This is a genomic window from Micromonospora sp. NBC_00821 (assembly GCF_036347035.1).
Taxonomy (GTDB): domain Bacteria; phylum Actinomycetota; class Actinomycetes; order Mycobacteriales; family Micromonosporaceae; genus Micromonospora; species Micromonospora hortensis.
The window spans coordinates 3878759-3936429 of record NZ_CP108880.1 but is presented as its reverse complement, the minus strand read 5'-3'; the positions used below and the strand labels follow the sequence as shown (position 1 = coordinate 3936429).

Here is a 57671-nt window from a genome sequence, read left to right as displayed (position 1 = left end):
CGCGGTGCTCGGCATGGCCGACATGCGGCTGGCGTTGCTGCTCAACGCGGTCTCCCCGGCGATCGGCGGGGTGCTGGTCCGTGGTGAGAAGGGCACCGCCAAGTCCACAGCCGTGCGGGCGCTCGCCGCGCTGCTGCCGCCCGTGCGGCGGGTGGCCGGCTGCCGTTTCGGTTGTGACCCGGCCGAGCCCGACCCGGCCTGCCCGGACGGCCCTCACCCCGCCGACGCCGCCGCCGAGACCCGTCCGGCCCGCCTCGTGGAGCTGCCGGTGGGCGCCGCCGAGGACCGGGTGGTTGGCGCGCTGGACCTGGAGAAGGCGATCGGCGAGGGGGTACGCGCCTTCGAGCCGGGCCTGCTCGCCGCCGCGCACCGGGGCGTGCTCTACGTCGACGAGGTCAACCTGCTGCACGACCACCTCGTCGACCTGCTGCTCGACGCGGCGGCGATGGGCCGCAGCCACGTCGAGCGGGAGGGCGTCTCGGTCAGCCACGCGGCCCGGTTCCTGCTGGTCGGCACGATGAACCCGGAGGAGGGGGAGCTGCGCCCGCAGCTGCTCGACCGGTTCGGGCTCACAGTGGAGGTGGGCGCCAGCCGGGACCCGGAGATCCGGGTCGAGGTGGTCCGCCGCCGGCTGGCCGCCGACGCGGACCCGGTTGGCTTCGCCGCCCGCTGGGCCGACGCCGACGCGGAGATCGCCGGCCAGGTGGCCGCCGCCCGCCGCCGACTTCCCGGGGTACGACTGCCGGACGCCGCGTTGCGGCAGATCGCCGAGGTGTGTGCGGCGTTCGACGTGGACGGGATGCGGGCCGACATCGTCACCGCCCGGACCGCCCTCGCCCACGCCGCCTGGCACGGCCGGGACCGGGTCACCATCGACGACGTCCGGGTGGCCGCCCGGCTGGCGCTGCCGCACCGCCGCCGCCGCGACCCGTTCGACACCCCGGGGCTGGACGAGAAGCGCCTCGACGAGGCGTTGCAGCGCGCCCAGGACGCCCACCCCGACGACCCGGACGACGCCGGCCCCGACGACAGTGGCCCGGACGGCGGCGGCCCGCAGGGCGGCGGCCCGGCGGGTGACGGAGGCCCAAACGGGGGCGGCCCAAACGGGGGCGGCCCGAGTGGCGGCGGACCGCAGGGCGGCAACGGCGTCGACGAGGGTGAAGCCGGGTCGACGGAGCACTCGACGGCGCGGAACGGCGCCGGCCCCGAGGGGCGCACCGACGGCTCGGACGACACCGGCGGCTGGCCGCAGCACCAGCAGGGCGACGGCGGCCAGAACTCGCGTCCGCGCGGTGGCCGGCAATCGGCGACCGGTGCCGACGACCCGACCGGCGGCGGGGAGTCCCAGCCGGTGGCCGTACCCCGGGGTGGCTTGAAGGCGCGGGTGCTCACCGCGCCCGGCGTGGGTGACGGGGTGCCGGGCCGACGGTCGCGGGCCCGCACCGGGCGGGGCCGCACCACCGGCGCCCGGGTGCCGGCGGGCCGGGTGGGCGCGCTGCACCTGCCGGCCACGATCCGCGCCGCCGCGCCCCACCAGGCGGCCCGGGGCCGGGTCGCCGGCCCGCTGCGACTGCGCCGGGACGACCTGCGCGAGGCGGTTCGTGAGGGGCGCGAGGGCAACCTGGTGCTGTTCGTGGTGGACGCGAGCGGCTCGATGGGCGCCCGACAGCGGATGACCACAGTGAAGGACGCGGTGCTCGCCCTACTCACCGACGCGTACCAGCGGCGGGACAAGGTTGCGGTGATCGCGTTCCGCGGTGGCGGCGCCCGGACCCTGCTGCCGGCGACCTCGTCGGTGCTGGCCGCCTCGACCCGGCTGGCCGAGCTGCCCACCGGCGGGCGTACGCCGCTGGCCGAGGGGCTGCTCGCCGCCGCGGACCTGTTGCGGGTGGAGCGCCTGCGCGACCCGAAGCGCCGCCCACTGGTCCTCATCGTCACCGACGGGAGAGCCACGGCAGGCACCCGCCCGCTGGACCGGGCGGCGGCGGCGGCCGGCGTCCTGGCCGCCACGGGGGCTCCGTGCGTGGTCGTCGACTGCGAATCCGGCCCGGTCCGACTGCACCTGGCCGCCCGCCTGGCCACCCAGCTGAACGCCCCAAGAACCCCCCTGGAAGCCCTCACCCACCCCCACTCCCGCGATCTTGCACTTCCTGTCGCGGCATAACGGACCAAGAGCGCATATGACCAACAGAAACCGCAAGATCGCGGGAGTGTCCGCGGGACGGGGAGGCCGCTGATGCCGCAGGGACAACCGAGTTCGGTGCCCGCTGACGGGTTGACGACCCGGCAGCGGCGGCACCGGCCACTGCTGATCGTCCACACGGGACAGATGAAGGGGAAGTCGACGGCGGCCTTCGGGCTGGCGTTGCGGGCCTGGACCGCCGGGCTGCCGGTCGGGGTGTTCCAGTTCGTCAAGAGCGCCAAGTGGCGGGTGGGGGAGGAGAACGCCTTCCGGGCGCTCGGCGAGGTGCACGAGCGCACCGGCCAGGGCGCGCCGGTGGCCTGGCACAAGATGGGCGAGGGCTGGTCCTGGATCCAGCGCGGCGGCGACGCCGACCACGCCGCCGACGCCCTGGAGGGTTGGCGGCAGATCCAGCGTGACCTGGCCGCCGAGCGCTACGGGCTGTACGTGCTGGACGAGTTCACCTACCCGATGAAGTGGGGCTGGGTGGACGTCGACGAGGTGGTCGCCACCCTGGCCGACCGCCCCGGCTTCCAACACGTCGTGATCACCGGCCGGGACGCCGACCCGCGCCTGGTCGCCGCCGCCGACCTGGTCGCCGAGCTGACCAAGGTCAAGCATCCGATGGACGCCGGCCAGAAGGGCCAGAAGGGCATCGAGTGGTGAGCGCGCACTGGGCGCTGCCGCGGGTGGTGGTCGCCGCCCCGGCCAGCGGCCACGGCAAGACGACTGTGGCCACCGGGCTGCTCGCCGCGCTGCGTCGACGGGGCCTGACGGTCAGCCCGCACAAGGTCGGCCCCGACTACATCGACCCGGGCTACCACGCCCTCGCCGCCGGCCGACCCGGGCGCAACCTCGACCCGTTCCTGGTCGGGGCCGACCGGATCGCCCCCCTGCTGCGACACGGCGCGAGCGTCCCCACGCCCGCCGACATCGCCGTGGTCGAGGGCGTCATGGGCCTGCACGACGGTGCGGTGGGCCGCCGCGACTACGCCTCCACCGCGCACGTCGCCCGGCTGATCGAGGCACCCGTCCTGCTGGTGTTGGACACCACCGCGCAGGGCCGGTCGGCCGCCGCGCTCACCCTCGGCATGGCCGCGTTCGATCCGGCGGTACGGATCGGCGGGGTGATCCTCAACCGGGTCGGCTCACCCCGGCACGAGACGCTGCTGCGCGACGCCCTCGCCGAGGTGGACGTGCCAGTGCTCGGCGCTGTCACCCGCGCCGCCGAGGTGGCCGCGCCGGCCCGGCACCTCGGATTGGTGCCGGTCGCCGAGCGGGCACCCGAATCCGTCGCGATCGTCACCGCGCTCGCCGAACTCGTCGAGGCCACTGTGGACCTCGACGCCGTGCTCGACCTGGCCCGGACCGCCCCGCCGCTGACCACCCCGGCCTGGGACCCGGTCGCCGCAGTCGGCGGGCCGGCCGGCGTCGAGCGACCACGCGTCGCCCTCGCCGGTGGTCCGGCCTTCACCTTCTCGTACGCGGAGACCGCCGAACTGCTCGCCGCGGCCGGCGCGGACGTCGTCACCGTCGACCCGCTGCGTGACGCGGCGCTGCCCGCCGGCACCCGGGCGGTGGTGATCGGCGGCGGCTTCCCCGAGGCGTACGCCCAGACGCTGGCCGACAACACCGCGCTCCGCGCCGAACTGGCCGACTTCGACGGGCCGATCGTGGCCGAGTGCGCCGGACTGCTCTACCTCGGGCGGTCCCTCGACGGCGTACCGATGTGCGGCCGGCTGGACCTGACCGCCCGGATGACCGACCGGCTCACCCTCGGCTACCGGGAGGCCCTCGCCGTCACCGACTCCCCGGTGGCGCGCGCCGGCGAGCCGGTACGCGGCCACGAGTTCCACCGCACCACCACCGACCCGGGGCACGGTGACGCGCCGGCGTGGCGCTGGAACGACACCGAGCACGGCTTCGTCACCGGTCGGGTGCACGCGTCCTACCTGCACACCCACTGGGCCGGCCACCCGGACGCCGCCCGTCGACTGGTCGAGGCGTGCCGATGAGCGCCGACGCCACGCTCACCGGGGTCGGCGTCGGCCCGGGCGACCCGGAACTGCTCACCGTCAAGGCGGTGCGGCTGCTGCGCGAGGCCGACGTGGTCTTCGTACCCGTGATGGCGGACCGGGTCGCGCCCACCGTGACCGCCGGCCCGACGCCGCTGGGCGCGGACGTCGGGCGGGCCGAGGCGACAGTGCGCTCCCACGTCACGCCGGAGCGGCTGCGCCGGCTGCCGTTCGCGCTGGACGACCGGGGTGGGGTCACCGTGCGTCGGGCGGCCGCCTGGGACGACGCCGCCCGGGTGGTGGTCGAGGCGATCGACGCGGGCGCGCGGTCCGTCGCGTTCGCCACCATCGGCGACCCGAACATCTACTCCACCTTCGGTTACCTGGCCCAGAGCGTCCGCGCGCTGCGCCCGACGGTGCGGGTGGCGACGGTGCCCGGCGTCACCGCCATGCAGGAGCTGGCGGCCCGCAGCGGCATCCCGCTCTGCGAGGGACGCGAACCGCTCACCCTGCTGCCGGCCACCGCCGGCCTGGCGCTCTTCGCCGACGCCCTCGCCGGGCCGGGCACCGTCGTCGCCTACAAGGGCTGGCGTCGGCACCCGGAACTGCTCGCCGAGCTGCGCCGGCAGGGTCGCCTCGCCGACGCCGTGCTCGGACGCAGCCTGGGGCTGCCCGGTGAACGCGTCGGGCCGGTCGGCGACACCGAGCACGACCTGCCCTACCTGTCGACGCTGCTGGTTCCGGCCCGCCGCGAGCACCGAGGAGGAAAGCTGTGACCAGCGACGGCAAGGTGTGGTTCGTCGGAGCCGGCCCGGGGGCCGCGGACCTGCTGACACTGCGGGCCGCGCGGGTCATCGCCGAGGCGGACATCGTGATCTGGGCGGCGAGCCTGGTGCACGCCGACGTGCTCGACCACGCCCGCCCCGGCGCGGAGATCGTCGACTCGTCGCAGTTGCCCATCGAGGGCGTGCTGCCGCTCTACCGGCGCGCCGCCGAGCAGGGGCTGACCGTGGCCCGGATCCACTCCGGAGACCCGGCCCTGTGGGGCGCGGTGCAGGAACAACTGGACGTGTGCCGGGCGCTCGACCTGGCCGTCGAGATTGTGCCCGGGGTGTCCTCGTTCACCGCCGTCGCGGCGATCGTCGGGCGCGAGCTGACAGTGCCCGAGGTGGCCCAGTCGGTGATCCTCACCCGCCTCGAAGGTGGCAAGACCCCGATGCCGCCCGGCGAGCGGGTCCGTGACTTCGCCCGGCACGGCACCACAATGGCGCTGTTCCTGTCCGCCGCCCGATCCGGGCAGGTGCAGGCCGAGCTGCTGGCCGGCGGCTACCCGGAGGACACCCCTGCCGTGGTGGCGTACCAGGCGACCTGGCCCGACGAACTGGTGGTGCGATGCACGGTCGGCACGCTGGAGGCGACGGTGAAGCAGCACAAGCTGTGGAAGCACACCCTCTTCCTGGTCGGCCCGGCCCTCGCCGCCGAGGGCACTCGCTCGCACCTCTACCACCCCGGGCACTTCCACACCTTCCGCCGGGCCGAGCCGGCCGCCCGCGCCGAACTGCGTCGCCAGGCCGGCGCCCGTACCGGGGGGACAGCCACACCGGGGCACACACCATGACGTACGCCGAGCCGCCGCTGCGCGAGCCGGACCTGCCGCGTACCGCGAAGGTCCGGCCCACCGCGCTGCGCACCGGCTGGACCACCGGTGCGTGCGCCACGGCGGCGGCCAAGGCCGCTGTCACCGCGCTGGTCACCGGCACCCCCCAGCAGGAGGTGGAGATCGGCCTGCCCGCCGGACGTCGGGTGCGCTTCCCGGTGGAACGCTGCGAGGTGACCGGCACCCCACCGGTCCGGGCCGAAGCGGTGGTGGTCAAGGACGCCGGGGACGACCCGGACGTCACCCACGGCGCCGAGCTGACCGCCACGGTGAACTGGACCGACGTCCCCGGCCTGCGGCTGGCCGGCGGTGCCGGCGTCGGCACCGTCACCAAGCCCGGCCTCGGGCTCGCGGTCGGCGGCCCGGCGATCAACGACACCCCCCGCCGGATGATCGGCGAGGCGGTGGCCGAGGTGGTCGACCTCAGCGAGGTCGGAGTCCGGGTGGTGATCAGTGTGCCCCGCGGTGAGATCATGGCCCGCAAGACCACCAACCGTCGGCTCGGCATCCTCGGCGGCATCTCGATCCTCGGCACCACCGGCATCGTCCGTCCCTTCTCCACCGCGTCGTGGCGGGCCAGCGTCGTGCAGGCCGTGCACGTGATGGCCGCCCAGGGCGAGCCGACAGTGGTGCTCTGCACCGGCGGGCGTACCGAGCGGGCCGCCCGCGCGCTCCTGCCCGACCTGCCCGAGGTCTGTTTCGTCGAGGTCGGCGACTTCACCGGGGCCGCGGTGACCGCCGCCGTGGGCGACGGCATGACCGGTGTGGTCTTCGTCGGCATGGCCGGCAAGCTCGCCAAACTGGCGGCCGGCATCCTGATGACCCACTACACCCGCTCCACAGTGGACCTCTCCCTACTCGGCGCGGTGACCGCGGAGGCCGGCGGTGACCCGTCGCTGGTCGCCGCCGTGACCGAGGCGAACACCGGGCGGCACGCGTACGAGCTGTGGGAGGCCGCCGGGTTGCTCGCCCCGGCCGGCGACCTGCTCTGCCAGCGGGTCCGCCAGGTGCTGCGGCGCTTCGCCGGGCCCACGGTCACCGTCGACGTGGCGATGGTCGACTTCGCCGGAGCCCACGTCGTCGCCTCGTCCGGCCGGTGGCCCCGGTGAGCGGCGTGACGGTGGTCGGCCTGGACGCCGCGGGCGCACCGCCGCACCCCGCGCTCGCCCCGGTGCTGGCCGCCGCCGGGCTGGTGGTCGGGGCCGCCCGGCACCTGGCCGCGGTGCCCGTACCGGCCGACGCCGACACCGTCGCCCTCGGGCCGCTCGCTCCCGCGCTGCGCCGCCTCGCCGAGGCCGTCGACGCCGGGGTGCCGGCCGTGGTGCTGGCCAGCGGCGATCCCGGCCTGTTCGGCATCGTCCGGCGGCTGCGCGCGGCCGGACTGCCGCTGCGGGTGGTGCCGGCGGTGTCCAGTGTGGCCACAGCGTTCGCCCGCGCCGGGCTGCCCTGGGACGGCGCCGCGGTGGTCAGCGCGCACGGGCGCGACCCCCGAGCCGCAGTGAACGCCTGTCGGGCGCTGCCACTGGTCGCGGTGCTCACCGCGCCCGGCGCCGGCGCGGCCGAACTGGGCGCCGGCCTGGTCGGCTGGTCCCGCCGTCTGCTGGTCGCCGAGCACCTGGGCACCGCCGCCGAACGGATCCGCGCGGTCACCCCCGAGCAGGCCGCCGCCGAGACCTGGGCCGACCCGCACGTCCTGCTCAGCCTCGCCGCCCCCGACGCCACCGAACCCGCCCCCGACGCAGCGGACCCCGCACCCGACGCCGCTCCTCTGGTCGCGCCCGGTGGCATGCGGTCGGACAACCAGCCCGCCGCCGCGCCAGCCGGAGGCTGGGCGCTGCCGGAGGCCCGGTACGCCCACCGCGACTCCATGATCACGAAGTCGGAGGTGCGCGCCCTCGTCGTCGCCCGCCTGCGCCCCCGCCTGGGTCGGCTGATCTGGGACATCGGGGCGGGCAGCGGGTCGGTCGGCATCGAGTGCGCGCTGCTCGGCGCGGCAGTGCTCGCCGTAGAACAGGACCCCGAGGCCGGCGCGACCGTCCAGACCAACGCCGCCGCTCACGGCGTACACGTCCGGCTCGTTACCGGACGTGCACCGGCGGCGCTGGCCGGCCTCCCCGAGCCCGACGCGGTCTTCGTCGGCGGTGGCGGTGTCGACGTCCTCACCGCAGTGGTGTCCCGCCAACCCGAGCGGGTGGTGCTCACCCTGGCCGCACTGGACCGGGTCGCACCGGCAGTGGGCCTGCTGCGCGCCGCCGGCTACACGGTCGAGGGCAGCCAGCTCTCCGCCGCCCGCCTCGCCGACCTGCCCGGCGGGTCGATCCGCCTCGCGGCCACCAACCCGGTGGTCGTCCTCACCGGGGAGCGCCAGTGACCGACCAGAACCCGCCCGCCCGGATCGGCCTGGTGGCGGCCACCGCCGCCGGCCGCCGGCACGCCGACATCCTGACCGCCGCCTGGCCGCACGCCCGGCTGGTCGAGGGACAGACCGTCGCCGACGCGCTGCGGACCGCCTGGGCCGGGTGTGACGCGGTCATCGCGTTCCTGGCCACCGGGGCTGTGGTGCGGATCGTCGCGCCGCTGCTCGACGACAAGCGCACCGATCCGGCGGTGGTGGTCGTCGACGAGGCGGCCCGGCACGCCGTGGCGCTGCTCGGTGGGCATGCCGGCGGGGGCAACGCGCTCGCCGAGCAGGTCGCCGCCCTGCTGGGCGCCCGACCGGTGATCACCACCGCCACCGACGCTGTCGACCTGCCGGGGCTGGACACCCTCGGCTGGCCCGTGCAGGGCGCTGTCGCCGCGGTGTCCCGGGCCATCCTGGACGGCGAGCCGGTCCGGCTGATCGCCGACGCCGACTGGCCGCTGCCCGCCCTGCCCCCGAACGTGCGCGCCGCTGACGAGGACTCGACGGACACCGGGTACCGGCTGCTGGTCACCGACCGGGTCGTGTCACCCGACGAGCGGACCGCCGTGCTGCGGCCGCCGTCGCTGGTCGCCGGCGTGGGGGCGAGTCGGGGCGTACCCGCCGCCGAGGTGGCGGAGCTGCTGCACCGGGTGCTGGCCGAGGCCGGCCTCGACCCGGCGAGCCTGCGCTGCCTGGCCACCGCCGACATCAAGGCCGACGAGGCGGGCATCCGCAGCACCGCCGACGCGCTCGGCGTACCCCTGGTGACCTGGCCGGCGGCGCGGCTGGCGGCGGTCGACGTGCCGCACCCCAGCGAGGTGGTCCGGGCCGCGGTCGGCACGCCGAGCGTGGCGGAGGCCGCGGCCCTGCTCGGCCCGGACGGCCGGGCCGACGACGCGACGCTGCTGGTGGGCAAGACCGCGACGGCGATGGCCACCGTCGCGGTGGCCCGGCACGCGCCACGCGGCCGGCTCGCCGTCGTCGGCCTCGGGCCGGGCGCCGCCGACCTGCGTACCCCCCGCGCGGTGGCCGAGCTACGTCGCGCCGCCGTGGTGGTCGGCCTCGACCAGTACCTGGAGCAGGTCCGCGACGTGCTCCGCCCCGGCACCCGGGTGCTCTCCAGCGGGCTGGGCGCGGAGGAGGCGCGGGCGCGCGCCGCCGTTGCCGAGGCCGCCGCCGGCCGGGCGGTAGCGCTGATCGGCTCCGGCGACGCCGGGGTGTACGCGATGGCCAGCCCCGCCCTGGAGTACGCCGACGAGCGCATCGACGTGGTGGGCGTGCCCGGCGTCACCGCCGCCCTCGCCGCCGGGGCGCTGCTCGGCGCGCCGCTCGGCCACGACCACGCCTATGTGAGCCTGTCCGACCTGCACACCCCGTGGGACGTCATCGAGCGGCGGGTGACCGCCGCCGCCGAGGGTGACTTCGTGACGCTCTTCTACAACCCGCGCAGCCGGGCCCGCGACTGGCAGCTCGGCAAGGCGCTCGGCATCCTCGCCGCGCACCGGTCACCGGACACCCCGGTGGGCGTGGTGCGCAATGCCAGCCGCCCCGGCGAACAGGTGCACCTCGCCACCGTGGCGACGCTCGACCCGGCCATCGTCGACATGTACAGCGTCGTGGTCGTGGGCAGCAGCGACACCCGGTTGGTCGCCGGCCGGATGGTCACACCCCGGGGGTACCGATGGCGCTCGTGACGATCGACGCCTGCCAGGGCTGCGGCGCCTGCCTGCTCACCTGCCCCACGCACGCGATCCGCCCGGTCGCCGGCGGCCTCACGGTCCGCGCCGACCTGTGCACCGGCTGCCTGGAGTGCCTGGAGATCTGCCCGGTCGACGCGATCCGCGTCGTCGAGCCCGACCGTTGTGAAGGAGCCCGATGAGCCGGGTGGTGCACCCCATCGAGGCCGAGTCGTACCGCATCCTGCGCGAGCGCGTCGACCTGTCGCACCTGCCGCCGCTGAGCCGCGCGGTGACCGAGCGGGTGGTGCACGCCAGCGCCGACCTCGCGTACGTCGACGAGCTGGTCTGCGACGAGGCCGCCCTGGAAGCGGGGCTGGCGGCGCTGCGCGCCGGGTCGCCAGTGGTCACCGACGTGGCGATGGTCGCCGCCGGAATCACCCGCGCCGGCCTGGAACTGGTCTGCCCGGTCGCCGAGCCGGCCGCCGCCGCGCTGGGCCGCTCGGCCGGCATCACCCGCTCGGCGGCGGCCGTCCGGATCGCAGTGGAGCGGGTCGGAACCGGAGCGGTCTGGGTGGTCGGCTGCGCGCCCACGGCGCTCGTCGAACTGCTCACAGTGGACGCCGCGCCGGCGCTCGTCGTCGGCCTGCCGGTCGGCTTCGTGGGCGCCGCCGAGTCGAAGGCGGCGCTGCGGGCCAGCGGCCTGCCCGCCGTTTCCAACGTGGGGGAGAAGGGTGGCTCGGCGGTCGCCGCCGCCGCCCTCAACGCCCTGCTCTACGTCGAGGAGAAGTCATGACCGGATTGGTCATCGTCGGGCACGGCACGCGCAGCGCGGCCGGGGTCGAGCAGTTCGCCGCTCTCGTCGAGCGGGTCCGCGGTCGCGGCGACATCGGCGACGTCGAGGGCGGCTTCATCGAGCTGTCCCGCCCACCGCTGACCGACGCGGTCGGCGCGCTCGTCGCCCGGGGGCACCGGGCGCTGGTGGCGCTGCCGCTGGTGCTCACCGGCGCCGGTCACGGCAAGGGCGACATCCCCGCCGCGATGGCCCGGGAGCAGCAGCGCCACACCGGGCTGAGTTACCGCTACGGCCGCCCGCTCGGCCCCCACCCGCTGCTGCACGAAGCCCTCGAACAGCGCATCGACGCCGCACTGTCCGGCGCCGGCCGGGCCGACACGGAGCTGTCCGGCGCCGGCCGGGCCGACATGGAGCTGTCCGGCGCCGGCCGGGCCGACACGTGGGTGGCGTTGATCGGTCGGGGGTCCACCGACCCGGACGCCAACGCCGAGGTCGCCAAGGTCGCCCGCCTGCTCTGGGAGGGACGCGGCTACGCGGGCGTGGAGCCGGGGTTCATCTCCCTGGCGCAGCCGTCGGTGCCGGCCGTGCTGGAGCGTCTGCGCCGTCTCGGCGCGCGGCGGATCGTGGTGGCTCCCTACTTCCTGTTCGCCGGGGTGCTGCCGGACCGGATCGTCGCCCAGTCGGCGGAGTTCGCCGCCGCCCACCCCGACCTGGACGTCCGCGTCGCCGAGGTGATCGGCGACTGTGACGCCCTCGCCGACCTCGTCGGGGAGCGGTACGCCGAGGCGTTGGGCGGGGACATCCGGATGAACTGCGACACCTGCGCCTACCGGGTGTTGATGCCCGGCTTCGCGGACAAGGTGGGTCGCCCGCAACGCCCGCACGACCACCCCGACGACCCGGTCGGCCACCATCACGATCACGGGCACGACCACCACGACCACGGGCACGCACACCACGGGCACGACCACGGCTCGGTCGCCGTGGTCGGCGGCGGGCCGGGGCCCGACGACCTGATCACGGTACGCGGAAAGGCGCTGCTCGACGCGGCGGACGTCGTGGTGGTCGACCGCCTCGCCCCGCAGGGGCTGCTCGCGGGGCTGCGCCCCGACGTGCTGGTGGTCGACGCGGCGAAGGTGCCCCGTGGTCCGTCGATGGCCCAGGAGGCGATCAACGAGGCCCTGGTGTCGCACGCCCGCGCCGGTCGCCGGGTGGTCCGGCTCAAGGGTGGTGACCCGTACGTCTTCGGGCGCGGCCACGAGGAGGTGCAGGCCTGCGCGGCGGCCGGGGTGCCGGTGACTGTGGTGCCCGGGGTGAGCAGTGCGCTCGCCGCTCCGGCTCTCGCGGGCGTGCCGGTGACGCATCGGGGCGTGGCGCACGACGTCACTGTCGTGTCGGGGCACCTGCCGCCCGGGCACCCCGACTCGCTCGTCGACTGGGCGGCGCTGGCCCGAGCCCGGGGCACCGTCGTGCTGCTGATGGCGGTCGACACCATCGCCAAGATCGCGAACGTGCTGATCGAGCACGGTCGCGCCCCGGAGAGCCCCGTGCTGGCCGTGCAGGACGCCGGGCTGCCCGACCAACGATCGGTGCGCGCCCGGCTGGACGAGATCGGCGCGGTCGCCGCCCGGGAGGGCGTCGGCCCGCCTGCCGTCTTCGTCCTCGGCCCGGTGGTAGCCCTCACCACCACCGGGCCGACGGCCTGACGATCACTCGCTGCGGGCGGTCTCCGGCCCGGTGATGCGTTCCAGCAGCGGCAGGGTGGAGGCGATGACGCCGAGGCAGGCTGCCAACCCGACCACGACGATCACGTAGAAGCCCGGCTGCGGCGCGACGAGGGTGTAGCCCATCTGTGCCCGGAGGAACAGGTGGGCGGCGAGGAGGCCCATGCCGATGGCGACGGCGGCGACGGCGAGCATCGGCACGGCGCTCTCCAACGCCACCACCCGGCGCAGGACGCGCACCGGAGCGCCGCTGAGGCGCAGCAGGCTGAACGGGCGTCGGCGTTCGGTGAGACCGCCGATGACGCTGACCGCGAGGCTGCACCCGCCGAGCGCGAGGCTGGCGATGATGATGACGTTTGCCAGTTGTTCCCAGCCGCGCAGCGTGTTGGCGAACTCCGACTCGAAGTCACCGGGCACGTTCGGCGCCACCCGGAAGGCCGGCAGGGCGGTCTCGAGCACGGTCCGCGAGCGCTCGATGGTGGCGGCGGAACCGTCCGTGTCGACGACGATCGACATCACCGGCAGCTGTTGGAGTTCGCCGAGTGGAACCGATGCGGCGGGCCAGACCCTGGTGGACGACGCCGACTCCCGGAAGGGGATGAGACCCGTCGCTACCTCGGCGACGGTGGCGCCCTCGGCGCACCGGCCGTACGCGCTCGGGATCTCGGCGCACGCGATCAGGCCGGGCTCGCTGGCGCTCATCCAGTCCGGGTTCTCGCGCACCGCGAAGGCCGACCGCACGCCGGTCATCGAGCGTAGGTCGGTGAAGAGCGAGTCAGGCGTCGCCGGTGCATCCTCAGGAAGGTAGATCGACACCTGTCCCGCCTCGGTCGAGCCGACCGGTGCCGGGCCGCGGTTGGCGACGATCGTGGTGATCACGCCGACGGACACGCTCGTGACGAAGAGCGCGAGCATGATGCCGCTGATCGCCCGGAAGCCGGCCTTCGGGTTGTCAGCGAGGCGACGCGCGGCGATGAGCGTGGCCGGGCGGTTGGCGTACCGGGCCATCACCCGGGCGCCGACCATCGTCAACCACGGGCCGGCGAAGACCAGGCCGGCCATGATGAGCAGCAGCCCGGGCAGGAACACCGCGGCCTGGCCGTCGGACGTCTCGGGCCGGAAGCCGATGGCGAAGAGCAGCACGGCGACGCCGAGCACCATCGGGATCAGCCGGTACGCCCGCGGGGCGCGGGGAGTGACCCGGCGGGTCACGCCCAGCGGCGAGATCCGTACCCGGCGCAACGAGACCTGGGCCGCCACGGCCGCGCCGGCCGGGACGCCGAGCGCCACGAGCAGGACGTCCAGCAGGCCCAGCGACATGTCGCTGGGGAAGAACGGCATGCCCGTGAACGGGATGCCAGCCATCGGGCCGCGGAAGGCGTAGAACAGGCCGAAGCCGACGGCGGTGCCGACGACGGCAGCGGTAGTCGCCTCCACCGCCGCGACCACCGAGGTCTGCCTCGGGGTGGCGCCGACCAGGCGCATCGCGGCGAAGCGCTGCTCCCGGCGGGCCGCGCTGAGCCGGGTGGCGGTGCCGACGAAGATCAGCAACGGGAACAGCAGCCCGCCGGCGATCACGCCCAGGATGAGGTTCATCGTTGTCTCGGGGAGCGCGGGGGTGTCGCCGACGCGGGTGAGCTTCGTGGCGGCGGGCAGCGCGGCCACTTCGTCGGGGGTGCGACCCATGATGACGAGCAGGGTGTCCGGTGAGGTAAGTGCGGCCGGGCCGACGGTGCCGACGGCGCGCCCCGGATAGCGCTCGCCGAGTTCGTCGGCCGGGTGAGCGGCCAGCAGGTCGCGCAGGGCGGGGGAGGCGTAGTACTCCCCGGGGCCGGGCGTGCTCGGGATGCCGGTCGGAGTGGGGGCGCTCGGCCCGGTGGCCGCGACGTCGATCCGAATGATCTGCTTGCCGTGGAAGTAGTCCTCGCGCGTCGACCACCACAGGGGATCGGCGTCGCCGCCCGGCGAGGCGTTGGGATAGACCGACGCGTACCGGGTGAGCTGGGAGTTGACAGCGTTGACCCCGGCGAGAGTGGTCAGCAGCAGACCGCTGCCGACCGCGACGGCGGCGGCGATGACGATCAGGCGGGTGAGCGCCTCACGGCCGCCGGCCACGGCGAGGCGGAGCCCGAAGCGGATCACGAGGCGATCCGGTCCGGCGCGTTCACGCGCCCGTCGCGGACCATGACCTCGCGGTCGGCGTACGCCGCGATCCTCGGCTCGTGGGTGACCAGGATGACGGTGGTGCCCTGCTCGCGGGCGGCCCCGACCAGCAGGTCCATCACCTGCTCGCCGGTGAGCGAGTCGAGCGCGCCGGTCGGCTCGTCGGCGAAGAGCACCTGCGGCTCGGCGACCAGGCCGCGAGCCAGGGCGACCCGTTGCGCCTGCCCGCCGGAGAGCTCACCCGAGCGCCGCTGCTCCAGGCCGTCCAGCCCGAGGCGCGCGAACCAGGCTCGCGCCCTGGGCAGCGCCTGCTTGCGGTGTACGCCGCTGAGCAGCAGCGGCAGCGCGACGTTCTCCACAGCGGTCAGCTCGGGGACGAGCTGACCGAACTGGAACACGAAGCCGAACCGGTCCCGGCGCAGGCTGCTGCGCTCGGTCTCGGCCATGGCGTGCACCCGGGCCCCGTCGAAGAGGATCTCGCCGGAGTCGGGCACCAGGATGCCGGCCAGGCAGTGCAGCAGGGTGGACTTGCCCGAACCGCTGGGGCCCATGACGGCGAGGATCTCGCCCGCCTCCACGGCGACGCTGGCGCCGCGCAGGGCGGGCGTCTGACCGAAGGAGAACTCGACGTCGCGCGCTTCGATCACGACGCTCACGGCCGTACCTCTTTCCGCAGGGCGTCCAGGCGGGCGCCGGTCATCTCGATCCATCGGAGGTCGGCCTCCAGGTGGTAGAGGCCGTGGTCGGCGAGCAGCGCGTCGACCAGGCTGCCGGCGCGCTTGATCTCGGTCAGCTCCCGCATCCGGTGCAGGTGCGCGCTGCGCTGGGTGTCGAGGTATTCGGCGGCCGGGCGGTCCAGCATCAGCGCGAGCACGACCTTGGCGAAGAGCACCGTCTGCAAATGCGGTTCCGGGTCGACCGGTTGGGTCAGCCACTGCTCGACCTCGGTCGCGCCGACGTCGGTGATGATGTAGCGCTTGCGGTCGGGGCCGGAGCCCGGGGCGACGTCGCTGATCACCACCTTGCCGTCGCGGGCCAGTCGGCTCAGGGTGGAGTAGACCTGGCCGAACGGCAGTGGCTTGCCCCGGCCGAAGAAGGCGTCGTAGTCGCGCTTCAGGTCGTAACCGTGGCTGGGCTCGCGTTCGAGGAGTCCGAGGAGGGTCAGTGGCACGCTCATGCCAGCAGACTACACCGAGGGTATACCTCGCGTATATACCCTCGGTGTGTGGTGGATCGTCGCTGGTCAGGCGTTCGCTGGGGATGGAGACGGGCGCGCTGCGGCTGGTGTGCGGTCAGCCGATCAGGGCACGGGCCACCGCGTAGCCGACGGTAGCCGCGGCGAGCCCGGCGGCCACGCTGCCGAGCACGTTGGCCAGCGCGAGGAGCCGATGACCGCCAGTGGTCAGCCGCAGCGTCTCGTAGCTGAAGGTGGAGTAGGTGGTCAGCGCGCCGCAGAACCCGGTGCCGAGCAACGCGCTGACGGACGGGCTGGCCGGCCACCCGACCAGGACGCCGAGCAGCAACGACCCGGACACGTTGACGAGCAGCGTCCCCCAGGGGAACGCCGAGCCGTGCCGGGACTGCACGGCCCGGTCGGTGAGGTAGCGCAACGGCGCACCGACGGCCGCGCCCAGGGCGATGAGCAGCACTGTCATCGGGTCACCCGACGCAGCAGCCCGGCGGTGACGGCGTCGCCCACGGCGACCGCGACGAGCGCCCCGAGCGCCGTCGCGGCGAGGTACGCCAGCGCGGTGCCCGGTGCGCCCGCGACGATCGCCTGCTGGACGTCGACCGCATAGGTGGAGAAGGTGGTGAAACCACCGAGCACCCCGACCCCGAGGAACGGACGAGCCAACGGGGGGCCGCCGTCGAGGTGCCCGAGCACCGCCATCAGCACGCCGATCAGGAGACAGCCGGACGTGTTGATGGTGAACGTGGCCCAACCGAAGCCGGCCGGTGGGTGCGGAACGGCGTGTTGCAGGCCGGCCCGGGCCAGCGCGCCGAGCACCCCGCCGGCCGCGATCGCGGCGAGGACCGTCGCGGGGCGCGCCGTCAGCTCGCGGCGGTCGGCGGGGACGCGCAGGTCGACGTCGGGGTCGGTACGCGGCTCGAACGGCTCTGGCACGGCTCCTCAGCCTAGTGCCGGCGACGGCGACGTCGGTCACCTCCCGGTGAGGGCGGCGTCAGCGCGCTGCTGACGAGGGTGGCGTCAGCGCACTGCCGCGACAACGGCGTCCGGGCCGCCTCGCCAGACCGTGCCGACCTCGCTGAAGCCCGCCGCGGTGAGCGCGGCGAGGTGCCAGGAGACCGGTGGGTTCCACTCGGGGCTGTGCCCGGTCGGGTAGATCTCGTGTCGTTGGGCGACCAACGGGGCGAGCGCCGGGTCGGCGCCGGCCCGCTCCCACCAGTCCGACCAGGACAGCATCGAGCCGGCGGCGTACCGGGCGTTGCGCCGGTCCCGGGCCCGGTCCATCAGCCGCTTGGTCAGCTCCGGCAGGGTGTCGTCGGGCATGTGGTCGGCGTTGACGAAGACCCCGCCCGGTCGCAGCACGTCGCGCAGTTCGGCGTAGAGCTGCCCGAGCCGCTCGGCCGGCAGCCAGTGCAGGGCGGTGGCGGTGAGCACGGCGTCGTACTCCTGGTGGGGGAGCGTGGAGCGCCACTCGGGGGTGCCGAGGTCGGCCGTGATGATGGTGGCCCGCTCGGCCAGTGAGGCGCCGGCGATGGCGAGCAGCGCCGGGTCGAGGTCGACCACTGTCGTCTCGGCGGCGGGGAAGCGCGCCAGCGTCCGCAGCGAGATGCTGCCGGTGCCGCCGGCCAGGTCGAGCACGCGCGGCGGCCGGCCGTCGAGGACCGCGTCGACGGTGTCGAGCATGGCGGTGAACCGGTGTTCCCGGTCCGGGAGGTAGGCCTCCTGCTGGCGGTCCCAGCTCTCCTGCCAGGCCCAGGGATCCACGATGTAAGGACTCATGACGATCAGGCTAGTTACGGCACGAGCGCGTTGTCCAGACCTTGTTGCACATGTTTTGCAATTGCGAGAAGATGGCAGGGCGATGATCAGAGCGACGCCGGGTCGGGCATCCGCCCGGCCCGGCGTCGTCTTTCCGGCGAGGTCAGACCGGGGCGTCCACCAGGCTCGCGTCGGCCCGGGACGGCTCGTCGCGGCGGGCCAGCCGTAGCGCGCCGAGGAGCACGCCCAGACCGATGAGGGTGAGTGCGGCGCCGGCCCAGATCGGCGAGGTGTAGCCGAGTCCGGCGGCGATGGTCACCCCACCGATCCAGGCGCCCAACGCGTTGCCGAGGTTGAACGCGGCGATGTTCGCCCCGGACGCCAGGGTCGGCGCCTGGTGGGCGTACCGCATGATCCGCATTTGCAGCGGCGGCACTGTGGCGAAGCCGAAACCGCCCATCAGCACCAGCGCGACGATGGTCAGCACCGGATTCGTGGCGGTCAGCGCGAAGCCGACGAGCACCACTGTAAGCACCGCCAGGACGGTGACCAGCGTGCGCGACAGTGACCTGTCGGCCGCCCGGCCGCCGAGCAGGTTGCCCGCGAAGAGCCCCACGCCGAAGAGGACGAGCAGCCACGGCACGGTGCTGGTGGCGAAGCCGCTGACCTCGGTCAACGTGTAGGCGATGTAGGTGAACGCGCCGAACATCCCACCGAAGCCCAGGACGGTGATCACCAGGGAGAGCCAGACCTGCGGGTGGGTGAAGGCCCGCAACTCGCCGCGCAGCCCTCCGGCCGGGCGGTCGGCGTTGGCGGTGTCGGCCGCCGGGATCAGCAGGGCCAACCCGATCAGGGCGACCACCCCGATGGCGGTGATCGCCCAGAACGTCGACCGCCAGCCGAAGTGCTGCCCGAGGAAGGTGCCGAACGGCACGCCGAGCACGTTGGCGATGGTCAGGCCGGCGAACATCATGGCGATGGCGCCCGCCCGTCGGGCCGGTGCGACCAGGCCGGCGGCGACGACGGCGCCGATGCCGAAGAACGCGCCGTGGCAGAGCGCGGCGACGATCCGGCCGGCCATCATCACGGCGTAGTCGCCGGCGACGGCGGAGAGCAGGTTGCCGATGATGAACAGCACCATCAGGCCGAGCAGCACGGGTTTGCGCGGTAGGCGGGTGACCGCCGCGGTGAGAGCGACGCCGCCGACAGCCACGCTGAGCGCGTAGCCGGAGATCAACCAGCCGGCCACCGGCTCGGTGACCGCGAAGTCGGCGGCCACCTCGGGCAGCAGCCCCATGATCACGAACTCGGTGAGCCCGATGCCGAAGGCGCCGATGGCCAGCGCGATCAGGCCGGGCGGCAGGGACTGTGGGCGTACGGACATGGTCTTCCCATCGGGAGGGGTCAGATATGCGGCGCGTGCAACTACGCGCGCCGGCAACGAAATACTTGCACGCGCTTCATATCGGCGCAAGCGTGGTAACCTGGGGTCCGTTCAGATCACACCGAGGAGGGCCGGCATGGGCATCGCCGACGACGCGGTCGAGATCCGCGCGCAGGGTTGGCGCACCCTCGCCGCCCTGCACGGGCTGATCGAGGCATCCCTGGAGCGGGCCCTACAGGCCGACCACGACCTCTCCGTCGTCGAATACACGGTGCTCGACGCGCTTTCCCGCCAGGACGGCTGGCACATGCGGATGAGCCAGCTCGCCCGCGCCGCCGCGCTCTCCGGCAGCGCCACCACCCGGCTGGTCACCCGCCTCGAACAGCGAGGGCTGCTCACCCGCATCCTCTGCGCCGACGACCGGCGCGGCATCTACACCGAGCTCACCCCGGCCGGCTCCGAACTGCTCGCCCAGACCCGACCCACCCACAACCGGGTGCTCACCGACGCGCTCGCCCAGGCGGAGGCCACCCCCGAGCTGGCGCCGCTGGTCGACGCCCTGCACCGGCTGCCGGCCACCCGCTGACCGCCCCGCCGGGCCCGGCGACAGCGGGCGTACGGTACCCGCAGCCCCACCGGGACCGCCGCGCCAAGGAGGCAGCCGATGCAGGACCGCACCCCTCGTCCCGAGGAGCTGGAGCCAATCGAGCGCGCCGGCATCGACGAGCTGCGCGCCCTGCAACGCGACCGACTGCGCTGGTCGCTGCGGCACGCGTACGACAACGTGCCGCACTACCGGCAGGCGTTCGACGCGGCCGGGGTGCACCCTGACGACTGCCGGGATCTCGACGACCTGGCGCGCTTCCCGTTCACCGGCAAGGCGGAGCTGCGGGAGAACTATCCATTCGGCATGTTCGCCGTACCCCGGGAGCGGGTCGCCCGCCTGCACGCCTCCTCCGGCACCACCGGCCGGCCGACGGTGGTCGGCTACACCCGCGACGACCTGCGCACCTGGGCGCGCCTGATGGCCCGCTCGATCCGCGCCTCCGGTGGCCGCCCCGGCGACCGGGTGCACGTCGCGTACGGCTACGGGCTCTTCACCGGCGGCCTGGGCGCGCACTACGGGGCCGAGGAGCTGGGCTGCACCGTCATCCCGGTCTCCGGGGGCATGACCGAGCGTCAGGTGATGTTGATCCGCGACTTCGAGCCCGAGGTCATCATGGTCACGCCCAGCTACCTACTGGCCATCGTCGACGAGATGCGACGCCAGGGCATCGACCCACGCGCCACCTCACTGCGGGTGGGCATCTTCGGGGCCGAGCCGTGGACCGAGGACATGCGCCGCGAGATCGAGCAGCAGTTGGACATCCACGCCGTCGACATCTACGGGCTGTCCGAGGTGATGGGCCCCGGCGTGGCGACCGAGTGCGTCGAGACCAAGGACGGGCTGCACCTCTGGGAGGACCACTTCTACCCGGAGATCATCGACCCGGTCACCGGGGCGGTGCTGCCCGACGGCGAGCGGGGTGAGCTGGTGTTGACCTCCCTGACAAAGGAGGCGATGCCGGTCGTGCGCTACCGCACCCGCGACCTGACCCGCCTGCTGCCCGGCACCGCCCGCCCGATGCGCCGGATCGAGAAGATCACCGGCCGCACCGACGACATGATGATCCTGCGGGGGGTGAACATCTTCCCCACCCAGATCGAGGAGCTGATCCTGCGCACCCCGCAGCTGTCACCGCACTTCCAGTGCGTCCTCGACCGGCGCGGTCGGCTGGACACCCTGACGGTGCGGGTGGAGCGGCGGGCCGACATCGACGTGGACGCCGCCGAGCGGGCCGGCGACGCGCTGGTCCAGTTGGTGAAGAACACCATCGGCGTAAGCGTGGCGGTCGACGTCCTTGCCCCGGACACCGTGGAACGGTCGATGGGCAAGATGCGCCGCATCGTCGACCAGCGACCGTCCGGCTAGTCGCTGCCGACGTTCCGGGTCCTCGGCAGTGGCAGTGGTCGACATAGGATCGTGCCCATGCGCGTGCTGGTGGTTTCCGCCCCGCTCGTCGGGCACGTCTTCCCGCTGGTGCCGCTCGCTGTTGCGCTCCGCGACGCCGGCCACGACGTGCTGGTGGCCACCGGCGGCGGAGCCCTGGCCGCCGCCGACGCTGGTCTGCCGGTGCACGACATCGCGCCGGGCTTCGAATTCGGCCGGATCGCGCTGCGGGTCTTCCCCCGCCATCCGCTGATCGCACGGGCGGAAATGGCCGGCACCGCCGGCACCCGGGGCGCCGGCCTGCTGTTCGGCGCGCTCAACGACCAGCTCGTCGACCCGGTGGTAGCGCTGGCCACCCGGTGGCGGCCGGATCTGGTGCTGTACGAGCCGTTCGCGGTCGCCGGCGCGGTGGCCGCCGCGCGGCTCGACGTGCCGGCCGTACGTCAGGAGAACGCCCTCTTCGACGGCCGGGACCTGGTCCGCGCCACAGTCGCCCGACTCGGCGCCGCGCTGCGCCGCCACGGCCTCACCGAGCTGCCCGCGCCGGCCGCCGCCCTCGCCGTGGCCCCACCCAGCGTCGCCACGCAGGGCGGCTGGCCGATGCGCTACACGTCCTATGTCGGCGGCGGGGAACTGCCAGCCTGGCTGCGTGAGCCGGGTGAGCGCCCCCGGATCCTGGTCACCCGAAGCACCCTCACCGGCCCCGGCGACCGGGGGCCGATGCCCGCCGTGGTGGCCGCCGCCGCCCAGGTGGACGCCGAGATCGTGCTGGTCCGCCCCGACGAACGCTCGGCCCGCTCGGTGCCCGGCAACGTACGGGTGGTCGGCTGGATTCCGCTCGACGAGGCGTTGCCGGCGAGCGCGGCGCTGGTGCACCACGGTGGTGCGGGCAGCGCCTTCGGCGCCCTCGCCGCGGGCCGGCCCCAACTGGCCACCACGGGTCCGGGGGACCGGCGGCACAACGCCGAGCTGGTGGCTCGCCGGGGCGCCGGCCTGGCGCTGCGTCCCCGGGACATCACCGCGCGGGCACTGACCCAGCTGCTCACCGACGAGCGCCTGCGGACCGCTGCCGCGCAGGTCAGCCGCGAGATCGCCGCGATGCCGCCACCGACGGCCCTGGTCGCGCGGCTGGCGGCACTGGTCTGACTCTTGATTCGCGGGTGACGTCGTGACGACGGACCGCAGTGGTGGCGTGCCCACCCCGCGCCCACACAGGTTGAGGACACCTGCGCACCACCACGATCGGCGACGTGAAGGTCCTGCTGCCGGACCTCGAACCGGACGACCTCGACACCACGACTGACCTTGACGGCGGCCTCACCGAAGCCCTCGTCGAGGGCGCAGCGTGCTAGCTGAACCCACTGGCAGCCCGGACACGATCCTCGTCTGCGTCCGGGGCAACTCCGGCTCCGGCAAGAGCAGCATCGCCCGCGAGCTACGACGCCGGCACGGCCGGGGCTGCGCCCTGGTCGAGCAGGACTACCTGCGCCGCATCCTGTTGCGCGAGCGGGACAAGCCCGGCGGGGCAGCACCGGCGTTGATCGCGCAGACCGTTCGGATCGCCCTCGACCACGGCTACCACGTGGTGCTGGAGGGCATCATGCACAGCAGCCGCTACCGCAGCGTGCTGACCTCCCTGCGGGACGACCACCGCGGCCGGTCCCTGTTCTGCTACCTCGACGTGTCCCTGGCCGAGACCCTGCGCCGGCACCTCACCCGCCCGCAGGTCAGTGAGTTCACCGCCGAGCACATGAGCGGCTGGTACGCCGCCCACGACGTCCTGGGCTGGCCCGATGAACTCGTCCTACCCGAGACCACCGGACTGAACGAGGCCGTCAAGGCCATCGCTGCTGTGGCCGGGCTACCTCAGTCCGGCCGAGACGACGACCTGCCCCCGACCGTTCCGTCCCCGTAGAGCAGCTCAGCCGGCTACCGATGTCGCCCATCCGGCGCACCGTCCGCCACCATCAGCCCCGGGTGGCTGCCCGACGACTCGACCACGATCATGGCCCCACTCCGCGTGCCCACACCGGACGGCCGGTCGGCTGCGGCAGGATGACCGGATGCGACACGTCGTGCTGTTCCACTCCGTGTACGGGCTGCGACCCGCCGTGCGCGCCGCCGCCGACCGGTTGCGCGCCGCCGGGCACCAGGTCAGCACCCCCGACCTGTACGGCGTCCCGGCAGCCGACACTGTCGAGGACGGCTTCGCGCTGCTCGACAAGATCGGCCACGAGGTGGTTCTGGACCGGGCCCGGGCCGCGCTGCGTGACCTGCCACCGGAGACTGTGCTCGCCGGCTTCTCGATGGGCGCCGGGGTGGCCGGGGCGCTGCTGGCCGAACGCCCCGCCGCCGCCGGTCTGCTCCTGCTGCACGGCACTGGCGGCGACCCGGACGCGGTCCGACCCGGGTTGCCGATGCACCTGCACCTCGCCGACCCCGACCCGTACGACGCGCCGGACGAGGTCGACGAGTGGCAGCAGGGCATGACCGACGCCGGTGCCGACCTGGCGGTCTTCCGCTATCCCGGCGTGGGTCACCTGTTCACCGACCCGGACCTGGCCGAGTACTCCCCGGACGCCACCGCGGCGGTCTGGCCGCGCGTGCTGGCCTTCCTGGCCGCCCGCTGAGCACCCGTCCCGCGGACCGCGCTCGCGTGCCGCTCGCCCACCACAGCGGATGGTCGGCCGCGCGTGCTCGGGTCAGGTGGACAGAGGTTGCGGAGCACCTACGGCTTCAGCACGATCTTGCCTCGCGCATGGCGGGACTCACTCAGCTCGTGGGCGGCGGCCGCCTCTTCCAGCGAGAACATGGCCGCGACCGGCACTGTGAAACGACCCCGCTCGGCGAGTTCGCCGGCGGCGGCGATTCCGTCGAGTGCCGGTGTGTCCGCGCCGGGGCCAGAGCCGCGCGACAGGTGCACACCGTAGGCAGCGGCGTTGATGTCGGCGATGCTCACCACCCGGTCCGGGCTCGCGACCAAGCCGACCAGGTCTGGCAGCGAACCGGAGCCGGCACAGTCGAGTACGACATCCACCCCGCCGGGCACCAGAGTGTGGACACGCTCGGCCAGCCCGGGGCCGTAGGTGGTCGGGATCGCCCCGAGCGAGGCGACGAACTCGTGGTTGCGGTCGCTGGCCGTGCCGATGACGGCCGCCCCGCGAGCGACAGCGAGCTGGATCGCGGTCGTACCGACCCCGCCGGCCGCGCCCTCGATCAACAGCGTGGTGCCGTCCTTGACGCCCAGCAGGTCGAGCACTCGGGTGGCCGTCTCGATGTTGCCCGCCGCGCCGCCGGCCTGCTCCCAGGTCAGGGCGGCCGGCTTCCGTGCCCACGCGGCCAGGACGGCGTGTTCGGCGTTCGCTCCGCCCATCTGGGCGTAGTCCGTGATCCCGAAAACCTCGTCGCCTACCCGAGCCGTGGTCACCCCGTCACCGACCTCGTCCACCACGCCGGCAGCGTCGACACCGGGCACGTGCGGCAGGCGGAGCGGAATCCACTGCTGGAATCGGCCGGCGCGAACGTAGGTGTCGGCCGGATTGACACCCGACGCCCGAACCGCCACCCGTATCTGGCCGGGTCCGGCATGGGGTTCCGGTGCCTCCGAGACCTCAAGGACACTCGCGGGACCGTACTTCGAAAATTGCAAAGCCCTCATGCAGACGGACGCTAACGCACGCCGCTGTCCGCCTCGCTAAAGTGAGAGCCGTGACCGATCGTTTGCCTCACGCTCTTCGCTCCGACGCCCTGGACAACCGCGAGCGCATCCTCGACGCCGCCCGCGCGGTCTTCGCCGTTGACGGCCTGGACGTGCCGATGCGGGAGGTTGCCCGGCGGGCCGGAGTCGCACCCGCCACCCTGTACCGCCGATTTCCGACCAAGGAGATGCTGGTCACCGAGGCATTCACAGAACAGATGTACGCGTGTCGCGGCGTTGTCGACGAGGGCCTTGCCGATTCGGATCCATGGCGCGGTTTCTGTCTCGTGATCGAGAAAATGTGTGAACTGCACGCACGCGACCGAGGCTTTACCGCAGCTCTCATATCGACCTTTCCCAAAGCAGTTGATTTCGAGGCGCGCCGTGAATACGCGCTCAGAGCGATCGACGAGCTGGCCCGCCGCGCCAAGGACGCCGGTCGCCTCCGCCCCGACTTCGTCCTGGACGACGTCATCCTCGTGCTCATGGCCAACAGCGGTATCCACGCGACCTCACCGACTACTCAGGTCAGCGCCTCGCGGCGCTTCGCCGCGCTCGCCATCTCGGCGTTCCAAGCCTCTCCGGACATCTCGCCGCTCCCGCCCGTGGCGCGGTTGGCACCGCCGGCGTCGGTATCCAGAGGCAGCCAAGTGGGCTAGCAGTCCCGGCGACCCGGCCGGCTGGGATCCCGGCCGGCCGGGTCACCGGATCGATCATGTGCAGGGGTGAGGCGGAGTTTCGCCGACCTCGCTCAGCGGACGCTGGCGCCGATGCGCGGGGGCGTGGCGGTGCCGTGCACCCGCTTGGCGTGACTGGCGAACAGCCGGGGCGCGATGATCGGCATGAGTAGCCGGGCCGGCAGCGGAGCGTGCGCCAGCACGGCCTTGACCACCTCCGGGTCGCCCTCGTACATGGCAATGCCGAAGGCCAGCGGGAGCTGCTTCTTCGGGGACTTGCTCATGCCGTGCTCGCCGAGCTGCATCCACTCCCGGGCGGTGACGTGCCGTTGCGCCAGCGGCAGGATCTCGCTCTCCTCCAGGGCCATGTGCTCGATCAGCGCGGCGCGTAGCTGCTCCAGGGCGTCCGCGAGGTGCTCACCGCCGCGGGCGGTGCGGCGCCACTGGGGGAGGAGGCCGACCACCGCCGCGTGGGCGTCCTCGATGGCGTGGTGCTGCGCCTCCATGGTGGGCACGATCGCCGCGGCCTCCGCGCCGCCGCGCTCCAGCAGCAGGGGCCAGAGCAGCAGGTCCTCGCCCTCGTGGTGCAGGTGCAGGATGTGGCAGAGCATCTCGGCGTGGGCGCCGACGACCTCCGCGCGCGTGGCGTCGCCCGGGGTGACGTCGCGGACGAGCTGCGGCAGCAGGCTGAACTCGCGACGGAGCGCCGAGTGCGCCATGTACATGTCGCGTACGTCGGCCATGGCTTCGCGGTGGTTCTGGTTCAACGGTGACCTTTCCGAGGGATCAACTGGCACAGATCTGTTGATCATGCTCGGTGCCACTTGGAACCGGCTTGGAATCCACCAACCCTGACGGTCAGCGGACCATCGCCGCCGTCGCCTCGGCCAGCCAGTGCGGCGACTCCCACCGGCGGGCGACCCGCGCGGCGAGAGTGATGTGCAGGGTCGCCTCCTCGGTGCGGCCCACCAGCCGGAACAGCTCACCGAGGGTCAGCGCGACCGGCCGCACCACCGCCGCTGTGGTGGAGAAACCGGCCAGTTGGTCGCGTACCGGGAGCAGCGCGTCGATCACGGGGTGGGCCAGGTCCCGTCGACCCAGCGCCACGACGACCATCCCGCGCACGCTGAGCAGCGCCGACTCGAAATAGTCCGGGCGGTAGGTGTGCCGCCCGATCGGCATGGCCCGCGCCTCGTCCAGGCGTCCGCTCCCGATCAGCGCCAGCGCCAGCAGGTCGTCCACGATCGGGCCCAACGACCCCCGTACCCGCCGCGTCGCCTCCAGGTGCTCACCGAACCGCCCCTGGCTGATCAGCAGGGTGCCGGTCGAGAAGTAGTGGAAGGCCTCGGCGTGCAGCGAACCCTGCCGCCGCATCTGCACGGCGACCTGGTCGTAGTGCCGCCGCGCCGCGTCGAAGTCGCCGGCGATGTGCGCGAGGGCGCCCAACGAGCACAGGTTGATCGTCTGCGCCTCGTTCAGCTGGTACGTCTCGGCCAGCCGCCCCTGCCGGGCGACGCTGAGGCGCAGTTCGTCCGGCTCGTTGAGCGCGGCAGCGCAGTGGCCCAGCGCCTGCTCGGCGACCGAGCGGTAGGTCACCAGCCCGTGCTCGTCGGCGAGGTCACGCAGCTCCAGGGCGAAGGCCCGGCGGTCCGGCGCCTCCCGCTCGTAGCTCATGGTGCGCAGCCGCGCGGCCAGCCCGAGAGCGCGCAGCTCGGGGTCGTCCAGCCGCTGCGAGAGAGTCAGCGCCTCCCGTCCGGCCGCCACGCCTCGCGGATCGGACTCGCCGTCCAACTCCGTGGCCAGCGCCTCCAGCAGTCGGCAGCGGGCGACCGGGTCCAGGTCGTCGGCGCGCAGCAGTCGGGTGAGCAGTTCGACGACCCGGTCGTCCACCACGCCGTACTCGTGGGTCAGCCACGGGGTGGGGACGGTCCACGCGGTGAACGCCGCGACCAGCAGGTCGTCGCGGCCGGACGCCGCGGCGACGTCGACCGCCCGAGCGCGGGTCTGCCGGGCGGCCGCCACCGCGCCGGCCCGCGCCTGGGCGCGCAGCAGCCGCCCGAGCAGGTCGACCCGGAGCGCGTCGCGGTCCCCGGCGACAGTGGCGGCGGCCTCGACAGCGTTGCCGAGCAGCTCGATCGCGGCGTCGTACGCGTACCGCCGCTCGGCCAGCTCGGCGGCCCGGATGGCGTAGTCGACGGCGAGCGGCGCGGTGTCGGCCGACGCGGCGCGGGCGTACTGGTGGGCCAGGGCGGGGTAGTCGTCGGGCCGCAGCCGACGGGTGGCGGCGGCGATCCGCGCGTGCAGGCGGGTGCGGCGCAGTTGTGGCAGGTCGGTGTAGATGGTGTCGCAGACCAAGCCGTGCACGAACCGCACCCGCCCGGGCGCCGGTTCGGTGAGCAACCCGGCGGCCAACCCGGTTTCCAGCGCCCGCAGGACGGTGCCCTCGTCGGTGCCGGCGGCGTCGACGAGCGTACGCACCTCGGCCTCCCGCCCCACGGCCGAGGCGAGACGCAGCACCGAGACGGCCGTCGACGGGAGGCGGGAGAGTCGTCGGCGCAGCACGTCGCGTACGCCCTCGGGCACGTCGGAGGTGGCCACGAGCGTGCCCTCGGCGGCAAGCAGTCGCGCCGACTCCCGGACGTAGAACGGGTTGCCGCCGGTCCGCTCGGCCAACGCGGCGACCGTGTCCGGGTCGACGGTGCTGCGGGACAGCGCGCCGAGCAGCCGTTCGACCTCGGACGTGCTCAGACCGCCCAACGGGATCCGCTGTGGTGACCGGCGGGCCAGGACGGCCATCGTGTCGGCGAGCCGCTCGGTGTTGTCGGCGGGACGCACCGCCGCGACGAACAGGACGGTGCCGGTGGTCATCTCGGTGACGCTCTGCAACAGCAGCAACGTCTCCGCGTCGGCGGCGTGCAGGTCGTCGAGGATCACGGTGACCGGTCTGCGGGCCGCTGCGGCGTCCAACCAGGCGCCGACGGCGCGGTGCAGCCGGAACCGGCCGGCGGTGACGTCGCCGCCGGGCTCGCCGTCGCCCCCACCGAGCAGCGGGGCGAGCGCCGGTGCGCGGTCACCCGGGGGTGCCTGCTCGGCGAGTTGCCGCAGCGCCTCGACCCAGGCCCAGGCCGGCGGGGCGCCCTCGACCTCGGGGCAGCGGCCGACGGCGACCAGCCAGCCGTGGGCGGTGAGCTCGCCCCGAAACCGGGTGAGCAGGCTCGTCTTGCCGGCCCCGGCCTCGCCGCTGAGCAGAGCGACTCGCGGCCCGGTCGCCACCGTCTCGGCGGCTGTCTGCCGGAGCGCCTCCAGCTCGGCCTCCCGGCCGACGAAGACCTCCTCCGACGCCTGCCGCTGAACGCGTACCGCTGTCGCCGCCACCGGTGGCAGCAGGTCGAGTCGCTGGCCCAGGATGGCGGACTCCACCTCGACCAACGCCGGGCCCGGGTCCAGTCCGAGCTGGTCGGCCAGGGTCGCCCGGGCCCGGCGCAGCGCGGCGAGCGCGTCGCCCTGCCGACCGGTACGCCACAACGCCAGCGCCAGCAGCCGCCAGCTCTCCTCCCGCAGCGGCGCCTGCCGGGTCAACAGCTCCGCCTCCGGCACCGCCTCGGCCGCGTCGCCGCAGCGCACTGTCACGTCGAGCAGTAGTTCCCGGGCGCCGAGCCGCAGTTCCTCCAGCCGCAGCACCTCCGGCTGCGCCCACGGCTCACCGGCGAATTCGGCGTACGCCCGACCGCGCCACAGATCGAGCCCGACGCTGAGCAACCGGCGTGCCCGGCCCGGGTCTACGGGGCCGACCGCACGCGCCTCGGCCAGCAGCGTCTCGAACCGACCGGCGTCGACGGCGTCCGCCGGCAGCCGCAGCGCGTAGCCCGGTGGCGCGGTGACCAGGACCCGGGCCGGCGTTCGTCGCTCGCGGGCCGGCTCCAGGAGGCGGCGCAGATGCGAGACGTACGCCTGGAGGGAGGCGATCGCCCGGGGTGGCGGGTCACCCCGCCACAGATCCTCGATCATCTGCCCGACGGAGACGACCTCACCGCGGGCCGCGAGCAGCAGTGCGAGCACGGCGCGTTGGCGGGGGCCGCCGAGGTCGACCGGCCCGCCTGTGTCGACCTCGACCTCAAGCGGCCCGAGCACCCGTAGCAGCATGACGGACCAATCCTAGTCGCGCTGGTGGGCGGCTCATCCGCTCCCACGGGACACCCGGCAGCCAGCACGTGGCAGGCGCCCGCTGCTGGCCTCGGCGTCCGTACCGTAGCGGCCACTGCGGCACCCGGTCCGCCGTCGACGAGGGGCACCCGGCGAGAATGCGGCGTGGAGTTTCTCTGTTACCACAGTGACCGGCCCGGCTCGGCGGCGTTGCGCGACGAACTGTTGCCCGAGCACTGGTCGTACATGGACCGGTACGCGGCGGGAATGATCGCCCGTGGCCCGACCTTCGTCGGGGACACGCCCACCGGCAGCGTGCACATCGTCGACGTGCCCGACCGGGCCGCCGCGCGGGCATTCGCGTTCGAGGAGCCGAACTACCAGGCCGGCGTGTACCGGGACGTGCTGCTGCGTCGGTGGCGCAACACGCTGGGCCGCACCATGTGGGACTTCCCCGGCGGCCGGACCGGTGGCAACCGGTACCTGGTGCTCGGGCTCGGCGCCGGGCAGGCCGTCGACCTGGCCGTGCCGCCCGACCCGGACGAGTTGATCGCGTACGGGCCGCTGCTGGCCGACGACGGCGTCACCTGGCTCGGTACCGCCGCGCTGCTCCGGGCGCCGAACCCCGACGCGGCGCGCGCCATCCTGACGGCCGACCGGTACGCCGACATCGAGGTGCACAACTGGCAGTTCGGCGGGCGACCGTCCTGACCTGTCCTGAACCGCCCCGATGCCCACAGTCAGGCAGAGGCGGGCAGGCCGTCCAGTGGGCGGATCAACGGTGGGCGGGGTACTGCCCGCACCACCCCGGCATCGGCGGGTGTCCAGTGCCCAGCCGAACTCGTCGGCGCGGATCGGATCGGCGGTGCGGCCCGTCCGATGTCCCGGGACAGGTCACCGCCCGCACCGCGCGGAGGTCGGGTCGCCGGCGTCGGCGGTACGTCGCCCGCCGAGGCGACGGCTCGGAGCCGGCGTGGGCCCTCCGTACGGTTGGTGTCGGAACCCGACGCGGCGGGACGGGTGGCCTTCGTCGGGATGGGGCTGCCTCGCCTCGGCGCGGTCGGGCCGGTGGCACCGCCCGGCCCGGTCGAGGCCAGCGCCGCGAAGACCGCGTCGAGGCGGCCGGTCCGAGCGCCGACGGTGTCGAGGCGCACGATCTCGGCACTCCTCGCCGCCGAGCCGTTGACCGCACCAGCGGGCGGGTTGGCGTCCCGGTGCACGGTGTCGAGGTGCGGCGCGCCTGCGAGTCGGTGTTGGAAGACGGCGCGCAGGGCGCGGGGCAACCGCTCGGCGGCGACCTGGCGCAGCGCTGGAGCGGCGAACGCGTACCCGTCGACGTGATGGGGGAGCAGCAGCCCGGCGGCGACCAGCGTGCGGAGCGCGGGTGCGGACCGGCCGGGCGTCCAGCCGAGTGCCCGGTCCACGGCCGCCGCGGAGATCAGGCCGCCGAGGGTGCCGGCGGCCATCAGCACCGCCCGCCGCTCACCGTCGAGGTGGTCCAGCTCCGCGCCGACGGCCCGGCGTACCGCCTCGGGCAGCGGGAGCGCCGCCGGGTCGGCGCCGTCCACCAGCGACGTGACGTACGCCGCCGCGTGCCCGGGGCGGCCTCCCACCAGCGGCAGCAGCCGGTCGACCAGGGCCACCGGCTGCCCGGCCCGGGTGAGCAAATGGCGCAGCAGCCGTCCGGACTGCACAGTGGCCAGTGGTCCGATCGTCATCTGACGGGCCGGGCCGGGCCGGGTGTCGGCCCATTGCGGCTGGTGCACGGTCAGCAGGGCCAGCGGCAGCCCGCGCTCCGTCGCCGCGCCGAACAGCGCGTGCAGGAAACGGCTCACCGCGGGTGCGGCCCGGTCCAGGTCGTCGACGGCCACGATCAGCGGCCGGTGGGCGGCCAGCCGCAGCAGGACCTCGCGGCAGATCGACGCGCCGGCGAGGGCGGCGGCCGAGCCGTCCGGGGTGGTCAGCATCCGCTGGAGCGCCGGAACCGCGGTGGCCACCCGGGTCGGCGGGAACAGCGGCGTCAGGGCGGCGACGAGCCGGTCGTGGACCGCCGCCGGGCCGTCGCTGTGCCGGATCCCGGCGAGGCCGCGGAGCAGGTGCGCGACCGGCGCCAACACCTGATCGGGGTACGGCTGACAGTGCGCCACGCACCAGCGGACCGACAATCCGTCCACCGTGGTCAACCCACGGGTCAGCTCGTGCAGCAGCCGGCTGCGGCCGCTGCCGGTGGGGCCGACCAGTGAGATCCACCGCGGCGTCCGGGTTCGGATGGCCGCGCCCAACTGGTCGCGGATGGTCGCCAGTTCGCGGCGTCGACCGATCAACGGGCCGTCGTGCCGGTCGGCGCCGGGGCGTACCGGACCGACGGCGTGCCAGACCGGCACCGGCGGCACCCGACCGGCGACCGGCACCGGCGTCAGCTGACGCTGGGTGATCAGGCCGGCGGTGGCGCGCGCGGTGGCCGCGCAGAGCGCCACGGCACCGGGCGCGGCGTACTCCTGCAGGCGGGCCGCAGTGGTGATCACCGCGCCGCTGGCCACGCCGTGCCCACCGGTGACGACGTCGCCCAGGTCGACGACGACCTCGCCGGTGGCGACACCGACCCGGACACGCAGCCTGATGCCGTCGACCATGGGCCGTCGGTCCAGCGCGGCCTGGATCTCGAGCCCGGCGCGCACCGCCCGGTACGCGTCGAAGCCGTCGGAGTGCCGAGCGCCGAAGAGCGCCATCACGGCGTCGCCGATGTACTTCTCCACCACCCCGTGCCAGCGGTGCAGCACACCTGCGACGGTGTCGAAGTAGGCCCGCTGCAACGCTCGGACGTCCTCGGGGTCGAGACGGTCCACCAGGGCCGTGGAGCCGACGATGTCCGCGAAGAGGACGGTGACGACGCGCCTCTCCTGGGGTACCGGCCAGAGCGGGGTGACGGTCCGTTGCGTGTCGACGATGATGCTGGTGGTCATGGGTGTCGCACCGGCCTTTCTTCCCGCTGTTGCCTGATCACCTCCGGAGATTGGCATTAGTGGGCCGACGGGGGATCTGCCGAACGACGTATGTCGGCCACCTGCAACCTTTAGTCGCAAAGTCGACGCGAGGAGTACCACAAGCGATGGGCGGCCGTAGAACGGTGAGGGGCACTGTGATTAGGCTGCGTGGCATGGCCAGCGATGTGGACACCGCACCGCTCGTGGGCCGGGCCGAGCTGGTGCAGACGGTTCGGTCCGCGTTGCTCGGCGACGCCGCGCACGGGCAGACCGCGGCGGTCTTCCTGACCGGCGAGAGCGGTGTGGGAAAGACCCGGCTGTTGGGCGAGATCGGCGACCACCTACGGGAGCGGGGCGCCGTCGTGCTCACCGGCAGCTGCCTGGACATCGGCGACGCCTCCCCGCTGCACCCGCTGTTGCAGGCGCTGCGCCGGTTCGACACCGAGGTGTCCGCTTCGCCCGCCCGCACCTCCTCGGCGGTGCGAGGTCTGCTGCAGATGTTCGCCGACGAGACCGCCGGCCCGGACGGCGCTGGCGCGTTGCTGGAGCGGGTCTCCCGTGGCCTGCATCTGATCGCCGAGGGTCGCCCGCTGGTGCTGATCCTCGACGACCTCCAGTGGGTCGACCGCAGCACCCGGCAACTCCTGCTCTACCTGCTCGCCGGCTTGGGTGATCTTCAGTTGTCGGTGTTGGCGGCGGTGCGCGCCGAGTCGTTGCAGGGCGCGCACCCGTTGCGCCGGGTGCTCACCGAGCTGCGTCGGCTCCGCACGGTGCGGGTGCTCGACCTGGCGCCGCTGGGTCGGGCCGACACCGAGACGCTCGCTGCCGCTGTGGTCGGCCGGACGCTGACCGCGGACGCGGCCGAGCAGGTGTGGCAGCGGAGCGGTGGCAACCCGTTCGTCATCGAGGAGTTGGCCCGGGATCTGCGCGACGGCCGCGACGGCCTGTCCGAGACCCTGCGGGAGATCTTCCTCGACCGGGTCGACGCGCTGCCCCAGCACGCGCACGCCGTGGTGCACGCGGTGGCCGCCGGGGTCGAGCCGGTGCAGCACTGGCTTCTGGCCGAGGTGCTGCGGATGCCGGAGGACGAGCTGATCGCCGCGGCGCGGGCCGCGGTGGCGCACCGGCTGCTTGTCGGCGCCGACGAGGGTTACCGGCTGCGGCACCGCCTGGTGGCCGAGGTGCTGGCGCACGAGCTCCTGCCGGCCGAGCGCTCCGGGCTGCACCGCCGCTACGCCGAGGCGCTGACCACGGCGCCGGGTGAGCTGCACCAGGCCCGGCTGGCGCACCACTGGCGGCTGGCCGGCGAGCCGGCGCGCGCTCTGCCGGCGGCGGTGGCCGCCGCCCAGGAGGCCGAGCGGCTGCACGGTTACGCCGAGGCGCACCGGCACTGGTCGGCGGCGTTGCAGTTGGCCGCCGAGCCGGGCCCGCTGACTGTGGACCGGGTCGAGTTGCTCGAGAACGCCGCCGAGGCGGCCCACCACTGCGGGGAGCACGCCCGCGCGTTGGCCCTGCTGGAGGAGTTGGCCACGCTGCGGGGTGGCGAGCCGAGCTGCGCGCTGCACATCCGCCGGGCCCGTTACCTGGCCGCCGCCGGTCGCTCCGCGCTGGCCGAGGAGGAATACCAGCGGGCGCTGAAGGCGGGGGACTGCTCCCCTCGGGACCGGGCGAGCGCCGCCGCCCGCCTGGCCGAGCTACTGCTGCACCTGGGTCGCTACGCCGACGCCGGTGAGCGGGCCCGCGAGGCGCTCGCGTTGGCCGAGAACGTGGCGGGCTCGGCAACCGAGGTGGTGCTGGCCAGTTCGGCGTTGGGCTTCAGCGACGCCTGTCTGGAAGACCCGGACGCCGGTCTGGCGGTCATGCGCGACGCCCTCGACACCGCCGAGCGTGCCGGTCAGCCCGAGGACGTGGCCTGCGCGTACCTGCACCTGGCGGAGCTGCTGACCGGGCCGCTGAACGTCCTCGAAGAGGGCGTGGTGGTGGCCCGGCGGGGCGCCGAGCGGGTGGCCGAGCTGGGGCTGGGTCGCACCTGGGGCACCCGGCTGCTGGCCATCGCCATCAACGGGCTGTTCCGGGTGGGCCAGTGGGCCGAGGCGGAGAAGGTGGTGGCGGCGGCCCTGCGGCACCGACCGTCCGGTGCGGACGCCGTGGAACTGCTGCTGGCCCGGTGCCGGCTGTCGGTGGGCTACGGCGACATCGAGGCCGCCGGTCGGGATCTCGACGCGGTGGCGACCCTGCTCGCCGGCGGCGGGGCGCGACACGTCATTCCGTTGCTCACCCTGCGCTCCGGGCTGGCCATGTGGGAGGGCCGGCACGATGTGGCGCGGCAGGCGGTGCAGCGCGGCCTCACCGAGAGCCGTTCCGACGACGTGATGATCCTCTCGGCGCTGGTCTGGCACGGCCTGCGCGCCGAGGCCGAGGCGCACGCCAGCCGCACGGTGGAGGTGGACCCCACGGCGGTACGCCGGCTGCGGGAGGTGGCCGAACGGGTGGCCCGCAAGAGCGCCGGTGCCGCTCGGCCGGTGCGCTCGGTGGTGGAGGGCTTCCTGGCGCTGTGCGCCGCCGAGGTCAGCCGCCTCGACGGCAGCGATCCGGAGCTGTGGGCCGCGTCGGCGGCCGAGTGGGATCGACGCAATCACCCCTATCCGGCGGCCTACTCACGGCTGCGGCAGGCCGAGGCGCTGCTGGCTCGGCGCAGCCGGGTGGCCACCGCCGGCAAGCTCCTGCGGGAGGCGTACCGGGTGGCGCAGGGCTTGGGCGCGGTGCCGTTGACCTCGGAGATCCGCGAGCTGGCCGGGCGGGCCCGGGTGTCGCTGGACGAGCGCGACAGCAGCACCGGTGCCCGCGGCGTCCCGGTCGAGGCGTCCGACGACGAGTTGGCGGCGCTCACCGCCCGGGAGCGGGAAGTGCTCGCCCTGGTCGCCGAGGGGCTGACCAACAGGGAGATCGGTCAGCGGCTGTTCATCAGCGAGCGGACCATCGGGGTGCACGTGTCGCACATCTTCGACAAACTCCAGGTCCGTACCCGCGTGCAGGCCAGCGCGATCCAGTTGCGCAACCAACGGGCCTGACCCATCACTGCGTACGTATCCCGGCGCGTGTTCGCGCCGGGATACGTCGTTTTACTGATCCGGCGGGCGGGTGTCGGCTGAGAGGCTGGGCCGCGTCGACGACGGCACGGGGGATGCCGCCGACCACAATGGAGGAGAAATGATCGAACCGGTCTGGGGGCCCGTTCACCGGGACATCGTCGACCTGCTCGCCGATCATCCCGCGGACGTGCCGGCCGTGGTCGATCATCTGACCAAGCTCCAGGACATGCTGGTCCGGTTGCCACCGTTGGAAGACAGTTGCCCCCTGGCCGACTTCAACAAGCTCTACCTGACCATCACCAGCAGCGTGCTGGACGGGCTGTACGACGACCGCTTCGTCGATCCGGTCTTCCTCTCCCGGCTCGACGTCGAGTTCGCCGCCCGGTACTTCGACGCGATGCGGCTGTGGACCGACTCCAGCCCCGGCACCCCGAAGGCGTGGTCGTGCCTCTTCGAGCGGATGCGGGGGCCTGATGCCCGCCCGCTGCCGTCGGCGGCGGCCGGGGTGAACGCGCACATCAACTTCGACCTGCCGTTCGCCCTGGTGACCACGTTCGACCACCTGGAGTCGGAGCCGGTCGACGGCAGCGACCAGCACCACGACTACCTCGAGATCAACAACATCTTCGCGGACAAGATCCCTGGCCTACGTCGGGGCTACCTGGAGCGGTGGCAGCTGCTCATCGACATGCTCAACGGCGACATCGACGACTGGTACCAGGGGGAACTGGTCGAGTACACCCGCGATGTCGCCTGGCGCAACGCGCAGAAGATCTGGCGGTGCCGGCACGATCCGGACGCCCGCGAGTGTGAGCGCACACGGTTGGACGACAACGCCGCGGCGCTCGGCCGGTTGCTGCTCTCGCCCCTCGGGGCGTTCCTGCAGTAGCCGGGACGGGGGGCCTCCGCGCTCCGCCCCGTGGGGGGCGGCGGAGCGCGGGGGCGCGTCCCACCAGTTCCACCCCAGCGTGCCCGCCCGAGGTCGGGCCGGTCACGCAGGGGGACAGCCGGTCGGCCCGGGGGGTGTCGACCGTCTGCCGCCGTCGGCCGGCCCGGGGGGTGCCGGCCGGCGGTGGGGGAGCGCCGAACGGGGATCAGTTCCACGGTGTGCGGATCCGGGGGTGTCGGCGGGCTCGGATCGGGTACGCCCGCGCCATGACCGTCCTGGCCCGGCGCCGGCCCGCCGCCCGCCCCCGGCCCGCGCGGCCCGGCCCCCTGCGGCCGGGCGGCCCGGTGTCGCGACCCACCGCTCGGCCCGGCGCCCGATGACCGGCGTCGTGGCCCGGTTTCCGTTCCGCTTCGACCCGGTGTTCCGCCCAGTGCTGGCGCTGCTGGGGGTCCGCCCGGCGACGGCCTGGGTCGCCGTCACCGAACGGGACCTGATGATCCGGTACGGGCCGTGGCGGCTGCGGACCGACCGGGACAACGTCACCGCCGTCGAGCTGAGCGGGCCGTACCGCTGGTGGCGGGCGATCGGCCCACACCTGTCGCTGGCCGACGGCGGTGCGACCTTCGGCAGCAGCGCGGCCGGCGGGATCTGCCTGCGCTTCGGCGTACCGGTGCCGGCGCTCGTGCCCGGAGGGCGGCCCCGGCACCCGGCGGCCACGGTGACCGTCGCCGACCCACCCGCGCTGGCCCGGCTGCTCGCCGTCGCGGACCTGTCCTGAGCAGGCCCAACAGGTACCCGGTTCCGCCGATCAGGCGCCGGGTCACCGCCTACCGTCAGATCAGGACCTGTGAGGGTGGGACTGGCGATGGCTGACGAGCACCGGGCGAAACCACGGCGCTGGAACGGGCGCCGCCACGCGCCGAGCGGCCCGGACCCGGCGCTGCGGGCGGCCCGCGACCCGGCCCGCCCACACCGGGGCGGCCGGCACGGCGTCGTGGTGCCCGAACGCGTGGCCACCCCGGCCCGCTCGGCGCCGCCGGCCAGCCCGCTGCGCCGGTGGCTCTTCCAGCACCAGGTGCAGCCGCCCGGCCCCGAGGCGACCGAGGGACAGAACCGTCGGCACGCCTGGTGGCAGGTGATGTGCCTGACGGGCGTGGACTACTTCTCCACGCTGTCGTACCTGCCTGGCATCGCGGCGGTGGCGGCCGGGGCGCTCTCCCCGCTGGCAACCCTGTTGATCGTCGTGCTCACCCTGTTCGGCATGCTGCCGATGTACCGGCGGGTGGCCCACGAGAGCCCGCACGGTCAGGGCTCGGTGGCGATGTTGGAGCGGTTGCTGCCGTTCTGGCGGGGCAAGATCTTCGTCCTCGTGCTGCTCGGCTTCGTGGCCACCTCCTGGATCATCACGATCACCCTCTCCTCGGCCGACGCCACAGTGCACCTGCTGGAGAACCCGTACCTGCCGGACGTCCTGCACGGGTCCGTGGTGCCGGTCGTGGTGACTGTGGTGCTGCTGCTCATCCTCGGTGGGGTGTTCCTGCTCGGGTTCCGCGAGGCGGTGGTGGTGGCCATCCCGCTGGTCGCGGTCTTCCTGGTCCTCAACGCGGTGATCGTCGTGGTCGCTGTGGCCCGAATCGTCGAGGACCCGGGCATCGTGTCGAACTGGACGGCCGCGGTGACCTCGACCGGTGGCGGCCCGGGCGGGGTGCTGCTCACCGCCGTGTTGGCGTTCCCGCTGCTGGTGCTGGGGCTGTCCGGTTTCGAGACCGGGGTCAGCATGATGCCCCTGGTGGCGGCCGACGGCCCGGACAAGCAGGCCCGGCTCGCCGCCCGGATCCGTAACACACGTCGGCTGCTCACCACCGCCGCGTTGATCATGTCGGTGTACCTGATCTCGACGACCTTCGTGACCACGGCGCTCATTCCGGCGGAGGAGTTCCGGCCGGGCGGCGGCGCGAACGGGCGGGCGCTGGCGTTCCTGGCGCACACCTACCTGGGGGAGGTGTTCGGCAGCGTCTACGACGTGAGCAGCGTGCTCATCCTCTGGTTCGCCGGCGCCTCGGCGATGGCCGGGCTGATCAACATCGTGCCGCGCTACCTGCCGTCGTACGGCATGGCGCCGGAGTGGGCGCGGGCGGTACGCCCCGTGGTGATCGTCTACACCGTCGTCAGCGTCGCCATCACTATCGCCTTCCGCGCCGACGTCAACGCCCAGGCCGGTGCGTACGCCACCGGGATCCTGGCCATGATGGTGTCCGGGGCGGTGGCGGTGACGATCTCCGCGGCCCGTCATCACCGGCGTGGCTCCGCGATCGGCTTCACAGTGCTGACCCTGGTGCTGCTGTACGCGTTGCTGGAGAACGTCATCGAACAGCCGGACGGCATCACGATCTCCGCGCTGTTCATCCTCGGCATCATCGTGGTCTCGTTGGTCTCCCGGGTCACCCGGACCACCGAGCTGCGCGCCGAGCGGATCGAGTTCGACGAGGCGGCCCGTCGGTTCATCACCGAGTCGCTGGCGCACGACGGGCAGTTGCACCTGATCGCGAACAAGCGCCAGAAGGGGTCGGTGAAGGAGTACACGATCAAGGAGCGTGCGCAGCGGGGGATGAATCCGGTGCCCGGGGCCGCGGACGTGCTGTTCCTGGAGATCGACGTGGTCGATCCGTCGGAGTTCAGTCAGGTGTTGCGCGTGCACGGGATCGAGGTGGGCGGCTTCCGGGTGTTGCGGGCCAACAGCCCGGCCGCGCCGAACGCGATCGCCGCGATCCTGCTGGCCCTGCGGGACGCCACCGGAGTCCGGCCGCACGCGCACTTCGAGTGGTCGGAGGGCAGCCCGATCGCGCACCTGGCGCGCTATCTCATCCTGGGCCGGGGAGACACCCCGCCGGTGGTGCGGGAGATCATCCGCCGGACCGAACGGGACCCGCTGCGTCGACCCGGCATCCACGTCGGCGGGTGAGCTCGGCGCCGACGTGGCCGCCATAAGGGCTGGCCCCTGGCCCTGGAGCGGGCCCCAACCGCTGTTTCGGGCGGATTCGACCCTGCTGCGGCGGTGGGCGGCGGAAGGGGGTGCCCAAGCGCAATCGCAAGGTTATTCACGTTCGCCTGCCTTGTCACATTTGACCGTCGTATCGTCATTTCGGTGGCGCTAGGGACGTTAGCCACCCCGCGCCTGTTTTGGGGGCGGCCGTGTCAGATGCACGAGGGGCAGGGAAGTTCTATGTTCACGTACCGAGCGAGTCGACGCCCAGCGCGGCCCAGGCGGCGGTCCCGGTGGTTCTTAACCGGTGGTCTGGTGGCTGGTGGCATGGTGGTGGCGACGACGGGTCTGACCGGCGTGGCGGCTGCGGCGGCCGACCGGGTGACGGTGCCCTGCGACTCCGACCGGCTCATCGCGGCGCTCGTCCGTGCCAACGCCGAGGGTGGCGGCGAGCTTCGTCTGGCGCGCAAGTGCACCTACACCCTCACCGAGGCATTCCAGCAACCCGACGATTACGACGGCGGCATCCGGGACGCCCGCGAGGCTGCCGACACCGCGGAGAACCCCGGGGACGCCGAAGCGCCCCCGCGCGATCCGAAGGACGACAAGGCCGGTCTGCCTGTCATCTACCACGCCATCACCATCCGGGGGGAGGGCGCCACCATCCGGCGCGACCCAGACGCCGAGGAGTTCCGGTTCTTCACCGTCCGCGATGGTGGTGAGCTGGACCTGAGTGACGTCGTCCTCAAGAACGGCCGGTCGGCAGCCGAGGGGGGCAGCATCCACGTGGTCCATGGAGCCGCCGCCGCCGTGCGGCGCACGACGATCATCGGAAGCACCTCCCGCTCCGCCGAGGGAGGCGGTGGCGCGGTCTTCAACGACGGCAACATGACGATCAGCGACAGCACCTTCGTCGGCAACCGCGCCATCGGCAAGGAGGGCAAGGGCGGAGGGCTGCTCAACGGTGGCGTGCTCACCCTGGACAAGTCGAAGTTCTTCGAGAACACCGCCGCCAGCTACGGCGGTGGGCTCGGCAACTACCGGGGAGCGGCCGAGGTCCACCGGAGCACGTTCGCCGACAACAAGGCGGCGCAGGGCGGGGGCTTCGCCAGCTTCTCGGCGCGCAGCAAGGTTTCGGACGTCCGGGTGATCGGCAACACCGCCGAGGTCGGCGGGGGCATCGCCAACTCGGACGCGGTGCTCTACCTGCGGGGCATGACGATCCGTGACAACACCGCCACGGTCAAGGGCGGCGGCATCTCCACCTTCCAGGGCCTGCTTCCGCTCGACGAGAGCACCATCACGCACAACACGTCCGAAGGCGACGGTGGTGGGATCTACTCCGAGAAGTCCAACCTGCTGGTGCGCCGTAGCGCCGTCGGCCGCAACGACGCCGACAAGAAGGCGGGCGGCATCTTCGTCACCATGGGCCAGGTCTCGCTGTTCAAGAGCCGGGTGGCCGACAACGTCTCCGACGTGCGGCCTGGCGGCCTCTTCGTGGACAAGGCCCAGGCCAAGGTCGATGACGAGACCGAGATCAGCGGCAACGAGCCCAGCAACTGCCTGGACAGCACGGCGCCGGTTCCCCACTGCTTCCGCTGACCACGTCAGCAAGGTGGCCCGCCGGGTGGCGGACACCGGTCCGGAACGCACCCGGCCCGCAGGAGCGATCGACCGATCGCCAGTGGGCCGGGTGCGCCGGCTGTACCCCTGGGTGGAGCTGATGGTCGTGCGGGTGACGGCCCGGCGGCGAATGCTCCAAACCAGCCTCCTGGCCCGCTCGTCGGCGAGCGGATGGTCCGCTCTCAGCCCATCGCGCGCAGACGGCCGGAGAGGTCGCCGGCAAAGAAGTCGAGGAAGCCGTCCGGGTCGGGGCCGGCGTTCTGCAGGACGATGTGGTCGAAGCCGGCCTCGACGTACGACCGGACCTTGGCGACGTGCGGCTCCGGGTCCGGGCCGATGGCGAAGAGCTGCCGGATGTGCTTCTCCTCGACGTACGCGCTGGCCGCGTCGAAGTTGACCGGGTTCGGCAGCTCGCTCATCACCTTCCAGCCGGTGACCATCCATCGGCTCGTCTGCAACACCGCCTGCACCGCCTGTTGCTCGTCGGTGGCCCAGGCCAGTGGCACCTCGGCGTAGCGCGGGCCCGAACCCTGGGCGCGTCGGTAGTGCTCGACGATCGACGCGTCCGGCTCGGTGGCGAACAGGCCGTCGCCCAACTCGGCGGCGAGCCGTGCCGACACCTCACCGCTGGCCGCCACCGCGATCACGGGCAGAGTGTCCGGCAGATCGAAGATCCGGGCGTCCTCCAGTTGCAGGTGCCGGCCCTCGTACGACTGGTAGCCGCCCTGCCAGAGCAGCCGGATGATCTCCAGCGCCTCGCGTAGTCGCTCGTGTCGCCCGCGCACGCTGGGGAAGCCCTGCCCGACCACGTGCTCGTTGAGCCGCTCTCCGGCGCCCACCCCGAGGGTGAACCGGCCGTCGGAGATCAGCGCCATGGTCGCCGCGGCCTGCGCGATGATCGCCGGGTGGTAGCGGACGGTCGGGCAGGTGACCCCGGTGGCCAGGCGCAGGGTGCTGGTCTTGGCCGCGATGGCGCCGAGCACGCTCCAGGTGAAGGACGAGTGTCCCTGCGCGTCCAGCCACGGGTGGAAGTGGTCGCTCATCTCGACGAAGTCGAAGCCGGCCCGCTCGGCCAGGACGGCCTGTCGGATGATGTCCTGCGGGCCGTACCCCTCGGCGGCCAGCTTGTAGCCGATCTGCATGCCCACACTCCCGATCCCGTTCACTGACTGAGGCATCGGCGGTTCCCGGCCTCGGCGCGGACAAACGCCGGTAAGTCGCAAACCAGCCTCCTAGGATGCCTTAGGCGGTGTGCCGTGGGTGGCGGGAGGCACCAACGGACCGCCTCCCGCCACCGGGCATCTCACCGCACCAGCAGATCGATGACGCCCGTCAGGTCCTCCTCGCCACCGCCCTCCGCCAGGCGGCGGCGCATCAGGTCGAAGTAGGGGCGGAGCAGTTCGGGGCTGACGCCCTGCTGCTCGGCGGTGCGCAGAAAGGTCGGCGTGCCGGCCACCTGCATGGCGAGAGGGGAGACGACCTCAGTGGTGTAGTCCCCGCTGCGCAGTTGGTCGGCGGTCTGGTGCACCGCCGGGACCATCGCGACGAGCCAGTCGGCGAGCAGTGGGGCGAACGCCGCCGGGTCGATGTCCTCCCGACGGATCAGGGCGAAGGCGTGCGCGGCCCCGGCGAACATCCCGTACATGGCGCTGAGCAGAGCCACGTCGTGCAGGGCCGCGAAGCCCGCGTCCTCGCCGACGTAGGTGGTGCCGACCGGGACGCCCAGCGTCTCCCGGTGCCGTTCGAACAGCGCTCGCGAGCCGCTGTAGAAGACGTAGCCGCCGGCCTCCGGGACGCCGATCATCGGCGGGACAGCCATGATTCCACCGTCCAGGTAGCGGGCGCCCTGTCGATGGGCCCAGGCCGCGCGGGCGCGGGCCTGGGCAGGGGTACTGGTGGTCAGGTTGACCAGATCCCGGCCGACCAGGTCGACACCGGCCAGCACCTCGTCGACCGAGCCGTCGTCCAACAGGCAGACGACGACCAGGGTGCTCGCCGCTACCGCCTCGGCGGCGCTGCCCGCGACCCTCGCCCCGTCGGACGCGAGCGCTGTTGCGCGGGCCGGAGTGCGATTCCAGACGGTGAGCGGGTAGCCGGCGGCAAGCCAGGCGCGGGCCAGCGCGGTACCCATCGCGCCGAGTCCCAGCATCGTGACGGAGGGTCTCTCCACAGTGTTCTGTTCCATGCCGATTAGGCTGGTCATCGGCCCTCAGATGATCAAGTACGCACTTCGGAGTGCGTACTCACCAGGGGGTGAGCGAGCACGTCGGAGGGGTGGTTATGGCGACGGTGAACCGGCCGGGCACCGCGGACGGACACGCGTGCGGTATCGACACCGCGATGGAGGTGATCGGCGGCAAGTGGAAGGTGCTGATCCTCTGGGCGCTCCACGAGCACCCCCTGCGTCGCTTCGGCGAGCTGCGTCGACTGCTTCCGGGGATCACCGAGAAGGTGCTGGCCTCACACCTACGGGAGATGGAGGCGGACGGCGTCGTGCACCGCGTCTCCTACGACGAGGTGCCGCCCCGCGTCGAGTACTCGTTGACCGAGGACGGCACTCGCCTCAACGAGGCCCTCGAGCCGCTGGCCGCCTGGGGACGCGACCGGTCGACAGTTGCGCGGTCGGGGGAGGAGACGGGCTAGGGCCTGTTTCATGAGAACTGGCCGGCCTGCGGCGGGCCCGAACGACGACCGGCGGCGTTGCGGTTTCGTCCGGATACAACACCGGTATCCGAACGAAACCGCGCCTTGCCGGATCGCCGCCCGGACTCCGCCTCGGCTCGACCGCCCTTATGAAACAGGCCCTTGGGCTCCGGAGCGACCTCGCCGAAACCGCGCCGGCCCGTGCCCCCACTGCGGGGGCACGGGCCGTGGTGCGTCTGTCGTCTACTTGGAAGGCTCGGGCAGCTTGCAGTCGACCTTCGGGTTGGCGCCGATGTAGTTCAACGGCCCGGCCACGATGGTGACCAGGATGGTGCCGGCCTCGGCGCAATTGGTGTCGTCGCCGCTGTAGTAACCGCGCTGGCCACCGGCGATGGCGCCGATCACCAACCAGATCACGACGATGACTCCGAGAATCGAGGTGCCGCGCATCGCTGCCTCCTGAGGTATGTGGTGGATCTGAGGTGCAGCCGTTGTACCCAATCGGGTCGCGCGGCTAACGGTTGCGTGCTACGACCCCCCGCGGATCCCCCATCCGGCCGATGCCGTCCGCCGTTGTGTACCGCCCGGGCATCCGCCGCCCGCACCGGGTAGCGCCTGTCGGCTATCGGATCGGCGACCGACCTCGCCGTCATCCGGGTGAGTGGACGTAGAACTGCCTCACGGCCCCGCCGAGGAGGACTCATGGACGCCCCGACACCGCCCCTCTACATCGACCGCCCCGAGGACGTCGCGGTCGCGGCCCGCGCGCTTGCCGGCGGCGCGATCGTCGCGGCGGCGTTCGCCAACTTCTACGTCATCGTGACGCGTCCCGACGCGGCCACCGTGCGCCGGGTCAACCTGGCCAAGGGCCGACCGGTCCAGCAGGTCGGCAGCATCACCACAGCGATCGGCCGGATCCCCGGGATGTTCGACTGGACGCGGATCTCGCCGCGGTTGCCGGTCGGCCGGGTGCGGGCGCTGATGGACGCCCTCTACGGGGCCGGGCCGTTCGGCTTCCGCGGGCCGGCCGCGGACCGGCTTCCCGACCACCTCACCCAGGTCGACCAGGGTTTGCGGACCACCCAGGTGATCGCACCAGGGCTGACGTGCCCGTCCAACGCCTTCTTCGAGCGGGCGCTCGCCGAGACCGGAACGGATCACCTCTACATCACCTCGGCGAACCGCTCCCGGCATCTCACCGGCGCTGCCGAGGAACCGGCGCACTGGAAGGCGGGCGCCCTCGCCGCCGACTTCGCCCATCTCGACGATCTGGTGGTGCTGGTCCACCGGGACGAGGCCGCGGCCCGCGCCGCGTACCCGGGCTACCTCACCACCTCGGTCACCCTGCTTTCGTTCCACGCGCCGGAGGGTGACCTCGAAGAACCGCCGGTGCTCACCGTGGACCGGCACGGATCGCTGCACCTGGACGACGTCCGCCGCGCCGCCGCGCCGCTCGGCCTGCAGGTGCGCCTGGCCGGAGGTGCCCGGGAACGATTGCAGGTCCGTGGGTACGCCGGGGCACTGGTGTGAGCGGCTATCGCATCGGCCTGGTGGTGCCCAGTTCCAACACCACAATGGAAACCGAGATCCCGGCGATGCTGCGCCGGCGTGAGGCCGTTGATCCGACGGTCCGCTTCACCACCCACGCCAGTCGGGTACGGCTGCGTCAGGTGACCGCCGACGAGTTGGCCCGGATGAACCGCTCCGCCCTGCGGTGTGCCGCCGAGCTGGCCGACGCCCGCTGCGACGTGCTCGCGTACGCCTGTCTGGTGGCGGTGATGTGCGAGGGCGCCGGCGCGCACGAGCGGGCCGAGCGGCGGTTGGGCCGCGCGGCCGGTCGCGCCGGGCACGACATGCCGGTGGTGACCAGTGCCGGCGCGTTGGTCGCGGGGCTGCGGGCGCTGGGTGCCCGCCGGGTGGCCCTGGTCGCGCCGTACCTGCCGCCGTTGACAGCGACCGTCGTCGCCTACCTCGCCGCGTACGGCGTGCGGGTGACCGACGCGGTGAGCCTCTGCGAGCCGGACAACGTGGCGGTAGGGCGCATCCCCGCGGAGCGTCTGGTCGAGCTGGCCGGTCGTCTGGACGTGACCGGCGTGGACGCCGTGGTCCTCTCCGCCTGCGTGCAGTTGCCGTCACTGGCGGTGGTGCCTCAGGTGGAGGCCAGTCTCGGTCGCCCGGTGCTCACCGCGGCGACGGCGACGGTGCATCAACTGCTCACCGGTCTGGGTGTCGACCCGTACGTTCCCGACGCGGGCCGGCTGCTGGCCGGCCCGATTCCGCGGTGAGGGGCGGGTGTGGTTCAGTGCGGGGGTGACGGGGCCTCCGGCGGCTTGCCGTGGCTACGCCGGAAGTCCGCGTAGGCCACGCCGACCAGCACCAGCAGCCCGCCGAGGGAGGCGAAGACCGGCGGCAGGTACAGCACGCCGGGGGCGATGGTCAGCAGCGCCAGCACCCCACCGGGTCGCGACCACGACACCCGGCTGAACACCTCGTACTCGAACGAGGCCCGGCCGGCCAGGAACAGAGCCGGGCCACCGAGGATCACCGCCAGCCAGGCCGGCGGCGTCCGCCCGGTCGGCTCGTGCAGCACCAGGTGGAAGCCGGCCGCCGTGGTGACCACGCCGGCGATCATCAACAGGTGGGTGTACGGCGCGCTGAACAGGAACTTGCTGGGCGACCGGGCTGCCTGGATCGCTGTCGGCAGCAGCTCGCCGGACTTGTGCACGTAGATCCGCCAGAGCAGCAGCGTGGTCAGGAACGCCACAGCGAAGGCCCCGATGTTCTCGGCCTCGTTGTGCTCCATGCTGAACATGGTGCCGATCGTCAGGATGGCGTCGCCGAGCGCGATGATGAAGAACTGCTGGTAGCGCTCGGAGAGATGCTCGGCGGTGACGTTGCGCTGCTTCTCGGGCACCACCCCGAGCCCCGGCACCGGGTACGCGAGGCGGAAGCCGGTGTAGTCGATGACGAGCGCGATGGCCCAGCACGCGATCCGGGCGTCCCCGCTGACGAAGGCGCCGATGAGCCACGGGATCGCCGACACTGCGAACCAGACGAAGATGCGGGCCGCCCGACGCTGGGTCTGCGGTTCGCGGCGTACCGCCGGCATCAGGAACAGGCCACGCCCGAGGTGGATCGCCACGTAGGTGCCGGCGAAGACGAGCCCCCGATCGTTGAACGCCTCCGGGATCGCCGTGGTCATCAGCAGCGCGCCGAACATCACCGCGCTGATCAGCAGCTTGATCTCGGTGCGTTCCGGGTTGTACAGGTCGGTGACCAGCGTGGTGATCGCCCAGGTCCACCAGACGGCGGCCAGCATGATCAGTGCCTCGGCGGCGCGGTGCCAGTCGAGCTGGTCGACCATTCCCCGTGAGATGAGCGCCAGCGCGACCACGTACACCAGGTCGAAGAAGAGTTCGAGGAGGGTGACCCGACGTGGGCCCTCCGGGTCGCGCACCGGCGGACCGCTGGCCCGTGGCGATCCGGGCTCCGGCGCGGCGAGGTGCACGGGATCTCCTGCGGAACCGCTCGACTCGATGGACCTGTCCGATCCACCTCTACGGACGGTAACGAGCGGGCGAACGCGGGATTCCGCGTTCGCCCGCTCGTCCCCCGACCGGGTCGTGTCGGGTGGTTACCGCGCTTGCGGGGATGTCGAGGGCTTCTCGCCGCCGCGAGGGGCGGCGAGGGCGTCGACGAGGCGGCGGGCCGAGCCGGCCAGGTTCCATCGTTGGGCGAGCTCGAGCAGCCGGTCCGGGTCGGCCGGCGCGCTCGGCAGCGCGGTGGGCAGCTCCGGCAGGGGCACGTCCAGGGCGACCCGGACCACCGTCGGCGCGACGCCCAGGTAGTCGCGGGCCGCGACCAGCTTGGCGCGCAGGCCCGGTGCGAAGGACGAGTCGGAGTCGTCGAGCGCGGCCAGGATGCCGGCGATGCTGCCGTAGCGTTCGATCAGCCGGGCGGCGGTCTTGTCGCCGACGCCGGCCACCCCGGGCAACCCGTCACTCGGGTCGCCGCGTAGCGCGGCGAAGTCGGCGTACCGGTCGGCGGGCACACCGTAGCGGGCCCGTACGGCGGCGTCGTCGCAGTCGTCGAGCTTGGCGACGCCGCGCCCGACGTAGAGCAGCCGGACCGGTCGGGCGTCGTCGACGAGTTGGAACAGGTCCCGGTCGCCGGAGACCACCTCCACCGGGCCGGGCTGGGTCACCGAGAGGGTGCCGAGCACGTCGTCCGCCTCGTAACCGGTCGCGCCGACCGCGGTGATGCCCACAGCGGTCAGCACCTCCAGGATCATCGGCACCTGCGGGGAGAGGGTGTCCGGAACGATCTCGCCGCCCTGCGGGGCGACCCGGTGCGCCTTGTACGACGGCAGCAGGTCCACCCGCCACGCCGGGCGCCAGTCGTAGTCCAGGGCGCAGATCATCCGGTCGGCGCCCCGCACCCGGATCAGGGTGGCGAGCATGTCGAGGAAGCCGCGCACCGCGTTGACCGGGGTGCCGTCCTCAGCCTTTGCTGCGGACTCCGGTATGCCGAAGTAGGCCCGGAAGTAGAGGCTGGCTGCGTCGATCAGCAGGATCGGGGGTCGGTGTGCCACGCCGGACAGCCTGGCACAACCGTCCGACGATCTGGTGTACGCCCGGCCGCCGGTGGTGTCAGCGTCGCTCGTCGGGCCGGTAGACGGTCTCCCGTCGGGCCAGGCGCTGCACGACGTAGCTGGTCACCAGCAGCAGGATGGCGACCACCACCTCGACCCAGGCCGCGACGCCGTCGGCGACGGTGACGCCGATGACCAGCAGGACCAGGCCGACGAGTGCGAGGACCCCGGCCCACAGTTGGCGGCGACGGCGGGTCGCCGCCCGGTTCGCCTGGTTCCCTGCCACGTCGGTCCTCCCGGTCGGGTCGCCCGCGCGGGCGTCCCGATCCCAGGCTAGGGGCCGCGGGGACGCGCGGGGCCGGAAAACGCAGGCGGAGCACCTGCCGGCCGGTGTGCCGAAGTCGTGACGAGGTGGGCAATCGGGTGGCGACGTAGCGTCGATGTCGTCAGCGAACGGCACCGGTCGACGGCGGGGTGTGAAATCGCCGTTGTGACAGAGAAGAGGAAATTCTCTGTCACGCCGCTGATGTCGTTCGGGTCTCAGACAGCGTGCCGCTGACGGTGCGTCCACGTCAGGGTGCCCCGGTCACCACCTGGGGCGGTGCGGCCAGGCCCGCTGCGGCATCTCCGCGTCGGTTCACCGGCGAAAGCCGGTGTTATCGCTTCTGTCATCAATCCATCACCTTCAGTGACGGCTCTTTCGTGTCTGCCGATGGAAGGCTGTCGATGGCCATCCGACCCGCTGTGTCAGCCGTCGAGGGCCGAGCCGCCCACCAGGGGCAGACATTCCGCCGTTCTTCTTCAGAAGAGGTGTCACGTCATGCGAGATGGATTCGCGGATCGAACCAACGACGAGTTCCTGCAAGAGGTGCTGAGCAAGGTCAACGAACTGCGGGCGCGGCACGGATCGTCGTTGCTCACCCTCGACCTGGAGCTCGTGGAGTACTCGAAGTCGCGGGCGTCCTTCATGGCCGAGAAGGGCAATCTCACCCACGAGGGTCTGCGACCGGACACCGGTGAGAACGGGTCGTGGGCGGGCGCCTCTACTGGCCCGACGGCAGGCTCCGGGACCGCTGCCGTCGACTCCTGGTACAGCGAGATCAGCAACTACGACTTCGCCACGGGGAAGGCCATCGACTCCACGAAGGCCATCGGGCACTTCACCGCGCTGGTCTGGAAGAACACCACGAAGCTGGGCGTGGGGCGGGTCGCCGGCCAGGGCGCGAAATGGTGGGAGACCTTCATCGTGGCCAACTTCTCGCCGCCCGGAAACATGGGAGGCCAGTACGTGATGAACGTGACGCCCGCGAGCTGAGACGCCGACCCCCGGCGGGCGTACCGGTGGTGACCGGTGCGCCCCCGGGGGTTGCCCCCGAACCGCCCTCAGGGCCGAGGCGACGGGCATGCCCGCCCCGCCCCGGCCCGTTCGTCGACGGGAATGTCGCCGTCCCCCGTTCGTCAAGCCGGCGCGTTCCAATCTGGAACGGACTATAGTCGGACGGGACCAATGGAGGTAGCGGGTGCGGCGAGAGGATCTCGCCGATGCGGACTGCGGCATCGCGCAGGCGCTCGGCGTACTGGGGGACTGGTGGACGTTCCTCATCGTGCGTGACGTCGCCGGCGGGACGACCCGCTTCGACGGGCTGCAACGCGAGCTGGGTGTCAGTCGGCGGGCGCTGACCGAGCGCCTCGGCGCGCTTGTCGAGCACGGTGTGCTGGAGCGCCGCCCGTACTCACGACACCCGCCGCGCTACGACTACCTGCTCACCGCGAGGGGCGAGGGGCTGTTGCCGGTGCTGATCGCGCTGCAGGAGTGGGGGACGAGGCATCTGATGGGCGACGGTGACGTGACCGCGACGGCCGACGCGGGTTCGGCCGAGGCGCGCCGAGCGCACGACCTGGTCGGCCGACGGTTGCCCGATGTCGTCCTGACCGCCGCCGACGGGCAACCGGTGGCGGTGGCCGCGACGCGTGCGTGGACGGTCCTCTACCTGTTCCCCGGGGCGTACGCGCCGGGAACGCACGGCTATCCGCCCGGCTGGGCGGAGATTCCCGGCGCCCGGGGATGCACCCTGGAGTCGACCACCTACGCCAAGCGTCACCCGGACTTCGTGACCGCCGACGTGCGCGTCTACGGCATCAGCACCCAGCGGCCCGACCAGCTCGCCGATTTCGCCGCGTACGCCGAACTGCCCTTCCCGTTGCTGTCCGATGAGGACGGCCGGCTGGCCGCCGGGCTGCTGCTGCCCGTCTTCCGCGCCGGTGGGATGACCCGGTTCAAGCGGCTGACCCTGCTGGTCGACCCGCAGGCGGTGGTCCGAGCCGTGCAGTTCCCGGTCTCCGACCCAGCGGGGTCGGTGGACGAGATGCTCACCCTGGTCCGCGCGCACCAGGTGTGAGCCCCCCACTTGGGTAGCTGTCCCAGGCAGTCCCGCCGCGCCCCCGAGATTGGCCCTCAGTCGGTTGCCGCGTGCCGCAGTGCGGCGAGCAATCCGTCGAGCGCCGGCTGGCCCAGCGATGTCTGCCGCACCGCCGCCTGGATCGCCCGTACGGGTTCCGGGTTGCGGATCTTGCGCATCACGACGCCGGGGTGCCGGTTGGCCAGCCCCAACTCCGGAATCAGACTGACGCCCAGGCCTGCGGCGACAAAGCCCTGCGCGGTGGCGTAATCCTCGCTCCGCGCCACCACGTTCGGCTGGAAGCCGGCCGCAGCGCAGCCGTCGAGGATGACATCGAGGCACGGGCCGGGACACTCGCTGCCGACCCACGGCTCACCAGCCAGATCGATCAGGTCGACGACCCGCTTCGAGGCGAGCCGGTGCCCCTTGGGTAGGGCGGCGCGATAGGGGTCGTCGAGCAGGTGGACCAGGTGGACGCCCTCCGGTGGCCGATCCGCGGATCTGACCACGATGGCCAGGTCGATCCGGCCCTGCGTCACCGCCGGCAGCGGGTCGGCGGGGTCGGTCATCCTGAGGTCGACCCGGACGCCCGGGTACGCCTGCCGGAGCCGAGCGAGCGCGGGTGCCATCAGGGTGGCTCCGGCGGTGGCAAAGTAGCCGATCGCCAGCCGCCCGGTACGCCCGGCCCGCAGATCGGCCAGCGCCGTCTCCGCCTCGGCCAGTTGCTTGCCGATGATGGCCGCGTGTTCGGTGAGCAGCCGTCCGGCAGCCGTCGGCCGTACGCCCCGGCCGACGCGCTCCAACAGCGCGATCCCGGCCTCCTTCTCGAGGGCCGCCACCTGCTGGCTGACCGCGGACGGGGTGTACCCGAGATCCGCCGCCGCTGCGGTCACCGAGCCCGTGGCAACCACCGCGCGGAGGACCTGCATGCGGCGTACGTCAATCATGTAGCTGAGCTTAACGGTCTCTGAAGAACCTTTCACTTGTCCTGTCGAGTCCGCTCCGGCAGCGTTCATGTCGATTCGACCGGGAGGCAAGAAGTGAACATTGGCGCACGTGGCGCGTTGGGACGGATGGCCGTGCTCGCGCTGCTGTGGGGCTCCGGCTTCCTCTGGATCAAGCTGGCCCTGAACAACGGTCTGACCCCCCTGCAGATCACCTTCGCGCGCTCCGCGCTCGGCGCGGCGGTCCTGCTGGGCCTGGCCTGGTCCGCACGCCAGCGAGTGCCCCGGGACCGGACGACCTGGTGCCATCTCGTCGTGGCCGCCTTCTTCTGCAACGCCCTGCCGTTCTTCCTCTTCAGCCTCGGCGAGCAGACCGTCGACTCCGGGCTGGCCGGCGTGCTGAACGCGACCACCCCGCTGTGGTCTCTGCTGATCGGCATCGGGATCGGGGCAGAACGGGGCCTGGGCCCGATCCGCCTGGGCGGGCTGCTGCTCGGCTTCGCCGGTACCTTGCTGATCTTCGCCCCCTGGCATGCGGCCGGGCTGCTGAGCTGGGGCACTCTTGCCCTACTCGGCGCGGCGGCGAGCTACGCCGTCGCCTTCGCCTACATGGCCCGAAAGCTCACCGGGAGGGGCACCGCCCCGATCGCCCTCGCCGCGGCCCAGCTTCTCACCGCCACCGCGCTGAGCGCGCTGGCCTTGCCAGCCGGCGGGATGGCACCACCGGAATTCAATCCGAAGGCCGTGATCGCGGTCGCCCTTCTCGGCATCCTCAGCACCGGATTCACCTTCTACCTCAGTTACCGGCTGATCGCGGACGAGGGGGCGACCAGCGCCGCCACCGTCGGGTACCTGCTGCCGATCGTCTCGGTGGCGCTGGGGGCGATCGTGCTCGATGAGCAAATCGGTCTGCGCGTCATCGCGGGGATGGTCGTCGTGTTCCTCGGTGTCGCGATGACCCGGCGACAGCAGCCGCCGCGATCGGTCAGCGAGGATGCCGCGACACCCGGCACCCATACCGCCCCCACCAGCAAGGCCGCTGCCGGATGACGGCGGTGCCGCGAACCCAAACACCGGATGAACGGATCATGCAACCCAACTCCCCGTGGCGAAACTCCGACTTCCGCGCCCTGTTCACCGCGACGAGCCTCAGCCAACTCGGCACCAACGTCGGGTACGTCGCCGTCCCGCTCATCGCCGTGTCTGCCCTCGACGCCCGTCCCGGCCAGGTCGGGGCACTGGCCACCCTGAGCACCGCCGCCTTCCTCCTCATCGGTCTTCCCGCCGGGGCCTGGGTGGACCGGATGCGCCATCGGCGCGTACTGATCACCGCTGACCTGGCCCGAGCCGCGCTGTTCGCCCTCATCCCGCTGGCCTGGTGGTGGGACGCCCTCACGCTCTGGCAGTTGTATCTGGTCGTCTTGTTGAACGGCTGCGCCACCGTCTTCAGCGATGTCGGCGCGCAGAGCGTGTTGCCGCGAGTCGTCGGCCGTGACGGCCTGGTCCAGGCGAACGCCGCCGTGGTGAGCCTGATAGCGGTCGGCAACATAGCCGGGCGGGGCGCGGGCGGGGCGCTGGTCCAGCTACTCAGCGCGCCCGTGGCGGTGGCGTGCGCGGCCGTGGGCTACCTGGCCTCGGCCCTTCGGCTCACCGCCATTCGCCGTACCCCGGCGTCGGCCGGGACGGGGCAAGCGACCCGGTTGAGCACACAGATCGCCGAAGGGCTGCAGCACGTCTTCAACAACCCGGAACTACGGGCCCTCGCGCTCACCGCAACCCTGTCCAACCTCGGTTCGCAGATCATCAATACCATGCTTCCGGTGCTGTTCATCCGGGAACTCGGCCTCCCGGCCGGCGCGCTGGGTCTGTTCTGGGCGGTGGGCGGGGCCGGCCTGCTGCTGGGGTCCCGCTGCGCTCGCCCCATCGCCGGACGGCTCGGCTACGGCCGCGCGCTCGGTCTCGTCGGCCTGTGCCTGGCGCCCGCCGGACTGCTCGTACCGCTCATCGACCGGGGCCCCTGGTTATGGCTCGCCGGGACCGGATGGCTGCTCGCCCTGTTCAAGACGGGCATGGACAACGTACTCGGCGTCAGCCTGCGACAGCGGATGACACCGGACTCCCTCCTCGGCAGGATGAACGCCACCTTCCGCTTCCTGCTCACCGGCGCACTCGCGATCGGCGCCGCCGTGGCCGGACTGATCGGCGAGTTGGCCACCGCGCACGCCACGCTCTGGGTAGGGGGTGCCGTGCTGACGGTGGCCTTCCTGCCCGTGTTTCTCTCGCCCCTTCGCATTCGCCGCGACTTGCCAGAATCGCCGGCGGGCAAGGACGACGACGGCGCCGATCAGCGAACCGGGTCCCCGGCGCTGGCCGGTGCGAACCGTCCGGTGGCTGAAACGCCGGGTCTGTTGTCAGGTCCACCATCGCCGAACACTGACCGCGCCATGATCAAGTAATTGGCGAGCTGGGACAGCAACCCCAGCGCGGGGCCGGTTGAGGAAGGGCCTCTTGTTGACGTACGTACTCAACAAGAGGCCCTTCCTCAACCCTTACCGTCAGGCCGGGAGCGTCCAGCGCTGGTTGGCGCCGGCGAAGCAGTCCCAGATCTGCAACCGGGTGCCGTCGGCGGAGCTGTTGTCGCTGGCGTCGAGGCACTTGTTCGACTGCGGGTTGCGCAGCGTGCCGTTGGACTGCGCCTGCCAGACCTGCGCGCCGCTGCCGTTGCAGTCCCAGAGTTGGACCTTCGCGCCGTTGGCGGTGGAGCCGCTGGTGATGTCGGCGCACTTGCCGAGGGCGCGCAGCGTGCTGTCGCTGGCCACGGTCCAGGTCTGCGCGTTGGTGCCGTTGCAGCCCCAGAGCTGGACGGCGGCGCCGTTGGCGGTGCTCGCCGAGGCCACGTCGACGCACTTGCCGGCGATCCCGGTGATCTGACCGGTACGACCGGTCGGCGGCGGGGTGGTGCCGCCCATGATGGTGTCGTACATGGCGCTGAGCAGTGAGGTCGAGCCGCTGGTGTCCTGCGACAGCTCCCAGTTCATCACGCCGCCGGCGTTTGCGAGGGCCCACTGCGTCTTGCGCTTGACTGTCGGAATGCCGTTCCAGCACTGCTGGCTGCCGCCGATGGTGGCGCAGTCCCGGTTGGCGTTCGCCGGGTCGAGTCCGACCAGGTACGAGTAGTTGTAGTAGACGGGGCGGCTGTAGAACGGGATGCCGAGGACTGCCTTGCTGGCTGGCAGGCCGCGGGCCTTCCACAGGTTGATGCTGTTGATCGACCAGTCGTAGTTGGCGTGCGGGCTGCCGCCGTCGTACGCCATGATGTTGAGCCAGTCGACCTGGTTGAACACCGCCGTCTGGACGCCCTGGACGCTGCCGCCCTCGCTGACCACGGCGGCGGTGAGCAGCTTGCCGCGACTGTGCAGGGCGCTGCTGAGCTGCGTCATGAGCGCCGTGTAGTTGTTGGCCGAGGCGCCCGGGTCGGGGTACTCCCAGTCCATGTCGACGCCGTCGAGGTTGTACTGGTTGACGAAGTTGATCAGGTTGTTGACGAAGTTGGTGCGGCTGGTGGCGTTGGCGGCGAGCGTCTCGAAGGCCGAGTCGTTGCCGTCGTTCCAGCCGCCGACGGCGATGGAGACCTTGACGTTGTTGGCGTGCCCCTGCGAGACCAGCGAGGAGAGCCGCGCCCCGTCCACCCCTTGCAGGGTGCCGTTGCTGTTGGGCAGGACGAAGGCGTAGTTGATGTGGGTGAGCTTGTTGTACTGGATGGTGTTGATGTTGCCGGCCCAGGAGGGCATGTAGCCGACGCTCTTGAAGTTGTTCGGCAGCACCACGGCCTGCGCGGGGGCGCTGGTGACGGTGAGGGTGGCGCCGGCGGTGGCCAGCGCGAGCAGGCCGGCGGCGAGGGCGCGGCGCAGTGGTGAGGACATCGGGGGCCTTCCCGTGGGCGGGGGACGACACCCGCCCGCGCAGGGTTGTCGCGGGCGGGGGGTGCGGGGACGCAGGGACGGGTGGGCCTCGAGGCAGCCAAATCTTAAAGAGTGTTAACTGTCCGCGTCAATCAACGTCGATGGCTTTTCCGACGATCGGTGTCGATATGGGGTTTGCCCAAACGACCGTTAAGCTGACGGGGTGGGACTCGACGAGCTGTATCCGCCGGATCGGTTGATCGCCGCGCAGCGCGCGACTGCCGCCGCCGGCCTGGACGCCCTCCTGCTCACGCCCGGCTCCGACCTGCGGTATCTGACCGGGTACGACGCCCACGCGGGGGAGCGGCTCACCTGCCTGGTGCTGCCCGCCGAGGGTGAGCCGACCCTCGTCGTGCCCCGGCTCGAACGCCCGGCCGCCGAGGCGTCCCCCGCGCCGGCGACCGGAGTGCGCATCGTCGACCACGTCGACGGCACCGACCCGTACCCTCTGGTCGTCGCCGCCCTCGACGGCCCGGTCGCCGCGGTCGGGCTCGCCGACCGGATGTGGGCCGAGCAGGTCCTCGGCCTGCGCGCGGCGCTGCCCGACGCCGCGCAACGGCTCGCCGGGGAGGTACTGCGCGAGTTGCGGATCCGCAAGTCCCCGGCGGAGGTCGCGGCGCTCGCCGATGCTGGCGCGGCGATCGACGAGGTGCACCTGCGGATGGGCGAGTGGCTGCGCCCCGGTCGCACCGAGGCCGAGGTCGCCACCGACATCGCCGCGGCGATCCGCGCCGCCGGGCACGTCACCGTCGACTTCGTCATCGTGGCGGCCGGGCCCAACGGCGCCAGCCCGCACCACGGCACCTCCAACCGTCCCATCGGCGTCGGCGAGCCGGTGGTGGTCGACATCGGCGGCACCATGGCATCGGGCTACCGCTCGGACTGCACCCGCACCTACCTGGCCGGCGGGTCGGCGCCAGCCGACTTCCTGGACTACTACGCGGTGCTGCGCGACGCCCAACGCGCCGCCGTCGAGGCGGTGCGCCCCGGGATCACCGCCGCGGCGGCCGACGCCGCGGCCCGCACGCCGATCGCCGCCGCCGGCTACGGTCCCGCGTTCCTGCACCGCACCGGCCACGGCATCGGCCTGGACGGGCACGAGGAGCCGTACCTGGTGGCCGGCAACGACCGACCACTCGACGCCGGCCTGGCGTTCTCCATCGAACCGGGCATCTACCTGGCGGGCCGGCACGGCGCCCGCATCGAGGACATCGTCGTCTGCACGACGGACGGCGTGCAACGGCTCAACACCACCCCCACGGAGCTCATCGCGCTATGACTGTCGACCGGATCCTCCCCACCGACGAGGCCCACGACCTGCTGGGTCTCGCCACCGAGCTCGCCGACGGCGAACTCGCGCCGAAGGCCGCGGCCTTCGAGGAACGCGCCGAGTTCCCCCGCGAGGTGCTGCGCACGCTGGGCCGCGCCGGCCTGCTCGGCCTGCCCTACCCCGAGGAGCACGGCGGAGCGGCGCAACCGTACGAGGTGTACCTGCAGGTGCTGGAGATCCTGGCCAGCCGCTGGCTCGCCGTCGCCGAAGCGGTCAGCGTGCACACCCTGTCCTGCTACCCGGTGGCGGCTTTCGGCAGCGACGAGCAGCGCAAGCTGCTGCCGGACATGCTCGGTGGCGAGTTGCTGGGCGCGTACTGCCTCTCCGAGCCGCAGGGTGGCTCGGACGCGGCGGCGCTGACCACCCGGGCGGATCGTGACGGGGACGCCTACCTGGTCTCCGGCACCAAGGCGTGGATCACCCACGCCCACGCCGCCGACTTCTACAACGTCTTCTGCCGCACCGGAGGGCCCGGCCCGAAGGGGATCTCCTGCCTGCTCGCCGACGCGGGCACCGCCGGCATCGCCCCGCAGGCGGCCGAGCGGACGATGGGGCTGCGCGCCTCCCCGGTGGCGCAGATCGCCTTCGACGAGGCGCGGGTGCCGGCCGACCGGTTGATCGGCGGTGAGGGGATGGGCTTCACCATCGCGATGTCCGCGCTGGACTCCGGCCGCCTGGGCATCGCGGCGTGCGCTGTCGGGCTGGCCCAGGCCGCCCTGGACTACGCGGTCTCCTACGCCCGGGAGCGGCAGCAGTTCGGGCGCTCCATCATCGACTTT

General features: G+C 72.9%; 50 protein-coding genes and 2 pseudogenes (2 of these 52 running past the window's edge). 33 read left to right on the top strand and 19 right to left on the bottom strand.

Features of this window, described 5'->3' with window-relative positions:
- The 11 genes and pseudogenes from OHB44_RS18145 to cobA form a co-directional block, all read left to right on the top strand.
- On the top strand, positions 1–2164 hold the 3' portion of the coding sequence (locus tag OHB44_RS18145) for a magnesium chelatase subunit D family protein (RefSeq protein WP_330437649.1). The gene continues 23 nt to the left of window position 1, outside the view; the window shows 2164 of its 2187 coding nt (coding positions 24–2187); the start codon falls outside the window, past its left edge; its stop codon occupies positions 2162–2164.
- 72 nt (positions 2165–2236) lie between these two features.
- The gene (gene cobO / locus OHB44_RS18140) at positions 2237–2848 is read left to right on the top strand and encodes a cob(I)yrinic acid a,c-diamide adenosyltransferase (protein WP_112673096.1); all 612 of its coding nucleotides are present in this window, start codon (positions 2237–2239) and stop codon (positions 2846–2848) included.
- A complete protein-coding gene (locus OHB44_RS18135) occupies positions 2842–4197 on the top strand; it encodes a cobyrinate a,c-diamide synthase (RefSeq protein ID WP_330437648.1) in 1356 nt (451 codons plus the stop codon). Before cobO ends, OHB44_RS18135 begins: the two co-directional genes overlap by 7 nt.
- Complete coding sequence (cobI, locus tag OHB44_RS18130) at positions 4194–4973, top strand: precorrin-2 C(20)-methyltransferase (protein ID WP_330437647.1); 780 nt, start codon at positions 4194–4196, stop codon at positions 4971–4973. Before OHB44_RS18135 ends, cobI begins: the two co-directional genes overlap by 4 nt.
- Complete coding sequence (gene cobM, locus OHB44_RS18125) at positions 4970–5815, top strand: precorrin-4 C(11)-methyltransferase (RefSeq protein ID WP_330437646.1); 846 nt, start codon at positions 4970–4972, stop codon at positions 5813–5815. The genes cobI and cobM overlap by 4 nt, the downstream gene beginning before the upstream one ends.
- Positions 5812–6882: pseudogene (locus OHB44_RS18120) on the top strand (cobalt-precorrin-5B (C(1))-methyltransferase); the annotation flags it as partial. The gene cobM and the pseudogene OHB44_RS18120, both read left to right, overlap by 4 nt.
- On the top strand, positions 6843–8225 hold the full coding sequence (cbiE, locus tag OHB44_RS18115) for a precorrin-6y C5,15-methyltransferase (decarboxylating) subunit CbiE (protein ID WP_442932701.1): 1383 nt from the start codon (positions 6843–6845) through the stop codon (positions 8223–8225). The pseudogene OHB44_RS18120 and the gene cbiE, both read left to right, overlap by 40 nt.
- On the top strand, positions 8222–9949 hold the full coding sequence (gene cobJ, locus OHB44_RS18110) for a precorrin-3B C(17)-methyltransferase (RefSeq protein ID WP_330437644.1): 1728 nt from the start codon (positions 8222–8224) through the stop codon (positions 9947–9949). Before cbiE ends, cobJ begins: the two co-directional genes overlap by 4 nt.
- Positions 9937–10134 carry a DUF362 domain-containing protein gene (locus tag OHB44_RS18105; protein ID WP_238686175.1) on the top strand — a complete coding sequence of 66 codons (198 nt, stop codon included), beginning with the start codon at positions 9937–9939 and terminating at the stop codon, positions 10132–10134. Before cobJ ends, OHB44_RS18105 begins: the two co-directional genes overlap by 13 nt.
- Positions 10131–10727 (top strand): precorrin-8X methylmutase, encoded by a 597-nt coding sequence (locus OHB44_RS18100; protein ID WP_330437643.1) that lies wholly within the window; start codon positions 10131–10133, stop codon positions 10725–10727. The genes OHB44_RS18105 and OHB44_RS18100 overlap by 4 nt, the downstream gene beginning before the upstream one ends.
- On the top strand, positions 10724–12433 hold the full coding sequence (gene cobA, locus OHB44_RS18095; protein WP_330437642.1) for a uroporphyrinogen-III C-methyltransferase: 1710 nt from the start codon (positions 10724–10726) through the stop codon (positions 12431–12433). The genes OHB44_RS18100 and cobA overlap by 4 nt, the downstream gene beginning before the upstream one ends.
- 3 nt (positions 12434–12436) lie before the next feature.
- Here the strand turns inward: cobA and OHB44_RS18090 are convergent, their stop codons facing one another.
- The 7 genes from OHB44_RS18090 to OHB44_RS18060 form a co-directional block, all read right to left on the bottom strand.
- Positions 12437–14593 carry an ABC transporter permease gene (locus tag OHB44_RS18090; RefSeq protein ID WP_330437641.1) on the bottom strand — a complete coding sequence of 719 codons (2157 nt, stop codon included), beginning with the start codon at positions 14591–14593 and terminating at the stop codon, positions 12437–12439.
- Complete coding sequence (locus OHB44_RS18085; RefSeq protein WP_112672048.1) at positions 14590–15270, bottom strand: ABC transporter ATP-binding protein; 681 nt, start codon at positions 15268–15270, stop codon at positions 14590–14592. The genes OHB44_RS18090 and OHB44_RS18085 overlap by 4 nt, the downstream gene beginning before the upstream one ends.
- Positions 15267–15791 carry a PadR family transcriptional regulator gene (locus OHB44_RS18080; RefSeq protein WP_091398392.1) on the bottom strand — a complete coding sequence of 175 codons (525 nt, stop codon included), beginning with the start codon at positions 15789–15791 and terminating at the stop codon, positions 15267–15269. The genes OHB44_RS18085 and OHB44_RS18080 overlap by 4 nt, the downstream gene beginning before the upstream one ends.
- 115 nt (positions 15792–15906) lie before the next feature.
- On the bottom strand, positions 15907–16269 hold the full coding sequence (gene crcB, locus OHB44_RS18075; RefSeq protein ID WP_266302419.1) for a fluoride efflux transporter CrcB: 363 nt from the start codon (positions 16267–16269) through the stop codon (positions 15907–15909).
- Positions 16266–16739 (bottom strand): fluoride efflux transporter FluC, encoded by a 474-nt coding sequence (locus OHB44_RS18070; RefSeq protein ID WP_330437640.1) that lies wholly within the window; start codon positions 16737–16739, stop codon positions 16266–16268. The genes crcB and OHB44_RS18070 overlap by 4 nt, the downstream gene beginning before the upstream one ends.
- Before the next feature lie 84 nt (positions 16740–16823).
- Entirely contained in the window at positions 16824–17582 is a 759-nt protein-coding gene (locus tag OHB44_RS18065; protein WP_330437639.1) for a class I SAM-dependent methyltransferase, read from the bottom strand.
- 142 nt (positions 17583–17724) lie between these two features.
- Entirely contained in the window at positions 17725–18945 is a 1221-nt protein-coding gene (locus OHB44_RS18060) for an MFS transporter (RefSeq protein ID WP_330437638.1), read from the bottom strand.
- 136 nt (positions 18946–19081) lie between these two features.
- On the opposite strand from OHB44_RS18060, the gene OHB44_RS18055 reads away from it, so the two are divergent.
- From OHB44_RS18055 to OHB44_RS18030, 6 genes and pseudogenes are all read left to right on the top strand, one after another.
- Entirely contained in the window at positions 19082–19531 is a 450-nt protein-coding gene (locus tag OHB44_RS18055; protein WP_330437637.1) for a MarR family winged helix-turn-helix transcriptional regulator, read from the top strand.
- Positions 19532–19609: 78 nt separating this feature from the next.
- On the top strand, positions 19610–20917 hold the full coding sequence (gene paaK, locus OHB44_RS18050; protein ID WP_330437636.1) for a phenylacetate--CoA ligase PaaK: 1308 nt from the start codon (positions 19610–19612) through the stop codon (positions 20915–20917).
- Between the two features lie 57 nt (positions 20918–20974).
- Entirely contained in the window at positions 20975–22081 is a 1107-nt protein-coding gene (locus OHB44_RS18045; protein ID WP_330437635.1) for a nucleotide disphospho-sugar-binding domain-containing protein, read from the top strand.
- 80 nt (positions 22082–22161) lie between these two features.
- A pseudogene (locus tag OHB44_RS18040) lies at positions 22162–22281 on the top strand (pentapeptide repeat-containing protein); the annotation flags it as partial.
- On the top strand, positions 22281–22850 hold the full coding sequence (locus tag OHB44_RS18035) for a kinase (protein ID WP_330437634.1): 570 nt from the start codon (positions 22281–22283) through the stop codon (positions 22848–22850). The pseudogene OHB44_RS18040 and the gene OHB44_RS18035, both read left to right, overlap by 1 nt.
- A gap of 148 nt (positions 22851–22998) precedes the next feature.
- Entirely contained in the window at positions 22999–23565 is a 567-nt protein-coding gene (locus OHB44_RS18030; protein WP_330437633.1) for a dienelactone hydrolase family protein, read from the top strand.
- 98 nt (positions 23566–23663) lie between these two features.
- Here the strand turns inward: OHB44_RS18030 and OHB44_RS18025 are convergent, their stop codons facing one another.
- On the bottom strand, positions 23664–24593 hold the full coding sequence (locus OHB44_RS18025) for an NADP-dependent oxidoreductase (RefSeq protein ID WP_330437632.1): 930 nt from the start codon (positions 24591–24593) through the stop codon (positions 23664–23666).
- A 50-nt stretch (positions 24594–24643) separates the two neighbouring features.
- On the opposite strand from OHB44_RS18025, the gene OHB44_RS18020 reads away from it, so the two are divergent.
- Positions 24644–25291 (top strand): TetR/AcrR family transcriptional regulator, encoded by a 648-nt coding sequence (locus tag OHB44_RS18020; RefSeq protein ID WP_238686190.1) that lies wholly within the window; start codon positions 24644–24646, stop codon positions 25289–25291.
- Positions 25292–25383: 92 nt separating this feature from the next.
- Here the strand turns inward: OHB44_RS18020 and OHB44_RS18015 are convergent, their stop codons facing one another.
- Entirely contained in the window at positions 25384–26052 is a 669-nt protein-coding gene (locus OHB44_RS18015; RefSeq protein ID WP_238686191.1) for a hemerythrin domain-containing protein, read from the bottom strand.
- A gap of 115 nt (positions 26053–26167) precedes the next feature.
- A complete protein-coding gene (locus OHB44_RS18010) occupies positions 26168–29452 on the bottom strand; it encodes an ATP-binding protein (RefSeq protein ID WP_330437631.1) in 3285 nt (1094 codons plus the stop codon).
- A 165-nt stretch (positions 29453–29617) separates the two neighbouring features.
- Between OHB44_RS18010 and OHB44_RS18005 the strand changes: the two genes are divergently transcribed.
- Complete coding sequence (locus OHB44_RS18005) at positions 29618–30163, top strand: YciI family protein (RefSeq protein WP_330437630.1); 546 nt, start codon at positions 29618–29620, stop codon at positions 30161–30163.
- A gap of 29 nt (positions 30164–30192) precedes the next feature.
- On the opposite strand, the gene OHB44_RS18000 is transcribed toward OHB44_RS18005, so the two are convergent.
- On the bottom strand, positions 30193–32415 hold the full coding sequence (locus OHB44_RS18000) for an AAA family ATPase (protein ID WP_330437629.1): 2223 nt from the start codon (positions 32413–32415) through the stop codon (positions 30193–30195).
- Between the two features lie 194 nt (positions 32416–32609).
- On the opposite strand from OHB44_RS18000, the gene OHB44_RS17995 reads away from it, so the two are divergent.
- The 5 genes from OHB44_RS17995 to OHB44_RS17975 all read left to right on the top strand — a co-directional run bounded on the left by OHB44_RS17995 (position 32610) and on the right by OHB44_RS17975 (position 41002).
- Positions 32610–35507 (top strand): helix-turn-helix transcriptional regulator, encoded by a 2898-nt coding sequence (locus OHB44_RS17995; RefSeq protein ID WP_238686195.1) that lies wholly within the window; start codon positions 32610–32612, stop codon positions 35505–35507.
- A gap of 139 nt (positions 35508–35646) precedes the next feature.
- Positions 35647–36417, top strand: a complete 771-nt coding sequence (locus OHB44_RS17990) for a DUF5995 family protein (RefSeq protein WP_266302433.1) — start codon at positions 35647–35649, stop codon at positions 36415–36417.
- 376 nt (positions 36418–36793) lie between these two features.
- Positions 36794–37195, top strand: coding sequence for a hypothetical protein (locus OHB44_RS17985; RefSeq protein WP_238685956.1), 402 nt, complete (start codon positions 36794–36796; stop codon positions 37193–37195).
- Between the two features lie 87 nt (positions 37196–37282).
- On the top strand, positions 37283–39379 hold the full coding sequence (locus OHB44_RS17980; RefSeq protein ID WP_238685554.1) for an amino acid transporter: 2097 nt from the start codon (positions 37283–37285) through the stop codon (positions 39377–39379).
- Positions 39380–39640: 261 nt separating this feature from the next.
- The gene (locus tag OHB44_RS17975; RefSeq protein WP_330437628.1) at positions 39641–41002 is read left to right on the top strand and encodes a right-handed parallel beta-helix repeat-containing protein; all 1362 of its coding nucleotides are present in this window, start codon (positions 39641–39643) and stop codon (positions 41000–41002) included.
- Positions 41003–41205: 203 nt separating this feature from the next.
- On the opposite strand, the gene OHB44_RS17970 is transcribed toward OHB44_RS17975, so the two are convergent.
- Together OHB44_RS17970 and OHB44_RS17965 are read right to left on the bottom strand one after the other, a co-directional pair.
- Complete coding sequence (locus OHB44_RS17970; RefSeq protein WP_238685957.1) at positions 41206–42165, bottom strand: TIGR03557 family F420-dependent LLM class oxidoreductase; 960 nt, start codon at positions 42163–42165, stop codon at positions 41206–41208.
- Between the two features lie 161 nt (positions 42166–42326).
- Positions 42327–43208 carry an NAD(P)-dependent oxidoreductase gene (locus OHB44_RS17965; protein WP_330437627.1) on the bottom strand — a complete coding sequence of 294 codons (882 nt, stop codon included), beginning with the start codon at positions 43206–43208 and terminating at the stop codon, positions 42327–42329.
- A 95-nt stretch (positions 43209–43303) separates the two neighbouring features.
- On the opposite strand from OHB44_RS17965, the gene OHB44_RS17960 reads away from it, so the two are divergent.
- Complete coding sequence (locus tag OHB44_RS17960) at positions 43304–43666, top strand: winged helix-turn-helix transcriptional regulator (RefSeq protein WP_238685557.1); 363 nt, start codon at positions 43304–43306, stop codon at positions 43664–43666.
- Between the two features lie 243 nt (positions 43667–43909).
- Here the strand turns inward: OHB44_RS17960 and OHB44_RS17955 are convergent, their stop codons facing one another.
- Positions 43910–44116 carry a hypothetical protein gene (locus OHB44_RS17955; protein WP_007460667.1) on the bottom strand — a complete coding sequence of 69 codons (207 nt, stop codon included), beginning with the start codon at positions 44114–44116 and terminating at the stop codon, positions 43910–43912.
- A 252-nt stretch (positions 44117–44368) separates the two neighbouring features.
- On the opposite strand from OHB44_RS17955, the gene OHB44_RS17950 reads away from it, so the two are divergent.
- Positions 44369–45196 (top strand): hypothetical protein, encoded by an 828-nt coding sequence (locus OHB44_RS17950; RefSeq protein WP_238685558.1) that lies wholly within the window; start codon positions 44369–44371, stop codon positions 45194–45196.
- Positions 45193–45951 (top strand): maleate cis-trans isomerase family protein, encoded by a 759-nt coding sequence (locus OHB44_RS17945; protein WP_330437626.1) that lies wholly within the window; start codon positions 45193–45195, stop codon positions 45949–45951. The genes OHB44_RS17950 and OHB44_RS17945 overlap by 4 nt, the downstream gene beginning before the upstream one ends.
- A 14-nt stretch (positions 45952–45965) precedes the next feature.
- On the opposite strand, the gene OHB44_RS17940 is transcribed toward OHB44_RS17945, so the two are convergent.
- The 3 genes from OHB44_RS17940 to OHB44_RS17930 all read right to left on the bottom strand — a co-directional run bounded on the left by OHB44_RS17940 (position 45966) and on the right by OHB44_RS17930 (position 48717).
- Positions 45966–47174 (bottom strand): low temperature requirement protein A, encoded by a 1209-nt coding sequence (locus OHB44_RS17940; protein ID WP_238685560.1) that lies wholly within the window; start codon positions 47172–47174, stop codon positions 45966–45968.
- Between the two features lie 126 nt (positions 47175–47300).
- The gene (locus tag OHB44_RS17935) at positions 47301–48257 is read right to left on the bottom strand and encodes a 5'-3' exonuclease (RefSeq protein WP_266302438.1); all 957 of its coding nucleotides are present in this window, start codon (positions 48255–48257) and stop codon (positions 47301–47303) included.
- Between the two features lie 58 nt (positions 48258–48315).
- Positions 48316–48717: a hypothetical protein gene (locus OHB44_RS17930; RefSeq protein WP_330437625.1), complete on the bottom strand. Its 402-nt coding sequence runs from the start codon at positions 48715–48717 to the stop codon at positions 48316–48318.
- 360 nt (positions 48718–49077) lie between these two features.
- Between OHB44_RS17930 and OHB44_RS17925 the strand changes: the two genes are divergently transcribed.
- Both OHB44_RS17925 and OHB44_RS17920 read left to right on the top strand, forming a co-directional pair.
- Positions 49078–49572, top strand: coding sequence for a CAP family protein (locus OHB44_RS17925; RefSeq protein WP_238685562.1), 495 nt, complete (start codon positions 49078–49080; stop codon positions 49570–49572).
- A gap of 205 nt (positions 49573–49777) precedes the next feature.
- Positions 49778–50656, top strand: coding sequence for a winged helix-turn-helix transcriptional regulator (locus OHB44_RS17920; RefSeq protein WP_330437624.1), 879 nt, complete (start codon positions 49778–49780; stop codon positions 50654–50656).
- Positions 50657–50712: 56 nt separating this feature from the next.
- Here the strand turns inward: OHB44_RS17920 and OHB44_RS17915 are convergent, their stop codons facing one another.
- Positions 50713–51603, bottom strand: coding sequence for a LysR family transcriptional regulator (locus OHB44_RS17915; protein ID WP_238685564.1), 891 nt, complete (start codon positions 51601–51603; stop codon positions 50713–50715).
- Between the two features lie 93 nt (positions 51604–51696).
- Here OHB44_RS17915 and OHB44_RS17910 point away from each other — a divergent pair, with 93 nt between their 5' ends.
- A complete protein-coding gene (locus tag OHB44_RS17910; protein WP_330437622.1) occupies positions 51697–52650 on the top strand; it encodes a DMT family transporter in 954 nt (317 codons plus the stop codon).
- A gap of 38 nt (positions 52651–52688) precedes the next feature.
- The gene (locus OHB44_RS17905; protein WP_330437621.1) at positions 52689–54056 is read left to right on the top strand and encodes an MFS transporter; all 1368 of its coding nucleotides are present in this window, start codon (positions 52689–52691) and stop codon (positions 54054–54056) included.
- A 99-nt stretch (positions 54057–54155) separates the two neighbouring features.
- Here OHB44_RS17905 and OHB44_RS17900 read toward each other — a convergent pair whose 3' ends face one another.
- Positions 54156–55523 carry a glycosyl hydrolase family 18 protein gene (locus OHB44_RS17900; RefSeq protein ID WP_238685567.1) on the bottom strand — a complete coding sequence of 456 codons (1368 nt, stop codon included), beginning with the start codon at positions 55521–55523 and terminating at the stop codon, positions 54156–54158.
- A gap of 202 nt (positions 55524–55725) precedes the next feature.
- On the opposite strand from OHB44_RS17900, the gene OHB44_RS17895 reads away from it, so the two are divergent.
- Together OHB44_RS17895 and OHB44_RS17890 are read left to right on the top strand one after the other, a co-directional pair.
- Positions 55726–56841, top strand: coding sequence for a M24 family metallopeptidase (locus OHB44_RS17895; protein WP_330437620.1), 1116 nt, complete (start codon positions 55726–55728; stop codon positions 56839–56841).
- On the top strand, positions 56838–57671 hold the 5' portion of the coding sequence (locus tag OHB44_RS17890) for an acyl-CoA dehydrogenase family protein (RefSeq protein ID WP_238685569.1). The gene runs 309 nt beyond the window's last position; 834 of the gene's 1143 nt are visible here — the first part of the coding sequence; the start codon lies at positions 56838–56840; its stop codon lies off the right edge, out of view. The genes OHB44_RS17895 and OHB44_RS17890 overlap by 4 nt, the downstream gene beginning before the upstream one ends.

Coding starts and splice junctions, on each gene's coding strand:
- cobO (WP_112673096.1), top strand. CDS start 2,237: ATGCCGCAGGGACAACCGAGTTCGGTGCCCGCTGACGGGTTGACGACC.
- cobI (WP_330437647.1), top strand. CDS start 4,194: ATGAGCGCCGACGCCACGCTCACCGGGGTCGGCGTCGGCCCGGGCGAC.
- OHB44_RS18105 (WP_238686175.1), top strand. CDS start 9,937: ATGGCGCTCGTGACGATCGACGCCTGCCAGGGCTGCGGCGCCTGCCTG.
- OHB44_RS18100 (WP_330437643.1), top strand. CDS start 10,131: ATGAGCCGGGTGGTGCACCCCATCGAGGCCGAGTCGTACCGCATCCTG.
- cobA (WP_330437642.1), top strand. CDS start 10,724: ATGACCGGATTGGTCATCGTCGGGCACGGCACGCGCAGCGCGGCCGGG.
- OHB44_RS18080 (WP_091398392.1), bottom strand. CDS start 15,791: ATGAGCGTGCCACTGACCCTCCTCGGACTCCTCGAACGCGAGCCCAGC.
- crcB (WP_266302419.1), bottom strand. CDS start 16,269: ATGACAGTGCTGCTCATCGCCCTGGGCGCGGCCGTCGGTGCGCCGTTG.
- OHB44_RS18065 (WP_330437639.1), bottom strand. CDS start 17,582: ATGAGTCCTTACATCGTGGATCCCTGGGCCTGGCAGGAGAGCTGGGAC.
- OHB44_RS18060 (WP_330437638.1), bottom strand. CDS start 18,945: ATGTCCGTACGCCCACAGTCCCTGCCGCCCGGCCTGATCGCGCTGGCC.
- OHB44_RS18055 (WP_330437637.1), top strand. CDS start 19,082: ATGGGCATCGCCGACGACGCGGTCGAGATCCGCGCGCAGGGTTGGCGC.
- paaK (WP_330437636.1), top strand. CDS start 19,610: ATGCAGGACCGCACCCCTCGTCCCGAGGAGCTGGAGCCAATCGAGCGC.
- OHB44_RS18045 (WP_330437635.1), top strand. CDS start 20,975: ATGCGCGTGCTGGTGGTTTCCGCCCCGCTCGTCGGGCACGTCTTCCCG.
- OHB44_RS18030 (WP_330437633.1), top strand. CDS start 22,999: ATGCGACACGTCGTGCTGTTCCACTCCGTGTACGGGCTGCGACCCGCC.
- OHB44_RS18025 (WP_330437632.1), bottom strand. CDS start 24,593: ATGAGGGCTTTGCAATTTTCGAAGTACGGTCCCGCGAGTGTCCTTGAG.
- OHB44_RS18015 (WP_238686191.1), bottom strand. CDS start 26,052: ATGGCCGACGTACGCGACATGTACATGGCGCACTCGGCGCTCCGTCGC.
- OHB44_RS18010 (WP_330437631.1), bottom strand. CDS start 29,452: ATGCTGCTACGGGTGCTCGGGCCGCTTGAGGTCGAGGTCGACACAGGC.
- OHB44_RS18000 (WP_330437629.1), bottom strand. CDS start 32,415: ATGACCACCAGCATCATCGTCGACACGCAACGGACCGTCACCCCGCTC.
- OHB44_RS17995 (WP_238686195.1), top strand. CDS start 32,610: ATGGCCAGCGATGTGGACACCGCACCGCTCGTGGGCCGGGCCGAGCTG.
- OHB44_RS17990 (WP_266302433.1), top strand. CDS start 35,647: ATGATCGAACCGGTCTGGGGGCCCGTTCACCGGGACATCGTCGACCTG.
- OHB44_RS17985 (WP_238685956.1), top strand. CDS start 36,794: ATGACCGGCGTCGTGGCCCGGTTTCCGTTCCGCTTCGACCCGGTGTTC.
- OHB44_RS17980 (WP_238685554.1), top strand. CDS start 37,283: ATGGCTGACGAGCACCGGGCGAAACCACGGCGCTGGAACGGGCGCCGC.
- OHB44_RS17975 (WP_330437628.1), top strand. CDS start 39,641: ATGTTCACGTACCGAGCGAGTCGACGCCCAGCGCGGCCCAGGCGGCGG.
- OHB44_RS17970 (WP_238685957.1), bottom strand. CDS start 42,165: ATGCAGATCGGCTACAAGCTGGCCGCCGAGGGGTACGGCCCGCAGGAC.
- OHB44_RS17965 (WP_330437627.1), bottom strand. CDS start 43,208: ATGGAACAGAACACTGTGGAGAGACCCTCCGTCACGATGCTGGGACTC.
- OHB44_RS17960 (WP_238685557.1), top strand. CDS start 43,304: ATGGCGACGGTGAACCGGCCGGGCACCGCGGACGGACACGCGTGCGGT.
- OHB44_RS17955 (WP_007460667.1), bottom strand. CDS start 44,116: ATGCGCGGCACCTCGATTCTCGGAGTCATCGTCGTGATCTGGTTGGTG.
- OHB44_RS17950 (WP_238685558.1), top strand. CDS start 44,369: ATGGACGCCCCGACACCGCCCCTCTACATCGACCGCCCCGAGGACGTC.
- OHB44_RS17925 (WP_238685562.1), top strand. CDS start 49,078: ATGCGAGATGGATTCGCGGATCGAACCAACGACGAGTTCCTGCAAGAG.
- OHB44_RS17915 (WP_238685564.1), bottom strand. CDS start 51,603: ATGATTGACGTACGCCGCATGCAGGTCCTCCGCGCGGTGGTTGCCACG.
- OHB44_RS17905 (WP_330437621.1), top strand. CDS start 52,689: ATGCAACCCAACTCCCCGTGGCGAAACTCCGACTTCCGCGCCCTGTTC.
- OHB44_RS17900 (WP_238685567.1), bottom strand. CDS start 55,523: ATGTCCTCACCACTGCGCCGCGCCCTCGCCGCCGGCCTGCTCGCGCTG.